Annotated in this window: 54 protein-coding genes (1 of these 54 cut by a window edge); 44 read left to right on the forward strand and 10 right to left on the reverse strand. The window is 63.1% G+C overall.

Features of this window, described 5'->3' with window-relative positions; all coding sequences use genetic code 11:
* Positions 1–503 precede the first annotated feature (503 nt).
* Positions 504–1,253: a sulfite exporter TauE/SafE family protein gene (locus K6T12_RS05945; RefSeq protein ID WP_222220458.1), complete on the reverse strand. Its 750-nt coding sequence runs from the start codon at positions 1,251–1,253 to the stop codon at positions 504–506.
* A 208-nt stretch (positions 1,254–1,461) separates the two neighbouring features.
* Here K6T12_RS05945 and K6T12_RS05950 point away from each other — a divergent pair, with 208 nt between their 5' ends.
* From K6T12_RS05950 to K6T12_RS05975, 6 genes are read left to right on the forward strand one after another with little or no spacing between them, the layout of a single operon-like run.
* Positions 1,462–2,574 (forward strand): 4Fe-4S dicluster domain-containing protein, encoded by a 1,113-nt coding sequence (locus K6T12_RS05950; RefSeq protein WP_222220460.1) that lies wholly within the window; start codon positions 1,462–1,464, stop codon positions 2,572–2,574.
* Complete coding sequence (locus tag K6T12_RS05955) at positions 2,565–3,401, forward strand: FAD/NAD(P)-binding protein (protein ID WP_222220461.1); 837 nt, start codon at positions 2,565–2,567, stop codon at positions 3,399–3,401. Before K6T12_RS05950 ends, K6T12_RS05955 begins: the two co-directional genes overlap by 10 nt.
* Entirely contained in the window at positions 3,401–4,198 is a 798-nt protein-coding gene (locus K6T12_RS05960) for an NADH-quinone oxidoreductase subunit B family protein (protein WP_255611594.1), read from the forward strand. Before K6T12_RS05955 ends, K6T12_RS05960 begins: the two co-directional genes overlap by 1 nt.
* Positions 4,182–5,474 (forward strand): Ni/Fe hydrogenase subunit alpha, encoded by a 1,293-nt coding sequence (locus K6T12_RS05965; RefSeq protein WP_222220463.1) that lies wholly within the window; start codon positions 4,182–4,184, stop codon positions 5,472–5,474. Before K6T12_RS05960 ends, K6T12_RS05965 begins: the two co-directional genes overlap by 17 nt.
* Positions 5,471–5,932, forward strand: a complete 462-nt coding sequence (locus K6T12_RS05970) for a hydrogenase maturation protease (protein ID WP_222220465.1) — start codon at positions 5,471–5,473, stop codon at positions 5,930–5,932. The genes K6T12_RS05965 and K6T12_RS05970 overlap by 4 nt, the downstream gene beginning before the upstream one ends.
* Before the next feature lie 10 nt (positions 5,933–5,942).
* A complete protein-coding gene (locus K6T12_RS05975; RefSeq protein WP_222220467.1) occupies positions 5,943–6,254 on the forward strand; it encodes a Nif3-like dinuclear metal center hexameric protein in 312 nt (103 codons plus the stop codon).
* A gap of 18 nt (positions 6,255–6,272) precedes the next feature.
* Here K6T12_RS05975 and K6T12_RS05980 read toward each other — a convergent pair whose 3' ends face one another.
* Both K6T12_RS05980 and K6T12_RS05985 read right to left on the reverse strand, forming a co-directional pair.
* Positions 6,273–7,166, reverse strand: coding sequence for a DMT family transporter (locus K6T12_RS05980; RefSeq protein WP_222220469.1), 894 nt, complete (start codon positions 7,164–7,166; stop codon positions 6,273–6,275).
* Between the two features lie 942 nt (positions 7,167–8,108).
* A complete protein-coding gene (locus tag K6T12_RS05985) occupies positions 8,109–8,645 on the reverse strand; it encodes an NUDIX hydrolase (RefSeq protein ID WP_222220471.1) in 537 nt (178 codons plus the stop codon).
* 455 nt (positions 8,646–9,100) lie between these two features.
* Between K6T12_RS05985 and K6T12_RS05990 the strand changes: the two genes are divergently transcribed.
* The 4 genes from K6T12_RS05990 to K6T12_RS06005 are packed head-to-tail and all read left to right on the forward strand — an operon-like array spanning position 9,101 to position 10,785.
* Positions 9,101–9,700, forward strand: coding sequence for a CoA pyrophosphatase (locus tag K6T12_RS05990; protein WP_222220473.1), 600 nt, complete (start codon positions 9,101–9,103; stop codon positions 9,698–9,700).
* 45 nt (positions 9,701–9,745) lie between these two features.
* A complete protein-coding gene (locus K6T12_RS05995) occupies positions 9,746–10,270 on the forward strand; it encodes a gamma carbonic anhydrase family protein (protein WP_222220475.1) in 525 nt (174 codons plus the stop codon).
* A gap of 3 nt (positions 10,271–10,273) precedes the next feature.
* Positions 10,274–10,456: a DUF1289 domain-containing protein gene (locus K6T12_RS06000; protein ID WP_222220477.1), complete on the forward strand. Its 183-nt coding sequence runs from the start codon at positions 10,274–10,276 to the stop codon at positions 10,454–10,456.
* Positions 10,456–10,785: an MTH1187 family thiamine-binding protein gene (locus K6T12_RS06005; RefSeq protein WP_222220479.1), complete on the forward strand. Its 330-nt coding sequence runs from the start codon at positions 10,456–10,458 to the stop codon at positions 10,783–10,785. Before K6T12_RS06000 ends, K6T12_RS06005 begins: the two co-directional genes overlap by 1 nt.
* A gap of 103 nt (positions 10,786–10,888) precedes the next feature.
* On the opposite strand, the gene K6T12_RS06010 is transcribed toward K6T12_RS06005, so the two are convergent.
* The 3 genes from K6T12_RS06010 to K6T12_RS06020 form a co-directional block, all read right to left on the reverse strand.
* Positions 10,889–12,169: an HlyC/CorC family transporter gene (locus K6T12_RS06010; RefSeq protein ID WP_222220481.1), complete on the reverse strand. Its 1,281-nt coding sequence runs from the start codon at positions 12,167–12,169 to the stop codon at positions 10,889–10,891.
* Positions 12,170–12,273: 104 nt separating this feature from the next.
* Entirely contained in the window at positions 12,274–12,528 is a 255-nt protein-coding gene (locus K6T12_RS06015; protein WP_222220483.1) for a zinc ribbon domain-containing protein, read from the reverse strand.
* A gap of 16 nt (positions 12,529–12,544) precedes the next feature.
* Positions 12,545–13,339, reverse strand: a complete 795-nt coding sequence (locus K6T12_RS06020; protein WP_222220485.1) for a cytochrome C assembly family protein — start codon at positions 13,337–13,339, stop codon at positions 12,545–12,547.
* 198 nt (positions 13,340–13,537) lie between these two features.
* On the opposite strand from K6T12_RS06020, the gene ffh reads away from it, so the two are divergent.
* The 27 genes from ffh (at position 13,538) to K6T12_RS06155 (ending at position 46,109) form a co-directional block, all read left to right on the forward strand.
* Positions 13,538–14,965, forward strand: coding sequence for a signal recognition particle protein (gene ffh, locus K6T12_RS06025; protein WP_222220487.1), 1,428 nt, complete (start codon positions 13,538–13,540; stop codon positions 14,963–14,965).
* A 186-nt stretch (positions 14,966–15,151) separates the two neighbouring features.
* Positions 15,152–15,403 carry a 30S ribosomal protein S16 gene (rpsP, locus tag K6T12_RS06030; protein ID WP_222220489.1) on the forward strand — a complete coding sequence of 84 codons (252 nt, stop codon included), beginning with the start codon at positions 15,152–15,154 and terminating at the stop codon, positions 15,401–15,403.
* 17 nt (positions 15,404–15,420) lie between these two features.
* The gene (rimM, locus tag K6T12_RS06035; protein WP_222220491.1) at positions 15,421–15,954 is read left to right on the forward strand and encodes a ribosome maturation factor RimM; all 534 of its coding nucleotides are present in this window, start codon (positions 15,421–15,423) and stop codon (positions 15,952–15,954) included.
* Between the two features lie 3 nt (positions 15,955–15,957).
* Positions 15,958–16,707, forward strand: coding sequence for a tRNA (guanosine(37)-N1)-methyltransferase TrmD (trmD, locus tag K6T12_RS06040; protein ID WP_222220493.1), 750 nt, complete (start codon positions 15,958–15,960; stop codon positions 16,705–16,707).
* 22 nt (positions 16,708–16,729) lie between these two features.
* Positions 16,730–17,086: a 50S ribosomal protein L19 gene (gene rplS / locus K6T12_RS06045; protein WP_222220495.1), complete on the forward strand. Its 357-nt coding sequence runs from the start codon at positions 16,730–16,732 to the stop codon at positions 17,084–17,086.
* 121 nt (positions 17,087–17,207) lie between these two features.
* The gene (xerD, locus tag K6T12_RS06050) at positions 17,208–18,116 is read left to right on the forward strand and encodes a site-specific tyrosine recombinase XerD (protein ID WP_390879079.1); all 909 of its coding nucleotides are present in this window, start codon (positions 17,208–17,210) and stop codon (positions 18,114–18,116) included.
* Positions 18,117–18,186: 70 nt separating this feature from the next.
* On the forward strand, positions 18,187–18,921 hold the full coding sequence (locus K6T12_RS06055; RefSeq protein WP_222220497.1) for a DsbC family protein: 735 nt from the start codon (positions 18,187–18,189) through the stop codon (positions 18,919–18,921).
* 162 nt (positions 18,922–19,083) lie between these two features.
* Positions 19,084–20,379 (forward strand): homoserine dehydrogenase, encoded by a 1,296-nt coding sequence (locus K6T12_RS06060; RefSeq protein WP_222220499.1) that lies wholly within the window; start codon positions 19,084–19,086, stop codon positions 20,377–20,379.
* A gap of 15 nt (positions 20,380–20,394) precedes the next feature.
* Entirely contained in the window at positions 20,395–21,789 is a 1,395-nt protein-coding gene (gene thrC, locus K6T12_RS06065; RefSeq protein WP_222220501.1) for a threonine synthase, read from the forward strand.
* A gap of 274 nt (positions 21,790–22,063) precedes the next feature.
* A complete protein-coding gene (locus tag K6T12_RS06070; protein WP_222220503.1) occupies positions 22,064–22,861 on the forward strand; it encodes a YdcF family protein in 798 nt (265 codons plus the stop codon).
* Positions 22,862–22,863: 2 nt separating this feature from the next.
* Positions 22,864–24,597, forward strand: coding sequence for a single-stranded-DNA-specific exonuclease RecJ (gene recJ / locus K6T12_RS06075; RefSeq protein WP_222220505.1), 1,734 nt, complete (start codon positions 22,864–22,866; stop codon positions 24,595–24,597).
* A 64-nt stretch (positions 24,598–24,661) separates the two neighbouring features.
* Entirely contained in the window at positions 24,662–24,844 is a 183-nt protein-coding gene (locus K6T12_RS06080) for a hypothetical protein (protein WP_222220507.1), read from the forward strand.
* 3 nt (positions 24,845–24,847) lie between these two features.
* Entirely contained in the window at positions 24,848–25,723 is an 876-nt protein-coding gene (nfo, locus tag K6T12_RS06085) for a deoxyribonuclease IV (RefSeq protein ID WP_222220509.1), read from the forward strand.
* Entirely contained in the window at positions 25,720–28,359 is a 2,640-nt protein-coding gene (locus K6T12_RS06090) for a sensor domain-containing protein (protein ID WP_222220511.1), read from the forward strand. The genes nfo and K6T12_RS06090 overlap by 4 nt, the downstream gene beginning before the upstream one ends.
* 221 nt (positions 28,360–28,580) lie before the next feature.
* On the forward strand, positions 28,581–30,470 hold the full coding sequence (locus K6T12_RS06095; protein ID WP_255611595.1) for a GGDEF domain-containing protein: 1,890 nt from the start codon (positions 28,581–28,583) through the stop codon (positions 30,468–30,470).
* Positions 30,471–30,759: 289 nt separating this feature from the next.
* A complete protein-coding gene (locus K6T12_RS06100) occupies positions 30,760–31,389 on the forward strand; it encodes an NUDIX domain-containing protein (RefSeq protein ID WP_222220514.1) in 630 nt (209 codons plus the stop codon).
* On the forward strand, positions 31,386–31,826 hold the full coding sequence (locus K6T12_RS06105; RefSeq protein ID WP_390879080.1) for a DUF1249 domain-containing protein: 441 nt from the start codon (positions 31,386–31,388) through the stop codon (positions 31,824–31,826). Before K6T12_RS06100 ends, K6T12_RS06105 begins: the two co-directional genes overlap by 4 nt.
* A complete protein-coding gene (locus K6T12_RS06110) occupies positions 31,826–32,584 on the forward strand; it encodes a metallophosphoesterase (protein ID WP_222220518.1) in 759 nt (252 codons plus the stop codon). Before K6T12_RS06105 ends, K6T12_RS06110 begins: the two co-directional genes overlap by 1 nt.
* 280 nt (positions 32,585–32,864) lie before the next feature.
* Positions 32,865–33,494, forward strand: a complete 630-nt coding sequence (locus K6T12_RS06115; RefSeq protein ID WP_222220520.1) for a YqiA/YcfP family alpha/beta fold hydrolase — start codon at positions 32,865–32,867, stop codon at positions 33,492–33,494.
* 15 nt (positions 33,495–33,509) lie between these two features.
* Positions 33,510–35,402 carry a DNA topoisomerase IV subunit B gene (gene parE / locus K6T12_RS06120; RefSeq protein WP_222220522.1) on the forward strand — a complete coding sequence of 631 codons (1,893 nt, stop codon included), beginning with the start codon at positions 33,510–33,512 and terminating at the stop codon, positions 35,400–35,402.
* A gap of 30 nt (positions 35,403–35,432) precedes the next feature.
* Positions 35,433–36,698 (forward strand): outer membrane beta-barrel protein, encoded by a 1,266-nt coding sequence (locus tag K6T12_RS06125; protein ID WP_222220524.1) that lies wholly within the window; start codon positions 35,433–35,435, stop codon positions 36,696–36,698.
* A gap of 113 nt (positions 36,699–36,811) precedes the next feature.
* Positions 36,812–39,085 carry a DNA topoisomerase IV subunit A gene (parC, locus tag K6T12_RS06130; RefSeq protein WP_222220526.1) on the forward strand — a complete coding sequence of 758 codons (2,274 nt, stop codon included), beginning with the start codon at positions 36,812–36,814 and terminating at the stop codon, positions 39,083–39,085.
* Positions 39,086–39,312: 227 nt separating this feature from the next.
* Positions 39,313–41,052 (forward strand): Lcl domain-containing protein, encoded by a 1,740-nt coding sequence (locus tag K6T12_RS06135; RefSeq protein ID WP_222220528.1) that lies wholly within the window; start codon positions 39,313–39,315, stop codon positions 41,050–41,052.
* Positions 41,053–41,440: 388 nt separating this feature from the next.
* The gene (locus tag K6T12_RS06140; RefSeq protein WP_222220530.1) at positions 41,441–42,727 is read left to right on the forward strand and encodes a ferritin-like domain-containing protein; all 1,287 of its coding nucleotides are present in this window, start codon (positions 41,441–41,443) and stop codon (positions 42,725–42,727) included.
* Between the two features lie 51 nt (positions 42,728–42,778).
* Positions 42,779–44,575 carry a LodA/GoxA family CTQ-dependent oxidase gene (locus K6T12_RS06145; protein WP_222220533.1) on the forward strand — a complete coding sequence of 599 codons (1,797 nt, stop codon included), beginning with the start codon at positions 42,779–42,781 and terminating at the stop codon, positions 44,573–44,575.
* The gene (locus K6T12_RS06150; protein WP_222220535.1) at positions 44,565–45,668 is read left to right on the forward strand and encodes a tryptophan 7-halogenase; all 1,104 of its coding nucleotides are present in this window, start codon (positions 44,565–44,567) and stop codon (positions 45,666–45,668) included. The genes K6T12_RS06145 and K6T12_RS06150 overlap by 11 nt, the downstream gene beginning before the upstream one ends.
* 84 nt (positions 45,669–45,752) lie before the next feature.
* Positions 45,753–46,109 (forward strand): hypothetical protein, encoded by a 357-nt coding sequence (locus K6T12_RS06155; RefSeq protein WP_222220536.1) that lies wholly within the window; start codon positions 45,753–45,755, stop codon positions 46,107–46,109.
* 167 nt (positions 46,110–46,276) lie between these two features.
* On the opposite strand, the gene K6T12_RS06160 is transcribed toward K6T12_RS06155, so the two are convergent.
* Complete coding sequence (locus K6T12_RS06160) at positions 46,277–47,191, reverse strand: LysR substrate-binding domain-containing protein (RefSeq protein WP_222220538.1); 915 nt, start codon at positions 47,189–47,191, stop codon at positions 46,277–46,279.
* Between the two features lie 123 nt (positions 47,192–47,314).
* On the opposite strand from K6T12_RS06160, the gene K6T12_RS06165 reads away from it, so the two are divergent.
* From K6T12_RS06165 to K6T12_RS21730, 7 genes are all read left to right on the forward strand, one after another.
* Positions 47,315–48,349 (forward strand): ABC transporter substrate-binding protein, encoded by a 1,035-nt coding sequence (locus K6T12_RS06165; protein WP_222220540.1) that lies wholly within the window; start codon positions 47,315–47,317, stop codon positions 48,347–48,349.
* A 66-nt stretch (positions 48,350–48,415) separates the two neighbouring features.
* Positions 48,416–49,477, forward strand: a complete 1,062-nt coding sequence (locus K6T12_RS06170) for an ABC transporter ATP-binding protein (protein ID WP_222220542.1) — start codon at positions 48,416–48,418, stop codon at positions 49,475–49,477.
* A complete protein-coding gene (locus K6T12_RS06175; RefSeq protein WP_222220544.1) occupies positions 49,477–50,376 on the forward strand; it encodes an ABC transporter permease in 900 nt (299 codons plus the stop codon). The genes K6T12_RS06170 and K6T12_RS06175 overlap by 1 nt, the downstream gene beginning before the upstream one ends.
* Positions 50,373–51,167 (forward strand): ABC transporter permease, encoded by a 795-nt coding sequence (locus K6T12_RS06180; protein ID WP_222220546.1) that lies wholly within the window; start codon positions 50,373–50,375, stop codon positions 51,165–51,167. Before K6T12_RS06175 ends, K6T12_RS06180 begins: the two co-directional genes overlap by 4 nt.
* A gap of 5 nt (positions 51,168–51,172) precedes the next feature.
* Positions 51,173–52,297, forward strand: coding sequence for an NAD(P)/FAD-dependent oxidoreductase (locus tag K6T12_RS06185; protein ID WP_222220548.1), 1,125 nt, complete (start codon positions 51,173–51,175; stop codon positions 52,295–52,297).
* The gene (locus K6T12_RS06190; RefSeq protein WP_222220550.1) at positions 52,281–52,583 is read left to right on the forward strand and encodes a (2Fe-2S)-binding protein; all 303 of its coding nucleotides are present in this window, start codon (positions 52,281–52,283) and stop codon (positions 52,581–52,583) included. The genes K6T12_RS06185 and K6T12_RS06190 overlap by 17 nt, the downstream gene beginning before the upstream one ends.
* On the forward strand, positions 52,580–53,968 hold the full coding sequence (locus K6T12_RS21730) for an FAD/NAD(P)-dependent oxidoreductase (protein ID WP_222220552.1): 1,389 nt from the start codon (positions 52,580–52,582) through the stop codon (positions 53,966–53,968). The genes K6T12_RS06190 and K6T12_RS21730 overlap by 4 nt, the downstream gene beginning before the upstream one ends.
* Positions 53,969–54,005: 37 nt before the next feature.
* Here the strand turns inward: K6T12_RS21730 and ipdC are convergent, their stop codons facing one another.
* The 3 genes from ipdC to pspF all read right to left on the reverse strand — a co-directional run.
* Positions 54,006–55,652, reverse strand: coding sequence for an indolepyruvate/phenylpyruvate decarboxylase (gene ipdC, locus K6T12_RS06200; RefSeq protein WP_222220554.1), 1,647 nt, complete (start codon positions 55,650–55,652; stop codon positions 54,006–54,008).
* Positions 55,653–56,035: 383 nt separating this feature from the next.
* A complete protein-coding gene (locus tag K6T12_RS06205) occupies positions 56,036–56,344 on the reverse strand; it encodes a protease inhibitor I42 family protein (protein WP_222220555.1) in 309 nt (102 codons plus the stop codon).
* A gap of 236 nt (positions 56,345–56,580) precedes the next feature.
* Positions 56,581–57,280, reverse strand: partial view of a phage shock protein operon transcriptional activator gene (gene pspF, locus K6T12_RS06210; RefSeq protein ID WP_222220557.1) — the 3' portion only. Its footprint extends 323 nt past the window's final position; only the last 700 of its 1,023 coding nucleotides appear in the window; its start codon lies off the right edge, out of view; it ends in the stop codon at positions 56,581–56,583.

A 57,280-nucleotide genomic window follows, 5' to 3' on the forward strand; every position in this document is an offset into this window, starting at 1 on the left:
GAATAGGAGCCGGGGCCTCATCTACAGGGCAGTCTTTTCGACTTCGCAGCCCGCCTGGCTCACCGGCTCCTTGCGATGGGCGGTAGCTAATCACCCATCAACGAGAGATACAAGCAGCCCGCTTCGAGGGCGGCACCTTCGGGCTGTGCCAAGGCCTGTCGCGGTCAGAGCCCGCTGCTACGGATGCCGTACTCCGTAGCAGTCCGCTTCGAGGGCGACACCGTTGGACTGTGCCAAGGCCTGTCGCGGTCAGAGCCCGTTGCTACGGACGCCGTGCTCCGTAGCAGTCCGCTTCGAGGGCGACACCGTCGGACCATGCTAACCTGTCGCGGTCAGAGCCCGCTGCTACGGATGCCGTACTCCGTAGCAGCCCGCTCCGAGGGCGACACCTTCGGACCGTGCCAAGGCCTGTCGCGGTCAGAGCCCGCTGCTACGGACGCCGTGCTCCGTAGCAGCTCGCTTCGCGAGCGAGCGGAATTGGCACCGACTTTCGTTTGTCGCCGCTAAGCACTACCCAGCATTGAAATAAGCATCATCATGCCGCTGAGTACCAGCAGGGCGCTGGCGATATGGCGGAACTGCTCCCGACTGATCCGCTTAAGTGCCGCTTGGCCGAGCCGGTTGCCGAACACCGCACCTATCCCCAACAACACCCCCAGCGCCAACCAATGGCCGATATCAGGCAGGAACCAGAGATAGCCGGCCAGTTTGCTGAGCTGCATCAGCAGGGTGCTGATCGCCTTGGTGGCGATCATCTCCTCCTTCTCCACCCGGTAGTTCAGGTAGAACGGGTTCATCACCGGGCCGACCGCGCCGATCAGCGCCGACAGCAACGCGGTGGCGAAACCGGCCGGCAGAAACCAGGCCAGCCGCATCGGGAAACTCAAGCGGCCCTTGAACAGGTAGTCGTTAAGTCCGTTGACGATCAGGAACAGCGCCACCAGTCCGCTGAGCCAGGGCAGGCTGATCCGGCTGAACAGCCAGCTGCCGAGCAGCGCGCCGCTGATGATGCCGGGCAGCAGCCAGGCCAGGATCGACCAGTTGACCTGTTGCCGGTACAGCCAGCCACGGTGCAGGGCGCCGATTACCGAACCGACGCAGAGTACCGGGGCCACCAGGCGCAACGGCAATACCAGGTTCAACAGCGGAATGCTCAGCAGCGCACCGCCGCCGGCGGCCAGCGAACTGAACAGCCAGCCGAGGGTGCCGGCGGCGATCAGGATCAGAGCGGAGGCGAGGGTAATTTCAAGCATCGGCGCAGTGTATCCCAAGGCGGCGGCCGAGGGCAGGAGTCCTGATCAGACTTGCAGCCGGATGGCGACAGGATAGGGGAGGCCTCATGAACCGGAAAAGCCGCTGCCTGCTATCTGTCCCGTGTTCCGCTTCGATATCGCTTGCCGCTCTCCGAAGGGGCATAAAATTGACTAGGCTGTAGTGGCGATCCAAAGAAGGAGTGCCGCGATGGGGCAACCGGCGACAGGGTTTCTGGCCAGGGCCGACTTGCAGCGGTTGATCGAGCTGATCCGGGCCGACGGCTACCGGCTGCTCGGTCCGCAACTGCGTGACGGCGCGCTGCAGTTTCTCGAACTGGAATCGACCGACCAGCTGCCGCGCCGCCAGCAGGCGGAGCAGGCACCGGGCTATTACCGGCTGCAGACCAGCGAGTCGGCGCGCTGGTTCGATATCGTCAACGGCCCCCAGGCATTGAAACCGCTGCTGTTCGCGCCACGTGAAACCCTCTGGCGGTCCGAACAGCGAGCCGACGGCACGCTCTGTTTCCAGCCCCCCGAGCGCCCGTCACAGCCGCTGGCGCTGCTCGGCGTGCGCAGTTGCGATCTGGCGGCGCTGCAACTGCAGGACCGCCACTTCCTGCGCGATGACCTGGCCGACGACGCCTACGCCGCCCGCCGTCGCGGCCTGCTGCTGGTGGCGGTCAACTGCAACGCACCGGCCGACACCTGTTTCTGCGCCTCCACCGGCGACGGTCCCAGCGCCGAGCAGGGCTACGACCTCTGTCTGACCGAGCTGGACCACGGCTTCCTGCTGCAGGTCGGCAGCGAACGTGGCCGGCAGCTGGCCAACCAGCTGCCGCTGAGTGAGGTGACCGAGACGATGCTGCAACAGCAGGCCGACCAGCACCAGGCGGCGGTGGCCTGCCAGTCGCGCCGGCTGCCGGTCATCGCCGCCGGCGATCTGCAGCAGCGCCATGCGCATCCCCACTGGCAGGCGGTGGCCGAGCGCTGCCTGGCCTGCGGCAACTGTACCCAGGTCTGCCCGACCTGTTTCTGCCACCGCGAGCAGCCGCTGGCCAGTCTGGAGTTCCGCTATACCGGCCAGCAGCGCGAGTGGGACTCCTGCTTCGGCGACGGTCACGCCTATCTGGCCGGCTTCCAGGTGCGGCCCGATATCGCCAGCCGCTACCGGCAATGGCTGACTCATAAACTGGACAGCTGGCAGCAGCAGTACGGCCGTAGTGGCTGTGTCGGTTGCGGACGCTGCATCAGCTGGTGCCCGGTGGGGATCGACCTGGTCGTCGAAGCCGACGCCCTGATGAAGGAGCCGCCATGCAACTGAATCCGCAACTGCCGGTTAGCGCCGAGGTGATCGACCGAGTGCAGGAGTCGCCCAGCATCTTCACCCTGCGCCTGCGGCTGGTCGATCCGCAACAGCAGCGGGCCTACAGCTTCCAGCCCGGCCAGTTCAATATGCTCTATCTGTTCGGCGTCGGCGAGGTGGCGATCTCGATCGTCTCCGACCCCCAGGACGAAACCCTGATCGACCATACCATCCGGGTGGTCGGCCGGGTCACCGAGGGATTGGCGAAACTGCAGCCGGGCCAGCAGATCGGTCTGCGTGGGCCGTTCGGTCGCGGCTGGCCGATGGCCCAGGCGCAGGGACGCGACCTGCTGATTGTCACCGGCGGGCTGGGCTGCGCGCCGGTGGTGGCGGTGATCAACTACGTGCTGCTCAGGCGCGAGCAGTTCGGCCGGCTGACCATCATCCAGGGGGTCAAGCATGCCGACGACCTGATCTGGCGTGCACGTTACGACTACTGGAGTCGGCTGCCCAATACCGAGGTGCTGATCGCCGCCGATCAGGGCGGGCCGCTGTGGCCGTTTCACCATGGCCGGGTCACCGACCTGCTGGAACGGCTGGAGCTGGTGCCGGCGCGCAGCATCGCCATGCTGTGCGGGCCGGAGGGGATGCTGAAGGCGGCCAGCGAGGGGCTCCGCCGGCAGGGGTTGGCCGGTGACGATATCTACCTGAGCATGGAGCGCAATATGCAGTGCGCGCTCGGTTTCTGCGGCCACTGCCAGTACGGCGCCGATTTCATCTGCCGCGACGGGCCGGTATTCAGTTACCGCCAGATCGCCGACCGGCTCGGCCGGAGGGGCGTCTGATGGCCGACATGATGACCGACAAACCCAGGGTGGCGGTGCACAAGTTCAGCTCCTGCGACGGCTGTCAGCTGGCGTTCCTGAACATGGGCGACGACCTGCTGACGTTGCTGGCGCAGCTGGAGGTGGTCCATTTCGCCGAGATGGGGGTGGTCGACGAGACGGCCGAGGCGGATATCGCCTTTGTCGAGGGCAGCGTGTTTACCGCCCATGACCGCGAGCGGATTCAGCGGATCCGCCGGCAGAGCCGCTATCTGATCACCATCGGCGCCTGCGCCACCAGCGGCGGTGTGCAGGCGCTGCGCAACTATGCCGACGACGGCGCCGACTGGTGCCAGGCGATCTACGCCAGCCCGCAGTATATCGACAGCCTGGCGACATCGACGCCGATCCGCCAGCACGTCAAGGTGGACTTCGAACTCTGGGGCTGCCCGATCAACTCGCGCCAGCTGGTGGCGCTGTTCAATGCCCTGCTGCGCGGTGTGAAGCCGGCCGAGCAGAGTGAGAAGGTCTGCCTGGAGTGCAAGCGCAATCTCAATGTCTGCACCCTGGTGGCCAGCGGCCAGCCCTGCCTGGGCGCGGTCACCCGGGCCGGCTGCGGCGCGCTCTGCCCCCGTTTCGGCCGCGACTGCTACGGTTGCTACGGCCCGTCGGAGCTGCCTAACGCCGCCTCGCTGGGCCGCTGGTTCGAGGGGATCGGTTTGAGCCGCGCGGCGAGCCGGCGCCGCTTCAAACTGATCCACAGCACCGCCTTTGAAGCGCAACACCGCAAGGAGGCCGACGATGGCGCGCAAAGTTGATCTCAATGTGCCGATCCTGGCGCGGGTCGAGGGGGAGGGCGCGCTGGAGCTGAAGATCCGCAAGAAGCGGATCAAGAAGCTGCAGTTGCGGATCTACGAACCGCCGCGCTTCTTCGAGAAGTTCCTCGAGGGGCGCCACTACGACGAGCTGCCGGACCTGGTGGCGCGGATCTGCGGTATCTGCCCGGTGGCCTACCAGACCAGTGCGGTCAACGCCCTGGAGAGTCTGTTCGGGGTCGAGGTCGGCCCCTGGGTGGCGGCGATGCGCCGGGTGCTCTATTGCGGCGAGTGGATCGAAAGCCACGCGCTGCATATCCACCTGCTGGCGCTGCCGGACTTTTTCGGTTACGACAGCGGGGTGGCGATGGCCAGGGACTACCCGGAGCAGATCGGGCGCGGGCTCAGGTTGCAGGCGCTGGGCAACGACCTGATGCGGCTGCTCGGCGCCCGCTCGGTGCACCCGGTCGGTATCCGGGTCGGCGGCTTTCACCGGGCGCCGGACCCCGGCGAGGTGGGGCGGATACTGGAGCGGCTGCACGCGGCGCTGCCGGAGGCGGCGCAGATGGTGCAGTGGCTGGCCAGTATCGAGCGGCCGCGCTATCCGCAGAGCTTCACTTCGGTGGCGCTGCGCAGCCCGCAGGGCTACGCGATCGACAACGGCGCACTGGTCAGCAGCGGCAGCCTGGCACTGAAGCCGGCGCAGTACCCGGACCATTTTGAAGAGTTCCAGGCGCCGCACTCCACCGCGCTCTGGAGCCAGCTGCATGGCGAGCCCTATCTGGTCGGTCCGCTGGCCCGCTTGAACCTCAATGCCGGCCAGTTGGCGACCGACTGCGATTGCGCCTTGAATGGAACGCTCAGCAATTTTCCGTCGCAGGATATGTTCGACAGCATGCTGGCGCGCGGTATCGAGATCTGCTGGGCGTTGAGCGAGGCCGCCCGCCTGCTGGAAAGCTACCAGCTGCCGGATCGGCCGGCCGTCGAGGTGCAGCCGCGTGCCGGCGTCGGTTGCGGTTGGAGCGAGGCGCCGCGCGGCCTGCTGTGGCACCGCTATGAGCTGGATGGCGAGGGCCTGGTACGCAGTGCCCGGATCGTGCCGCCGACCAGCCAGAACCAGGCCCGCATCGAGCAGGACCTGCACCATGCGCTGGAGGCATACGGACTCGACCGACCGGTGGCAGAGTTGCGTCAGCTCTGCGAGCAGGTGATCCGCAACTACGACCCCTGTATCTCATGCGCCACCCATTTCCTGAACCTCAAATTGGATCGGCCATGACAAAGATTATCGCGATCGGCTCGCCCCACGGTGATGACCGCTTTGGCTGGGTATTGCTGCAACGGCTGGTGGCCGCCGGTGTGCCCGCCGGCCTGGAGCTGACCGCGTTGGACCGGCCCGGTCCCGGCCTGCTGCAGCAACTGTCGCCGGAGCGGCCGACGCTGCTGGTCGATGCGGTCGATGCCGGCCTGCCGCCGGGGCAATTGCTCTGGCTGACACCCGATCAGCTGCCCTCGGTCGCCGCATCAACGGGCGACAGCCATGGCATCGGCCTGCTCGACTCGCTACAGTTGGCGACGGCGCTGGGCAAGCCGTTGCCGCCGCTGCAACTGCTGCTCTGCCAACTGCAACAGGTGCAGCCGATGGCGGAGCTGAGTCCGGCGATCGAGGCGGCGCTCGAGCCGGCCTGTGCCCAGGTCGAGCAATGGCTGACCGCCAACAACCGGTCTACTGAGTAGGAAACCTGCCGTGTATAAATTGTGCTTTTTTGTGCCCGACGAAAACCTTGATGCGGTCAAGCGTGCGTTGTTCGACATCGGTGTCGGCAAGATCGGTGATTACGACTGCTGCTGCTGGCAGACCCGGGGGATCGGCCAGTTCCGGCCGCTGGCCGGCAGCAACCCGCATATCGGCCAGCAGGGCGAAGTGGAACAGTTGACCGAGTGGAAGGTGGAGATGGTCTGCGCCGATGACCGGATCGCCCAGGCGGTGGCGACCCTGAAGCAGGCCCACCCCTATGAGGAGGTGGCCTACGACGTCTGGCGGCTGGCGGAGTTCTAGGGTAGAACTCCACCCGCTTCAGGCCCTCTGCGGCCGGCGTAGCTGGTATAACCGGTCGCCCCAGAAAAACAGTGCCAGGCCGGCGATGATCACGCTGGTGCCGGCCCAGACCCTCGCCGTCACCAGTTCATTGTTGAGCCAGCTGCCGAGCATCAATGCGAAAACCGGCGTCATCAGGGTGACCAGTGCCACGGTGCTCGGCGGCAGGCGGCTCAGGATGTGGAAATAGCTGACGAAGCCGACCAGCGATCCGAATATCGCCAGATAGAGGATCGCCCAGGGTGAATGGCTGCTGAAATCCAGTGTGGGCGCTTGGCCGTCGAGCAGCAGCCAGAGCGCGCCGTAACAGGGCAGGCTCATGATCAGCGCACCGACCGTCTGGGACAGCGGGTGGATATCCAGTGCCTCCCGCTTGATCAACACGCCACTCAGGCTGAACAGCACCACCGCCAGCAGCAGCAGCGCGAAGCCGGGCCAGCTGTCGCCATTGACGGTGGCGCCGTCGAGAAAGATCCAGCCCAGCCCCGCCAGACCGACGGCACAGGCCAGCCAACGGTGCGCTGCCAGCGGTGCTTCGCGCAGTAACGGCTGGGCGAGCAGGGCCGAGATCACCGGCGACAGGCCGAACACCACCGAGATTAGACCCGAGGGGATGTAACGGACTGCCACATAGGTGGCGCTCATGGCGCCGAATATCCCCAGGGTTGCGTAGCCATAGGAGCGCAGCGCGCTGCGGTGCCATGGCAGCTCCAGGCGCAGTGCGCGTACCAGCAGCCAGCCCAACAGCGCGGCGATCGCCATGCGCAGCCAGGCGGCCATCAGCGGGTGAACGGTTTCACTGCTCCAGGCCACGCCCAGCGGGGTGGTGGCCCAGATTACCAGTACAGCCAGATAGGCGGTTGGTACGGACATCTGTGTCGCTCCTTGTCGCTCATGAGAACTCCCTGTTTCCGTCGCTGGCGCAGCCTCCCCGGCCCATAAATAAAGAGGCCGCAGGCGGGAGCGCTGCGGCCTCGGAAACCCGGTTACTGACTGGAACCGGTCAATTCCCGACCGCGGACGGCCGCAGCCAGCGGGCCACTGGGGCCTGCAGGACGGTTGCAGCAAATCGGTGGTAGGGACGATGAATCATAAGGGTTTCCAATTCAGTGAACTCGCATCATGCGCCCGTTCTGAAGCTGCGGTCAAGCATAGGGGCTGAACGCTGGCGATGGCGCTCGGTTGCCGCGACTCGCATGGCAATCAACAGTCCTGCGGGCTTGCACCCCGCCAAGCGCCAATATGCTGTTATCAGCTTGCAGCTTGCAGCTTGCAGCTTGCAGCTTGCAGCTTGCAGCTTGCAGCTTGCAGCTTGCAGCTTGCAGCTTGCAGCTTGCAGCTGTGAATAACCGGGTTATCCACGGCTTCTGTGGGTAACTTGTGGGGTAACGTGGGAGTAACCTTAGAATAGCTGTCGCCACCGCCCGTTTTCGGGCACTACGGCTTTGCTGGTGGATTTTTCAGCATCCGCTGAAAATGCCTCCAGGCCCCATATGTCAAGGGCCTTCGCCGATTGTTCCGATGCTTTTCCGATGAGCCGTCAAGACTTGATTTGTAGTTTTTTTACATGAATTCGACATCCGGATGTCATCCGCTTGTTAACAGCGGTACCGGAAATCGATCCTGTTGGGCAGGTTTTAGAATGGGGCTGTGGATAAGCTGTGGTTTAAAGCCTGTGCCAGGCACAGCTTTGCATCAGCCGACGATGCTTATTCAGACGGGGATTATCCTGGCGCGATAGCAATGCGTAGAACCGCGCGCGTGCTGGGAGTGAAACGTCCGGCAACAACTTGGCAGGCCTTCAGCGCGTTGGCTTTAGCGGTTGCGGTGGATCTCGACGTGGCGGGTCGGGAATTCGCCCCGCTTGCGGTCCTCGAAATAGAACTGCAGGGCATTGCGGATCGTCTCGAACGCCAATTCGTCCCAGGGGATCTCCGTCTCGTCGAACAGCGCCACCTCCAGCGACTCCTCGCCGACGCCGAATTCGGGGCGGGCCAACTGGGCCAGGTACAGCATCTGCACCTGGTTGACGTGGGTGATCGAGGTGACGGTATACAACTGCAGCAGTTCGACCTCGGCGCAGGCCTCCTCGCGGGTCTCGCGGCGGGCGGCGTGCTCGACCGTTTCGCCGTTTTCCATAAAGCCGGCCGGCAGGGTCCAGAAACCGTAGCGCGGTTCGATGGCGCGGCGGCACAGCAGTACCCGGTCGCCATGCACCGGCAGGCAGCCGGCAACGATATTGGGGTTCTGGTAGTGGATGGTGTTGCAGGCGCTGCAGACGTGGCGGGGCCGGTTGTCGCCCTCGGGGATCATCAGCTCGACCTGGCTACCGCACTGGCTGCAGAATTTCATCATCTATCCTTTCTAAGAGCCTGTTCACGATCTTTTGCCTGCTGCGACGGAGGCTCTTTTCGCGCAGTGCAAGAAACGAGGAGCGTAGTGTACTTGCTGTACATAAGGGACGAGTGACGCAGCAATGCGCGAAAAGAGCCCCGTCCCTTCGGGTTGTGCCGCAAAAAGCACCATACGGCGTTGCTCGACGCTCATTTAGAGTAACTAAACGTCGCATCTCGTGCCTTGCCTGGCGCTCTTTGCGGCGACAACGCAATTGGCACAAGATCGTGAACAGGCTCTAAGGCGTTTGCGGCGGGCCCGTTGCTGGCAGGGTTTGCCCGGTCGTTGCCCGCCCCTGCCATTGTAGAGTCAGCCACGGCTCGACAACAAGTAACACGGACTGACCATTCGGCGCTCAACTTTTCGCCAGACCCTAGGTATGATCAGGTAAGTTCAGTAGTTAAATCAGAGATATGATTCGCCAACTCAGAGAACGCGTACAACAACATCAGCCGATCCGCTTTCGCAGCGACGGTCAGAAAGCCGGCGTGCTGGTGGCGCTGACTGATCACCCCGTCGATCCCGAAGTGATCCTGACCCGCCGTGCCGCCAAGCTGTCCACCCACAGTGGCGAGGTGGCGTTTCCCGGCGGCAAGCATGATGAGACCGACCCCGACCTGCTCTATACCGCGTTGCGGGAGGCCCAGGAGGAGGTCGGCCTGGCGCCGGAGCTGGTCGAGGTACTTGGTCCGCTCGGCCAGGTAATGTCCAAGCACCGCCTGCAGGTGACCCCCTATGTCGGTATCGTGCCGCAGCAGGTGGAGCTGGAGCCGAATCCCGGCGAACTGGATGCGGTGTTCCGGGTGCCGGTCAGCTTCTTCCTGGAACAGCAGCATTTTCGCACCCACAGTATCCGCTCCAATGGGCTGATACATGAAGTTCCCGCCTGGCGCTATGAGGAGTTCCTGATCTGGGGGCTGACCGCCTATGTGCTGGGCGAGCTGATGAACCTGGCGTTCGACGCCCGGATACCGCTGCGGGCGCGGCCCGAACATCGTGACTTGGCGGGCTGAGCCCCTGCCGGCGCGCGCAACAGGATAACGGAAGGAGAGGCAGCGATGCTGTATTCATTGGAGGAGCGGCGGGTCGAGCTGCTCGGCAGCGAGCATTACGTGGCCGACAACGCCACGGTGATCGGCTCGGTTCAGCTGCACGATCGCAGCAGTGTCTGGTTCAACGTGGTGATCCGCGGCGATAACGACCTGATCGTCATCGGCGAGGGCAGCAACGTGCAGGACAGTGCGGTACTGCATACCGACCCCGGTTTTCCGCTGACCCTGGGCCGTGACGTGACCATCGGCCACCAGGCGATGCTGCACGGCTGTACGGTCGGTGACGGCTCGCTGATCGGTATCGGTGCGGTGGTATTGAACGGCGCCCGTATCGGCAAGGGTTGCCTGATCGGCGCCAACGCGCTGATCCCGGAGGGGATGGAGGTGCCGGACGGTTCGCTGGTGGTCGGCTCGCCCGGCAAGGTCAAGCGCACCCTGAGCGACGAGCAGCGGCAGGGCTTGATCGACAACGCCTATCACTATGTCGAGAATATGCGCCGCTATAACCGCGGTTTCCAGATTCAGGAGTAATGGGTGAACGAACAACCGGTCCGCAGTCCCTGCGTCAGCGTCTGTGCGCTGGATGAGAATGATATCTGCATCGCCTGCCACCGCAGCGGCATCGAGATCGCAGAATGGGGCGTGCTCAGTAATGAACAGAAGCGCGACGTGATGCGCAAGGTGGCCCGTTGCGAACGGGGTGAGGAGGTGCGTTGATGCACGTGATGATCGATCTCTGCGTGGTGCCGATCGGCGTCGGCCTGTCGGTGTCCGAGCATGTCGCCGCCTGCCAGCGGGTGTTCGAGGAAGCCGGCCTGGCGCACCAGATGCATGCCTACGGCACCAATGTCGAGGGTGACTGGGATGCGGTGTTTGCGGCGGTCAAGCGCTGCCACGAGGTGGTGCATCAGATGGGCGCCGCGCGGATCAGCAGCTCGATGCGGATCGGTACCCGCACCGACCGCGAACAGAACATGGCCGACAAGGTACGTAGTGTCGAACAGAAGCTGGGCCGCAAGGTGCCGGACGACACCTATATGCCTTAAGTAAGACGGGAGTTTACAGTTGTACGTTAACAGTGGCTCGGTAAGGCTCGCTACTGTCAATTTCCAACTGTCAACTCACCACTGTTAACTCATAACTTTTCCGTCAATCTTCCTCGTCGGCGCCGGCCGATTCCAGCACCGTGATCCGTACGGTCTTGATCAGGTTGTCGTTGATCTGCAGGGTTTCGATCCGGTAGTTGTCCAGCTGCAGGCAGACGTTGGCGTCCGGGATCGCTTCCAGGGTTTCGGTGATCAGGCCGTTAAGGGTTTTCGGGCCGTCGGTCGGCAGCTGCCAGTCCTGGGCCTTATTGACTTCGCGGATATAGGCGCTGCCGTCGATAAAGTAGCTACCATCCTCCTGCGGATGGATCCCCTGGCTGTCTTCGCGGTTCTGCGCCGACAGTTCGCCGACGATCTCCTCTAGAATATCTTCCAGGGTGACGATGCCGAGGATGTCGCCGTACTCGTCGACCACCAGTCCCATGCGGCGACTCTGCTTCTGGAAATTGAGCAGCTGGGTCTGCAGCGGGGTGCTCTCCGGCACGAAATAGGGCTCTCGGATCACCTGCATGATTGCCGCCTTGGTGACCTTGCCGGTATGGAAAATCTGCGCCAGGTTGCGCATGTGCAGCAGGCCGACCACCTTGTTCAGGTCGCCTTGGTAGACCGGTAGGCGGGTGTGATCCGACGCGCCGAGCTGCTGGATGATGGTGTCGATATCATCTTCCAGGTCGATACCGAACACCTCATTACGCGGGATCATGATGTCTTTAACGGTCACCTCGGACAGCTCCAGTACGCCGAGCAGCATCGACTGGTTGGTCTGCGGCAGCAGCGCGCCGGCCTCGTTAACCAGGGTGCGCAGCTCTTCGGTGCTGAGGTGGTGGCTGTTGCCCTCGTTGACCTTGACGCCGAACAGCCGCAACAGGCTATTGGTGATGCCGTTGACGATCCAGACCAGCGGATAGCTCAGTTTCAACAGCGGCTGCAGCAGGAAGCTGGCCGGAAAGGCGATCCGTTCCGGATGCAGTGCTGCCAGGGTTTTCGGGGTGACCTCGGCGAATACCAGGATCACCAGGGTCAGCGCCGCGGTGGCGATGGCGATACCGGCGTCGCCCCATAGGCGAACCGCCAGTACGGTGGCGATCGAGGTGGCCAGGATATTGACGAAGTTGTTGCCGATCAGGATCACGCCGATCAGCCGGTCCGGGCGCTCCAGCAGTTTGCTGGCCTTGCGGGCGCCACGGTGCTTTTTCTTAACCAGATGCCGCAACCGGTAGCGGTTCAGCGACATCATGCCGGTCTCGGAACTGGAGAAGAAAGCGGAACAGAATATAAGGAAACAGAGAATGCCTGATAACAGGCCTATCGATGCGTCTTCCAAGACAAGTGAACCTTAAGATATGGGCGAGTTGGCATTTTTAATTGCACCTGGGGCCCTGTCAAGGGAAACGCTCAAGGGGCGTGCCGTGCTGATCATCTCCGGCTTCAGTTGAGCGGACAGCTACCGCCGCCGCAGCGGGCGCCCATCTGGCAGGGGCGGTTGTTGTCGCCCAGGCTGCCGCTACGCACGACCTGGCCGCCGGTGGCCAGCTTCTCGACCGGACTGTCCGGCGGCGTATCGCCCACCTCCAGTCCGGCCTGTTCGCACAGTTCACCCCAGCTACTGAGTTGTTCGCTGATGCGGTGACGGACCTCTACCACCCGGTTGTTGGTCGGACAGCGGTAATCGTAGGTCGGCATGGCAGGTCTGCTCCGGTTATTGGCTGCGCAAGAACAGTTCCAGCACGATCTTGGAACCGAAAAAAGCCAGCGCCAGGGTGGCGAAGCCGCCGATGGTCCAGCGGACAGCGGTGCGGCTACGCCAGCCGAACAGCGTGCGACCGGCCAACAGTACCGCGTACAACACCCAGGCAATCAATGACAGTACGGTCTTGTGCAGCAGGTGCTGGGCAAAGAAATCCTCGAAGAACAGGAAGCCGGTCAGCAGTGCGCCGGTCAGCAGCGCCAGGCCGGTGCCGAGCATCTCGAACAGCAGCTGTTCCATGGTCTGCAGCGGCGGCAGGGTAGCCACCAGGCCACGGGTGTGGTGATGCTTCAGCGCCCGTTCCTGCTGTTGCAGCAACAATGATTGGAGCACCGCGATGGTGAAGATGCTGTAGGCCAGGATCGACAGCAGGATGTGACTGATCACCCCGGCGCTGTAGGGTTTGGCAGCGCCGCTTTCCGGTATCAGCAGGTCGACCAGGGCGGTTGCTGCGGCCATCGGGAACACCCCCAGGTAGAGGTTGTCGATCGGTTGGCGCAGGCTGCTGAGCAATACCATGCCGGCGACCAGCCAGCCGATCAGCGAGGCCACGTTGAACAGGCCGAGATCGAGCCCACCCTGATGGTGTAACTGGAGATAAAGGCACAGGGTGTGCGACAGCCAGCCGATCGCGCCCAGCCATTTGGTGGTCTGCGACTGTGGCCGGGAGTTTTGCAGAATCTGCCATTGCATGCCGGTGGCAATCAGATAACAGGCCACTGCCAGCAGGGTAAAAAACGTCAGCATTGATCCTCCAGAGCCCGTGGTCCGTGCGGCCGGGCCGATTCCTGAGCGGCCTAGTGTGGCATATTTCGCTGGGGCGTGGAATGGGCCGGCGGCGCTGTGAGTGGAACCGGTGCTGTTGTATACTGTCGCGTTATTCCGAACCATTCTCAGGCCCGGCAGCGCCTTCGCGCCATTCGGGGCAATCAGCAGAGAGTACGCATGTTTGAGAATCTTACCGAACGGTTGACGCAGACGCTGCGCTCCGTGACCGGTCAGGCCAAACTGACTGAAGACAATATCAAGGGAACCCTGCGCGAAGTGCGCATGGCACTGCTGGAAGCCGATGTGGCGTTGCCGGTGGTGAAGGAGTTCGTCAACAGCGTCAAGGAACGTGCTGTCGGCCAGGAGGTCAGCAAGAGCCTGACGCCGGGCCAGGTGTTCGTCAAGATCGTCAACGAAGAGATGGTCAAGGTGATGGGCGAGGCCAACGAGGAGTTGGATCTGTCCGCCCAGCCGCCGGCGGTGGTGATGATGGCCGGCCTGCAGGGTGCCGGTAAGACCACCTCCGTGGCCAAGCTGTCGCGTTTCCTGCGCGAGCGCAAGAAGAAGAAGGTGCTGGTGGTGTCGGCCGACATTTACCGGCCGGCGGCGATCAAGCAGCTGGAGACCCTGGCGGCCGAGGTCGAGGTCGATTTCTTCCCGTCCAGCGCCGATCAGGATCCAGTCGATATCGTCAACGGCGCCATTAAGCACGCCCGTATCCAGCACCACGACGTGCTGCTGGTCGATACCGCCGGCCGTCTGCATGTCGACAGCGACATGATGGACGAGATCAAGCGGCTGCATCAGGCGGTCAAGCCGGTCGAGACCCTGTTCGTGGTCGACTCCATGACCGGCCAGGACGCCGCCAACACCGCCCGTGCCTTCAACGATGTATTGCCGCTGACCGGTGTGATCCTGACCAAGGCGGACGGCGATGCCCGTGGCGGTGCCGCGCTGTCGGTGCGCCATATCACCGGCAAGCCGATCAAGTTCATCGGTGTCGGCGAGAAGGTCGACGCACTGGAACCGTTCCATCCGGACCGTGTCGCCTCGCGGATTCTCGGCATGGGCGACGTGCTGTCGTTGATCGAGGAAGCGGAACGCAAGATCGATCAGCAGAAAGCGGAGAAATTCGCCAAGAAGATCCAGAAGGGCAAGGGCTTCGACCTGGAAGACTTCCGCGAACAGATCCAGCAGATGAAGAACATGGGCGGCATGATGGGGCTGCTGGACAAGCTGCCCGGCATGGGTCAGCTGGCCGAGGCGGCCCAGTCGGCCAACGCCGAGAAGGGGATCGTCCAGATGGAGGCGATCATCAACTCGATGACCCCGAAGGAGCGTCGCAACCCGGATATCATCAGCGGTTCGCGCAAGAAGCGTATCGCCAAAGGGTCCGGCACCCAGATCCAGGACGTCAACCGCCTGCTCAAGCAGCACAAGCAGATGTCGAAGATGATGAAGAAGTTCTCCGGCAAGGGTGGCATGAGCAAGATGATGCGCGGTATGAAGGGAATGTTGCCGCCGGGCATGGGCGGCGGTATGGGCGGGCCGGGCGGTGGTCTGCCGCCGGGCATGGGCGGTGGCGGCTTCCCGTTCAAGAAATAGCAGCCAATCGGCCAATATCTGGCTAGGTTTTGGTCGGAATAGGCTTCTAAAGGGCGGCGGATTCGCGTAGAATTGCCGCCCTTGATTTTATTCGGCCCGTTTCGGGGCAGGTCTCAGGGCCGTCCCCGGTACGGTAATTCAAACAGTGGGCGATGCCAAAACCCACTCAATAAAGGGATCTAACGCATGGTAACTATTCGTTTGTCTCGTGGCGGCGCTAAAAAGCGTCCTTTCTATCACATCACCGTAGCTGACTCACGTAACGCGCGTGACGGTCGCTTTATTGAGCGTGTGGGTTTCTTCAACCCGCTGGCTCGTGGTCAGGAAGAGCGTCTGCGCCTGAGCCTGGAACGTGTTGAGTTCTGGCAGGGCAAAGGTGCTCAGCTGTCTGACCGTGTCGCTGACCTGGTTAAACAGGCTAAGAAAGCAGCTCAGTAAGTGGTGCGGGTCGGGATATGAGTGATATGTCTTCGGATAAATTGACTGTTCTGGGTCGTATCACCGCCGTCTATGGCATCAAGGGGTGGGTGAAGGTCTTCTCGCACACCCAGCCGATGGAAAATATCCTGGACTATTCGCCGTGGTTGCTGAACCTCGATGGCCGCTGGACGGAAGTCAAGCTGGCTGAGGGCAAGCGTCATGGCAAGGGCATCATCGTCAGGCTGGCCGGTGTGGACGATCGCGATCAGGCGCGCAAATACTGCAACCTGGATATCGCGGTTGAACAGAGCCGTCTTCCGGAACTGGAAGAGGGCGACTACTACTGGAGCCAGCTGGAAAAACTGAGCGTTTACACCCTGTCCGGCGAATTGCTGGGCAAGGTGCATCACCTGATTGAAACCGGCTCGAATGATGTGCTGGTGGTTAGAAAGTGTGCAGGCAGCATCGACAAGCGCGAGCGTCTGATCCCCTATCTGCCTGATCAGGTGATCAAAGAAATTGACTTGGAAGCAGGTACCCTGCGGGTCGATTGGGACCCGGAGTTCTGAACCGTGTGGTTCGGTGTGGTGACACTGTTCCCGGAGATGTTCGAAGCGATCAAAAGCTACGGCGTCACCGGACGGGCAGTTCGCAACGAGCTGGTTGCGATCGAGAGCTGGAATCCGCGCGATTTCACTCTGGATAAACACCGCACCGTCGACGACCGGCCGTACGGCGGCGGTCCCGGCATGCTGATGAAGGTGCAGCCGTTGCGCGATGCCATTCATGCAGCGAAGCAGGCCGCGGGCGGCGATGCCAAAGTGATCTATCTGTCACCGCAAGGTCGCAAGCTGGATCACGCCGGCGTTCAGGAACTGGCAGGGCATAGCAAACTGATTCTGGTCGCCGGGCGCTACGAAGGTATCGACGAGCGCCTGATCGAGACCGAGATCGATGAGGAGTGGTCCCTCGGGGACTTTGTGCTGAGCGGCGGCGAGCTGCCGGCGATGACTCTGATCGATTCCGTCTCCCGGCTGGTTCCCGGCGTACTCGGGCACCAGGATTCGGCGGCGGAGGATTCGTTTTGCGAAGGCTTGCTGGACTGTCCGCACTACACCAGGCCGGAACAGTTCGACGGCATGCAGGTACCTGATGTACTGCTGAGCGGCAACCACGAACAGATCAGGCGCTGGCGCCTGAAGCAACAGTTGGGGCGGACCTGGCAACGCCGGCCGGACCTGCTGGAAAACGTGGAACTGACAGCCGAGCAGCAGGCTTTGTTAACCGAATATATCCGCGAGACCGAGACGTCTGGCGGCTAAATACTAGGATTAGGAGCGAGCGATGAGCAGCAAAAACCTGATCATTCAGCAGATCGAAGCTGAACAGATGAGCAAAGAAGTGCCGGCATTCGGCCCGGGTGACACCGTTGTTGTTCAGGTTAAGGTAACTGAAGGCAACCGTACCCGTCTGCAGGCGTTTGAAGGTGTGGTTCTGGGCAAGCGTAACCGCGGCCTGAACTCTGCTTTCACCGTCCGTAAGATCTCTCACGGTGTAGGTGTAGAGCGTACTTTCCAGACTTACAGCCCGACCGTTGACAGCATCACTGTCAAGCGTCGCGGTGACGTTCGTCAGGCTAAGCTGTACTACCTGCGTGAGCGTTCCGGTAAGTCTGCACGTATCAAAGAGAAGCTCGGTTAAGCCTCTCTTGCGATGCATTGAAAAAAGCGGCCATTGGCCGCTTTTTTTGTGTCTTTCGTCCGGCGGTGGATTGCTATAGCGTTAGTGCTCGATAAAAACAGAGCGCAACTTGGGAGTATGCGTGGCTAGAACCGCTGCGCTGCAGCCGGCCGAGGCCGATCTGCGGCTGATCGAACAGTATCTGGACAGTATCTGGATGGAGAAGGGGGTGGCCGAGAATACCCTGGCCTCCTACCGGCGCGACCTGTGTCACTTCGCCTGCTGGCTCAACCAGCATGGTGATGGGCTGCTGGATGTCGGCCGGGAGACCTTGCAGGCGCACCTGGCCTGGCGGGCCCGGGAGCTGCTCAAGGCCAGTTCGACCGCCCGGTTGCTCTCCTGTCTGCGCGGTTTCTACCGCTATGCGCTGCGCGAAAACTGGCTGGCGCAGGATCCGACCTTGCGGGTCGACAGTCCGAAACGTGGCCGGGCATTGCCGAAGACGCTGACCGAGCGGGATGTGGAGGCACTGCTGGCGGCGCCCGACCTGTCGACCGAGCTGGGGCTGCGAGACCGCACCATGCTGGAGTTGCTCTACGCCGCCGGTCTGCGGGTCAGTGAGCTGGTCGGTCTGACCCTGTCGCAGCTGAACCTGCAGCAGGGGGTGGTGCGGGTTGTGGGCAAGGGTGACAAGGAGCGGCTGGTACCGTTGGGCGACGAGGCGATCGGTTGGTTGCAGCGCTATCTGCCGCAGCTCGATCCGCGCCTCAGCGGCGAGGTGCTGTTCCCGGGGCGGGGTGGCCGGCCGATGACCCGGCAGACCTTCTGGTACCGGATCAAGCAGCACGCGCTGACCGCCGGCATCGACAAGCCGCTGTCCCCCCATACCCTGCGGCACGCCTTCGCCACCCATCTGCTGAATCATGGCGCGGACTTGCGGGTGGTGCAGATGTTGCTGGGTCACAGTGACCTGTCCACCACTCAGATATATACTCATGTCGCTCAGCATCGCCTGCAGGCGTTGCACCGCGAACACCATCCGCGCGGTTGAGGAACTTTGGCCGCGACTCCGCATCGAACAGTCAATCCGTACTCTAACCGGAATTATAAAGAGAGTAATCATGCGTAAAACATTGTCGACCGCCCTGCTGCTTGCGGGGATCACTGCCAGCCTGCAGGCGGCCGCGAGCGCCGAGGAGACCATCGTCGCGCAGTTGCAGAAGGTGAACAAATCGATTCCGGTGGTCTCGGTGGAGCCAGCGCAGATGCCGGGCATGTACGAAGTCACCCTGGGCAGCGGCGAAGTGCTCTATGCCGACCCGAAGGGGGAGTACTTCGTGGTGGGCCAGATGTACCGCTACAGCGACCAGGACGGCTTCGTCAACCTGACCGAGAAGAAGCTGGCCGCCCAGCGGGCCGAAAAGCTCAAGCAGGTGGCTGAAGAGGACATGGTGATCTTCGCGCCCGAGGGCGAGGTCAAGGCGACGCTGAATGTGTTTACCGATGTCGATTGCCCGTACTGCCGCAAGCTGCACGAAGAGGTGCCGAAGCTGAACGAGATGGGTGTCCAGGTCAACTACCTGGCGTTCCCGCGTGCCGGCTTCGGTTCGCCGGCCTACAAGAAGATGAACTCCATCTGGTGCGGTGAGCCGGGCACGCGCACCGAACTGATGACCAAGGTGAAAACGGGCCAGAAGATCGAGGAGCTCGATTGCAAGTCGCCGGTAATGGAGCAGATGGCGCTGGGCCAGTCGGTTGGCGTGACCGGGACACCGGCGCTGCTGCTGGAGGATGGCACCCTGGTGCCGGGCTATATGCCCGCCGCCCGCCTCGGTGCCATGCTTGGCATAGAATAACTTTCTGAAAATGAACGGAAAAAAGGAGGATTTTGTCCTCCTTTTTTATTGTCTGTGGGCGATAGAGCTGAAAATGCGATTTCGCTATACTATGGGGCTCTTTTTTCTCGGCGCATACTGATGCGGCCGGTTCGATCGTACTTGATGACGTGAGGTGTTGGCTTGAAACCGGTAAAAGTTGGAATCTGCGGGTTGGGCACCGTCGGTGGCGGTACCTTTAATGTTCTGAAGCGCAACGCGGACGAGATTAGTCGTCGTGCGGGCCGTCGTATTGTGGTTGAACAGATTGGCGCTCGTCGTGACAACCCGGACTGCGACACCAAGGGCACCCAGATTAGCCGCGATATTTTCGATGTGGCGTCCAACCCGGAAATCGATATCGTCGTCGAACTGATCGGTGGCTACGACGTGGCGCGCGAGCTGGTCATGACCGCCATTGAAAACGGCAAGCACGTGGTGACCGCCAACAAGGCGCTGATCGCGGTGCACGGCAACGAGATCTTCGAGGCCGCCCAGAAGAAAAACGTGATGGTCGCCTTCGAATCGGCAGTGGCCGGTGGTATCCCGGTAATCAAGGCGATCCGCGAAGGGCTGGCCGCCAACCAGATCAACTGGCTGGCCGGCATCATCAACGGCACCGGTAACTTCATTCTGACCGAGATGCGCGACAAGGGCCGCGATTTCGCCGACGTGCTGGCCGAAGCCCAGGCGCTGGGTTACGCCGAAGCGGACCCGACCTTCGATGTCGAGGGGATCGACGCCGCACACAAGCTGACCATCCTGGCCTCCATCGCCTTCGGTATTCCGCTGCAGTTCGACAAGGCCTACACCGAGGGGATCAGCCAGATCACCCCGGAAGATGTCCAGTACGCCGAAGAGCTGGGCTACCGGATCAAGCACCTCGGCGTCAGCCGCCGCACCGAGCAGGGCGTCGAGCTGCGCGTACACCCGACCCTGATTCCGGCCCAGGCGCTGCTGGCCAATGTTAACGGCGTGATGAACGCGGTACTGGTGGATGGCGATGCCGTCGGCCAGACCCTTTACTACGGTGCCGGCGCCGGCGCCGAGCCGACCGCCTCGGCGGTGGTGGCCGATATCGTCGACGTGGTGCGCACGCTGACCGCCGACCGCGACAACCGGGTGCCGCACCTGGCATTCCAGCCGGGCCAGCTGTCCGACCTGCCGGTGCTGCCGATCGAACAGACCGAAACCGCCTACTACCTGCGTATGCAGGCCGCCGAGCAGCCGGGCGTCTTGGCGATGGTCACCAAGATCCTCGGCGACCAGGGGATCAATATCGAAGCGATCATCCAGAAAGAGACCAGCGAAGAGCAGGTACCGGTGATCATCCTGACCCAGCGGGTGCAGGAACAGAAAATGAACGATGCCATCGCCCAGATCGAAGCGCTGGACGCGATCAACGGCGCGGTAACCCGTATCCGCGTTGAGCAGCTGTAAGCGAAGGAGCTAACCGTGAAATATATCTCGACCCGGGGCCAGGCGCCGGCTCTCAATTTCGAAGACGTGCTGCTGGCCGGCCTGGCCAGCGACGGCGGCCTGTACGTGCCGGAAACCCTGCCGCAATTCTCCACCGAGGAGATTGCCTCCTGGGCCGGCCTGCCGTACAACGAATTGGCCTTCAAGGTGATCAAGCCGTTCGTCGCCGATTGCATCGTTGATGCCGATCTCAAGCAGATGATCGACGACACCTACGCCGGCTTCAACCATATCGCGGTGGCGCCGGTCCAGCAGCTGGGTACCAACGAGTGGGTGCTGGAGCTGTTCCACGGCCCGACCCTGGCGTTCAAGGATTTCGCCCTGCAGCTGCTGGGTCGGCTGATGGATTACGCGCTGGCCAAACGCGGCGAGCGCCTGGTGATCATGGGGGCCACCTCCGGCGATACCGGCTCGGCGGCGATCGAAGGCTGCCGCCACAGCGAGCACCTGGATATCTTCATCCTGCACCCGCATAACCGGGTGTCCGAGGTGCAGCGTCGCCAGATGACCACCATTCTGGCCGACAACGTGTTTAACATCGCGCTGGAAGGCAACTTCGATGACTGCCAGCAGATGGTCAAGGACAGCTTCGCCGACCAGGGCTTCCTGAACGGTCTGAAACTGGGCGCGGTCAACTCGATCAACTGGGCGCGGATCATGGCCCAGATCGTCTACTACTTCTCCGCTGCGCTGGCCGTCGGCGGTCCGCACCGCGAGGTCAGCTTCTCGGTACCGACCGGCAACTTCGGCGACATCTTCGCCGGTTACCTGGCCAAGCAGATGGGCCTGCCGATCAAGCAGCTGGTGGTGGCCACCAACCGTAACGACATCCTGCACCGGGTGATCAGCGGCAATGACATGTCCAAGGGCGAGCTGAAGCACACCCTGTCGCCGTCGATGGACATCATGGTCTCCTCCAACTTCGAGCGGCTGCTGTTCGACGTCTACGACCGCGACGGCGCGGCGATCGACCAGCTGATGGCGCGCTTCAAGGCTGAAGCGGTGCAGCTGGACGGCGCCCGCTGGGATAAGGTCCGCGCGCTGTTCGACAGCTACGCGGTGGACGACGAAACCACCTGCGAGGTGATCAAGGACGTGCACGCCCAGACCGGCTATCTGCTGGACCCGCACACCGCGATCGGCGTCAAGGCGGCCCGCGAATGCAACCGCGATGCCAGCGTGCCGATGATCACCCTGGCGACCGCTCATCCGGTCAAGTTCCCGGAACCGGTAGTCAAGGCCGGCCTGGAAAGTCCGCAGCTGCCGGCTCACCTGACCGACCTGTTCGAGCGCGAGGAGCGTGTCGAAGTGCTGGCCAACGACCTGGCCACCGTACAGCAGTTCGTCGCCAGCCACGTACACCGCAACTGATCCGCCCTGTGCGGCTGGAAAACCCGGTTAGCTCGCGCCGACAGGCGGCTGGCGCCGGGTTTTTTTATTGGATTTTTTATAGTTTGGGTTACTGGGGCAGCGTCGCCGGATTGCCTGGCTAAGCGGCGCGCGCCTTCCTCTTGCTGTTACCTGGCTTGGTAATTCTGCTGTAACCAACTGGTTCGAGGTTTTCCCGCTAAAGTGCGAAGAGCCTTATTATTGCCCGAACACCTCTCGTAGGCCGGTTCGATAGAGAAGAATAACGAAAGCGCTGATGGACCTGTTTTTTACCGCTGCCAAAATAGCCTGGCTGCTGTTGCAACCGGATCACCTGCTGCTGTTACTGTTGCTGCTGGCGACCCTGCTGCTGTGGGCCGGTCAGCGACGACTCGGCTTGGCGCTGTTGTCACCCGTTGTGCTGTTGCTGCTGGTATTGGCCGTGCTGCCGCTCGGCCAGCTGCTGCTGCGCCCGCTGGAAAGCCGCTTCCCGACGATCGCGCCGCCGCCGGCCGAACGGCTCGGCGGCATCATCGTGCTCGGTGGCGCCGAACTGCCTGGCCCCAGCGAGGCTTGGCAGCAAGCGCAGTTCAACGGCGCGGCCGAGCGGTTGATGGCACTGGTGCCGTTGCTGCGCCGCTACCCGGATCTGCCGGTGATCTACAGCGGCGGCTCCGGCAGCCTGGCCAGGCCGGATCAACGTGGCGCCGACCTGGCTCAAGCATGGCTGGCGGAGGCTGGCCTGGCACAGCGGGTTCGGTTCGAGCGTGACTCGCGCAACACCTGGCAGAACGCCGGCTACAGCCTGGCGATGCTCGATTCGGTGCCGGACAAGCGCTGGCTGCTGGTGACTTCGGCGGCCCATATGCCGCGTGCCGTGGGCGTGTTTCGTCGGCAGGGCTGGCCGGTGATCGGCTGGCCGGTGGACTTCAACAGCGCGCCGCTGGGTGTGCGACCGCAACTGTGGCGCAACCTGAGTGAACTGTCATTGGCCAGCCACGAGTGGCTCGGCCTGAGCGTCTATTACCTGACCGGAAAGACCTCTCAGTGGTTTCCGGCCCCGGAACAGAAGTGAACATGAAACAACTGATTATCGAGCGTCGCCCGGAGCCGGCGGCGGATCTGCCGATCCACCGCCAGGTGCACCCGGTGCTGGCGCGGATCTACGCCAGCCGGGGGATCGAGGATATCGCCCAGCTGGGCCGCAACCTGAAAGAGCTGCTGCCGGATGGCCAGATCAAGGGGATCGACGCTGCGGTGAACCGGCTGGTGCAGGCGGTAACCGGTGGCGAGGCGATGCTGATCGTCGGCGATTTCGACTGTGACGGCGCCACCAGTACCACGGTAGCAATTGAGGCGCTGCGGATGATGGGCGCGGCGCAGGTCGACTACCTGGTACCGAACCGCTTCGAGTACGGCTACGGCCTCAGTCCGGAGATTGTCGAAGTGGCCGCCAGTCAGCAGCCGCAGCTGCTGATCACCGTCGATAACGGCATCTCGTCGGTGGAGGGGGTGGCCCGTGCCGCCGAGTACGGCATCGACGTGATCGTTACCGACCACCACCTGCCGGGCAACCAATTGCCGGCGGCCTGCGCGATCGTCAACCCCAACCAGCCGGGCTGCGAGTTTATCGCCAAGTCCACCTGCGGCGTTGGGGTAATCTTCTACGTGATGATCGCCCTGCGCCGGGCGTTGAGTGAGCAGGGCTGGTTCCAGCGGATCGGCTGTCAGCCGCCCAACCTGGCCAGCCTGCTGGACCTGGTGGCGCTCGGCACGGTGGCCGACGTGGTGGCGCTGGAGCAGAACAACCGCACCCTGGTCTACCAGGGGCTGCAGCGGATCCGCGCCGGCCATGTGCGACCCGGTATCCAGGCGCTGATCGAGGTGTCCGGCCGCGACCACCGCCGGCTGGTGGCCTCGGATTTCGGCTTTGCACTGGCGCCGCGGCTCAACGCCGCCGGCCGATTGGAGGATATGTCGATCGGCATCGAGTGTCTGCTCAGCCCGGAGCTGGAGTACGCCCGCGAGCTGGCCGCTACGCTGGACGGGTTGAACCGCGAACGTCGTGAGATCGAGCAGCAGATGCAGCAGCAGGCACTGGCGATCCTGGCCGAGCTGGAGCTGGCCGAGGATGATCTTCCGTTTGGCCTCTGTCTGTACCAGCCGGGCTGGCACCAGGGGGTGATCGGTATCCTGGCGTCGCGCATCAAGGAGCGGGTCAACCGGCCGGTGATCGCCTTCGCGCCCGGTGATGACGGCCAGCTGAAGGGCTCGGCCCGGTCGATCCCCGGTTTCCATATCCGCGACGGGCTGGACGCCATCGCTGCCCGCCGGCCGCAACTGCTGCGCAAGTTCGGCGGCCATGCGATGGCGGCCGGTTTGACCATCGATGCCGATCGCTTCGACGAATTCAGCCAGGCGTTCGCCGATGAGGTGGCGCGCCAGCTCAGCGAAGACGACCTGCTGCTGCGGGTGGCCACCGACGGTGAACTGAACGGTGCGCAGATCAGCCTCGAACTGGCCGAACTGTTGCGTGAAAGCGGCCCTTGGGGGCATCAGTTTCCGGAGCCGCTGTTCGATGGCGAATTCAGCCTGCTGCAGCAGCGGATCGTCGGTCAGCGCCACCTGAAGATGGTGCTGATGGAGCCGGCCAGCGGGCTGGCGCTGGATGCGATCCACTTCAATGCCGACACCGAGCTCTGGCCCGACGAGGGGATCAACCGGGTACGGGTGGTTTACCGGTTGGATGTCAATGAATTTCGGGGGCAACGCAGTGTACAGTTGCTGGTCGAACAGCTGTTGCCCGCCTGAAGCACTGCCTTTAGACTTGGCGCCTTACTAAAAAGTTACCTATTTCGAAACTGAGGTACCTGAGATGAACGATTTTACGCTCGATGAGCTGAGCGCCCTGCTGGGGGTGTTCGAGAAAGCTGGCGTCGCTGAGCCGGACGGCATGGCCGGTGATCTGCTGCGTCGCCTGAAGGAAGCTCATGGAGAGCGCCAGGAACTGGAAAGTATGGATTTCGACGATTGTCTCGGTGGCGCCTGCAAACTGTAACCGATGACAACACCTTATTACGTTGGCGCCCATGTCAGTGCCGCCGGTGGGGTACAGAACGCGCCGCTCAATGCGGCCGCGATCGGCGCCAACGCTTTCGCGCTGTTCACCAAGAACCAGCGTCGCTGGGTGGCCAAGCCGCTGGCGACGGCTGATATCGACGCCTTCAAGCGTAACTGTGAACAGCACGGTTTCAGTCCGCGCCAGATCCTGCCCCACGACAGTTACCTGATCAACCTGGGTCACCCGGAACCGGACGCCCGAGCCAAGTCGCTGGACGCCTTTATCGACGAGATGCAGCGTTGTCAGCAGCTCGGCCTCTGCTACCTGAACCTGCATCCCGGCAGCCACCTGCGCCAGATCGACGAGGACCAGTGCCTGAGCCTGATCGCCGAGTCGATCAACCGGGCATTGGAACAGACCGATGGCGTCACCGCGGTACTGGAAAATACCGCCGGCCAGGGCAGCAACCTCGGCTACACCTTCGCCCAACTGGCGCAGATTATCGACCAGGTGGAAGACAAGAGCCGGGTCGGCGTCTGTATCGATACCTGTCACCTGTTTGCCGCCGGTTACGACCTGCGCAGCCGCGAAGACTGTCAGCAGGCGTTCGCCGAGTTCGGGCGGCTGGTCGGCTTCGACTACCTGTGCGGCATGCACCTGAACGACTCCAAGGGCGGCCACGGCTCGCGGCTGGATCGCCACCACAGCCTGGGCCAGGGGGAGATCGGCTGGACGGTGTTCGAATACCTGATGCAGGATGACCGTTTCCGCGGTGTGCCGCTGATCCTGGAGACCATCGACGAGACCCTCTGGGCCGACGAGATCCGCCAGCTGCGGGCGTTTGCCGGCGCAGCGGTGCAGGAGGCCGGTCAGTGAATCTCTGGTGGCTGCTGCCGACGCTGGCGCTGCTGGTAGCATTGCTGCTGCTGTGGCGCAGCCATCGTCAGTTGCACCTGACCCGGATTCGCGAGAAGGCGTTGCAGGAGGAGAAACAGCGGCTGCGGGCGCTGATCGACAACGTCCCGGACCTGATCTACGTGAAGGACAGTCAGGGCCGTTACCTGGACTGCAACCGGGCCTTCGCCGCCTTCCTCGGTCGTGAGCGCAAGGCGCTGATCGGCACCAGCGGCCACCTGATCCAGCCGGATCAGCAGCTGGAGGCGGAGGATGACAGCATCCTCAATACCAAGGTCGCCCGCCGGGTGGAGGGCTGGACCCGCTACTACGATGGCCGCCGGGTGCTGCTGGAAAGTACCAAGCTGCCGATCCTCGGCGCGCCGGGCGAGGGTGACAGCGTGCTGTCGATCTCCCGCGACATCACCCGCCGCAAGCATGAAGAGCTGCTGCTGCGGATGCAGACCTCGATCCTCGACCGGGTGGTGCGCGGTGCCCGGCTGCCGCAGGTGCTGCACGAGCTGGTCAGTCTGATCGAAAGTGACTTCCCGGACCTGATCTGTTCGATCCAGCTGCTGGATCGCGACCGCCGGCGGCTGGTGCACGGTGCCGCGCCCAGTTTGCCCGAGTTCTTCAACCAGGCGGTCGACGGGCTGGAGATCGGCCCCGGGGTCGGCTCCTGTGCCCACGCCGCGTTCACCGGCGGCTTTACCGCGGTCAGCGATATCCAGCGCCATTCCAACTGGGAGGGGCTGCGTGAACTGGCCCAGCGGGCCGGCATTGCTGCCTGTTGGTCGCAGCCGATCAGCGGCAGCAACAGCGAGGTGGTCGGGGTGTTCAGCGTCTACTACCGCGACGCCCACGAACCGGACGAGCTGCATATCGATCTGATCCAGGCCGCGGCCCGGTTGACCAGCCTGGCGCTGGAGCGCCAGCAGGCCGAGGAGAACCTGCAGAAACTGTCGCGGGCGGTGGACCAGAGTCCCAGCATGGTGTTGATCACCGATGCCAAGGGCACCATCGAATACGTCAACGAAGAGTTCACCGAGGTGACCGGCTTCCAGCCCCAGGAGGTGATCGGCGCCGATCCGCGGGTGATCAACTCCGGCCTGTCCGATCCGGAGATGTTCCGTCATATGTGGCAGACCGTCAGCAGCGGCGAGGACTGGCATGGCGAGCTGTTGAACCGTACCAAGGACGGCCAGCATTTCTGGGCCGCGCTGTCGATCTCGCCGATCGTCAACGAGACCGGCGAGATCACCCACTATGTGGCGATCAGTGAGGATATCACCGAGAAGAAACAAACCCAGAAGCAGATCGAGCGGCTGGCGTTCTACGATCCGCTGACCAGCCTCGGCAACCGCCGCTTGTTCCGCGAGCAGCTGGATGTCGAGCTGCGCAAACTGAAGCGCAACAACAGCCGGCTGGGCATGCTCTATCTGGACCTGGATAACTTCAAGCAGGTCAACGACAGCCAGGGCCACGATGTCGGCGACCAGCTGCTGCGCCAGGTCGGCAAGCGGCTGCGTCAGTCATTGCGCGAGTCCGATATCATCGCCCGGCTTGGTGGTGACGAGTTCGTGGTGCTGGTGCCGGATGCGCCCAGCGCCGAAGGGGTCGGCCAGGTGGCCAGCAAACTGGTCGATGCCCTGGTGGCGCCCTACCAGTTGGAAGGGCATACCGCCAACGTCACCGCCAGTGTCGGTATCACCATGGCGCCCGACGACGGTCGCGACGCCTCTGAATTGATGAAGAACGCCGACCTGGCGATGTATCGCGCCAAGCAGAGCGGCCGCAACACCTACCGCTTCTTTACCGCCGATATGAACGACGAGGTGATGAAGCGCAGCTACATGGAGCAGGAGGTGCACACCGGTCTGGCGGAGGGCCAGTTCGTGCTGCATTTCCAGCCGCAGTGGTCGCTGCTCGGTGAGCTGCGACTGACCGGCGTCGAGGCGTTGGTGCGCTGGAACCACCCGCAGCGCGGCTGGATCTCGCCGGCCGACTTCATCCCGATGGCCGAGGAGCTGGGCCTGATCGTACCGCTTGGCGAGTGGGTGATCCAGGAGGCCTGCCGGGCCGGCCAGGAGCTCAAGCGCCAGGGCCATGACGTGCGGGTGGCGGTCAACCTGTCGTTGCGCCAGTTCCGCGACCCCAACCTGCTCAGCTGCATCCGCCAGGCGTTGGCAGAGACCGGCCTGGAGCCGCAACGGCTGGAGCTGGAATTGACCGAGTCGATGATCATGGAGAATATCGACCGGGTACTGGCCACCCTGCAGCAGTTCAAGGAGCTGGGCATCACCCTGTCGATCGACGATTTCGGCACCGGCTACTCGTCGCTCAACTACTTGAAGAAACTGCCGGTCGACCAGCTCAAGGTGGATTCCTCGTTCGTGCGCGATATCCCGCACGACCGCAGCGATATGGAGATCACCGCGGCGGTGATCGCGATGGCCCACAAGCTGGGGCTGGAGGTGATCGCCGAGGGAATCGAGACCCACGACCAGCTCAGCTTCCTGCGCCAGAATGGCTGCGAGATGGGCCAGGGCTACCTGCTGGCCAAGCCCGGCCCGCTGGCCGAGGTACTCGAGTTGCTGGAGTTCGAGTTGACCGAGTAAGGGCGCTGCTGGCGCGGCACGGCCTTGCGCAGGCGAATCTGTCAGCGAATCGCGCTTTTTTTTGATCCTACCGGCGCGCCGCCGCCATCCCCCGATAGGACGTAACCCTGGGGTTACGCTTGTTGACCAATCGTCATTGCTGGGCGGTTGTCATCTGGGTGTCACTTTTTGTTCTTAATCTTTTGGGCTGACCCGAACGTTGAGAACAGCACATTATGGAAATGTCAGCGGTATCGAATGTCCCCTCACTGGAGGCGCGGCTGCTCGAAATCATCAAAACGGAACAGCTGGAGCCGCACTTCCAGCCGATCGTCGACCTGAACAAGGGCGAGGTGATCGGTCACGAGGCGTTGATTCGAGGTCCGGCCAACTGTCCGCTGCAGTTCCCCGATGCACTGTTCAACACCGCCATCGAATGCGGCCGAATGCTGGAGCTGGAGTTGCTCTGCCGTAAGCGTTCGATCGAGCGCTTCGCCCAGCTCCAACTGCCCGGCAAGCTGTTCCTCAACGTCAGTGCTTCTTCGTTGGAGAAAAGCGAGCACAAGAACGGCTATACCGTTGAACTGCTGCGCCAGCACGATATCCGTATCGACCGCTGCGTGATCGAGCTGTCGGAACAGCACCCGTTCGATCATCAGGGGCTGACCCGCGCAGCAGTGGAGCATTACCGCCAGATGGGCTTCGATATCGCCATCGACGATCTCGGCAGCGGTTATTCGGGGCTCAAGCTCTGGTCTCAACTGACCCCGGAGTACGTCAAGATCGACCAGCACTTCATCGCCAATATCGACCGTGACCCGGTCAAACGCGAGCTGGTGCGCTCGGTCTGCAATATCGGTCAGAGCATGCGCTGCAAGGTGATTGCCGAAGGGATCGAGCGGGTCGAGGAACTGCGTACGCTGAAGAAGCTTGGCGTGTCACTGGGCCAGGGCTATCTGCTCGGCCGGCCGGAACCGCTGCCGCAGGCGGTGCTGCCCGAGGCGGTACTGAACGAGTTCAGGCGGGCCGGCAACAAGCGGCACAACGAAGTCGGCGAGACCGCCTTCCTGCTGTTGCGGCCGGCGCCGGCGGTCAGCATGGACGACCGTATCGGCCATGCCAACGAGCTGTTCCGTCAGCACCCGGAGCTGACCGCGATCCCGGTGTTGAGCGACGGCCGGCCGGTCGGCGTGGTGCGCAAGGACGACCTGCTGGAGGTGTTCTCCGCCCAGTACGGCCGGGCGCTCTATGAGAACAAACCGGTCAGCAAGCTGCTCAGTCAGCAGGCGCTGGTGGTGGAATCGGAGATGACCCTGGAGCAGGTGTCGCGGATGGTCACCGAGCAGGACGATTTCACCCTGCAGCAGGATATCGTCATCACCCAGGACGGCAGCTACCTCGGCATGGGCAGCGTGCGCGACCTGCTCAAGCGGATCACCGAGCTGAAGATCCGCAACGCCCGCTACTCCAACCCGCTGACGCTGTTGCCGGGCAATGTGCCGATCCAGCGCGAGATCGACCTGCTGCTGCAACAGACCAGCGACTTCCGGGTCGCCTATTTCGATCTCAACAACTTCAAGCCGTTCAACGACTGCTACGGCTACTCCAAGGGCGACCAGGTGATCCGCCTGCTGGGCGATCTGCTGGTGCGTTATGCCGACAGCAGCGACAACTTCGTCGGCCATATCGGCGGCGATGACTTCGTGGTGATCTTTCGCCATCCGCAGTGGCAGCAGATCTGCGAGCGGATCCTCAGCCAGTTCGACGAGCAGGTACGTGGCTTCTACAACCCGCGCGACCTGCAGCAGGGCGGCATCTGGGCCTCCGACCGCAAGGGCGAGGCGACCTTCTATCCGCTGCTGGGGCTGGCGATCGGCGTGGTCCATCCGGACCCGTACAAGTGTACCAGCCACCACGAAGTGGCCGAGCTGGCGGCGCTGGCCAAGAAAGAGGCCAAGAAGGGCAGCGCCAGCACGCTGTTCGTGTCGCGCCGACGGATGGTCGGCTACCCGTCCGGCGGCACGGAAAACCAGCGTAGAGACTCGGAAGATTGCTCTTGCGGCAGCTGTGTGATGCCGGGGGAGCTCGGCGCCGAATGGCTGCCGCAGTATCCGTCGGAGCAGTTCAACTAGCTTTTTTGATATCGTTCTTTCGATAGCTCCTTTCGATAGCCCCTTTCGATAGCGTGCCCGGGCCGCTGAAACGCCTGCCGGCGTTTGGTTGCCCGAATGCGATCTTACGAGGTGGCTCCGTTGTAGGGTGTCGCCTGGGGCGCCGCCGCCGAAGGCGGCCTTGATCCTGTTACCCCCTCCAGATCGGAACACCAGCGCTCCATCCGGCCCTGCCTGCACCAAAATGTCAGTACCGCCACCCAGCGCAGATGCGCATGCTATAGTTCAGCCTTCGAAGGGGGGAGAGTGTATGTCGAAGGGCTGGCAACCGGAGATGAACCATCGTCACGTCAGCACACTCAAAGAGGAGATGCTGTACGATGGCTTCTTCAAGCTGAAGCGGCTGCGGTTGTGTCACCGCCGTTTCGACGGCGATCAGCTGACCATCGAGCGGGAACTGTTCCAGCGCGATGATGCGGTTGCTGTGTTGCTGTACGACCCGGACCTTGAACAGGTGGTGCTGGTGGAGCAGTTCCGCATCGGTGCTATCGATCATCCGCATAGCCCCTGGCTGCTGGAGCTGGTGGCCGGTATCGTTGAACCGGGCGAAGCGGCCGACCAGGTGGCGCATCGTGAGGCCCATGAGGAAGCCGGTGCCGAGATTCGCCAGCTGGAGCCGCTGATGCGCTATCTGCCCAGCCCCGGCGGCAGCCGCGAGTATGTCGAGCTGTTCTGTGGCCGGGTCGACAGCAGCGGCATGGGGGGCTTGCATGGTCTGGCCGATGAGCATGAAGATATCCGGGTACACGTGTTGCCGACCGAGGCCGCTTTCGCGCTGGTCGACAACGGGCGGATCGACAATGCCGCAACCATTATTGCCCTGCAGTGGCTGCAACTGCACAGAGAGACCTTGAAACAATGCTGGGGAGTTCGTTCGTGAAGCGCAAATACGTACCCGATCTGAGCCGTCAGATGGCCCAGTGCGAGGCCAACTATATGCGGATCATGAAACTGTTGCCGGACCTGGACAACTGTGACAGCCGTGAATTCCAGATCAGTCGCGAGCCGCTGCGTACGCTGATCCGGCTGGAGGTAGCTGAGCGGTTCGCCTACACCAGCACCATCGCCGTGTCCCAGCAGCAGGAGGGCGCCTCTGCCTGGCTGGCTGCGCCGACCCTGGTGGTACGGCTGTACCACGACGCCGGCATGGCCGAGGTGGTCTGCACCCGGCGGCGTCAGATCTCCGGCGTCTACCCCTACCCGAACCCCGATATGCACCAGCCGGATGAAAAAGCCCAGCTCAACGATTACCTGGGTGAATGGCTCAGCCACTGCCTGAGCCACGGTCATCAGATCGAACCGGTATACGCCGGCTGATGGCTTCCTCGCTGATCATCCAGCTGACCGACCTCCATCTGCCGCGCGTTCCCACCGATCCGTTCCGCGGTGTCGATGTCGCCGGCCGTCTGCAGCGGATGCTGGATCATCTGGCCGAACGTTTCGAGCGGATCGACCAGCTGCTGCTGACCGGCGATCTGACCGATCACGGCGATCTGTCCACCTACCGCTGGCTGCAAACCAAGGTGCAGGGCCGAGCCGGGCGGATCAGCTGGATTCCCGGTAACCACGACTGCGCCGAGCTGATGGACGGCGAGCTCCGGCCCCGCCGCATCGAGCTGCCCGGCTGGCGGTTGGTGCTGCTCGATACCACCGCCGAACCGGACGGCCGCGGCGGCGGCTCGCTGGCCGATAGCGAGCTGCAGGCGCTGGACGCGGAGCTGGCGGGAAGCGACCGGCCGCTGATGCTGGTGCTGCACCACAACCCGCTGGCCACCGGCAGCGGCTGGCAGGACCCGATCATGCTCGGCAACGCCGACGCCTTCTGGCGGATCGTCGAACGTTATCCGCAGGTCAAGTTGGCGATCCACGGCCATATCCACCACGCATTCGAGCAGCGGCGCGGCCAGGTCAGGGTACTCGGTACCCCGGCGATCGCGCCCCAGTTCAAGCCCCGCCAGGCCGATTTCTGCGAGGAGGACGACCCGGCGCTGACCGGCCCGGCCGCCCGCTGGCTGCGGCTGCACGACGACGGCCGCTTCGAGACCGGCTTGATCAGGTTGTCAGTGGGAAGTTAACAGTTAGGAGTTAACAGTGACGGAGATTATCGGGACGATGGCGGTGAGCATATGCTCTGTGCGGCACTGTTAACTGTCAACTCAAAACTGTTTACTTAAATCTGTTAACTCCCAACTCCCAACTCCCAACTCCCAACTCCCAACTCCCAACTCCCAACTCCCAACTCCCCACTCCCAACTGTTAACTCACCACTCCCCCAACCACTGTACATTTGACCATGGTTCTTGCACCTCTTCCTGCGCTCCGGTACCTTTCCAACACCTGCAGGGAGATGAGTCTTTGAAAACCCCACTGTTTATTTACGTGCATGGCTTCAACAGCTCGCCGGCCTCGTTCAAGGCGCAGCTGTTCCGTCGCTATATGGCGGCGCTGGGTCGGGAAGACCAGGTGCTGGTGCCGGAGCTGAGTCACTGGCCGAGCCAGGCGATGCAGACCCTGGAAGCTCTGGTTAAGCAGAATTTCGACCGGCCGGTGGTGCTGATCGGCAGCTCGCTGGGCGGCTACTACAGTACCTGGCTGACCGAGCGCTACGTGCATGTGCGCTCGGTGCTGGTCAACCCGGCCGTGGCACCCTACCGGCTGCTGGAAGATCTGCTGGGCGACAACCAGAATCTCTACACCCACGAAAAATACCAGTTGACCCGCGAGCACCTGTCGCAGCTGATCGTGCTGGACTGCGACGAGATCCTGCGGCCGGAAGCCTACCTGCTGTTGACCCAGACCGAAGACGAGACGCTGGATTATATGGAGGCAGTGCAGAAGTACGCCGCCAGTCCGCAGTTCGTGCAGCCCGGCGGTAGCCACGGTTTTGAACAGTTCGACAAGCTGATCCCCGCCATCCTGGCATTTGCCGATGGACGAATTGAACTGCCCGAGGTGACGCCGGTCGCGTCCCCTCTGAGTAGCTGAGGTAAGAAACGAGCAATGGGCCAATATACAGCCGATTCCATTGAGGTACTCAGCGGTCTGGACCCGGTGAAACGCCGCCCCGGCATGTACACCGAAACCGACCGTCCCAACCACCTGGCGCAGGAGGTGATCGACAACTCGGTCGATGAAGCGCTGGCCGGTCACGCCAAGCAGATCGACGTGATCCTGAACAAGGACAACTCGCTGACGGTGACCGACGACGGCCGCGGCATGCCGGTCGATATCCACCCGGAGCAGGGCGTCAGCGGGGTCGAGCTGATCCTCACCAAGCTGCACGCCGGCGGCAAGTTCAACAACGAGAACTACAACTACTCCGGCGGCTTGCACGGCGTTGGGGTGTCGGTGGTCAATGCGCTGTCCAAGCTGCTGGAAGTACAGGTCCGTCGTGGCGGCCAGGTCTACCGGATCGGTTTCGCCGACGGCGAGAAGGTGTCCGAGCTGGAGGTGATCGACAGCTGCGGCAAGCGCAATACCGGCACCTCGGTACGCTTCCTGGCCGACCCGAAATACTTCGATTCGCCGAAATACAGCGTCAGCCGGCTCAAGCATATGCTGCGCGCCAAGGCGGTGCTCTGCCCGGGCCTGAAGGTCACCTTCACCGACCTGACCGGCGCCCAGCGCGAGAAGGAGGAGTGGTACTACGAGGACGGCCTGACCGCCTATCTGCAGGGCAATACCCAGGCCTACGAGGTGCTGCCGGCGGAGCCGTTCGCCGGTAACCACCAGGGTGAGGAGGACGCGGTCGAGTGGGCGGTGCAGTGGTTGCCGGACGGCGGCGAGCAGACCACCGAAAGCTACGTCAACCTGATCCCCACCGCCCAGGGCGGCACCCACGTCAACGGCCTGCGCACCGGCCTGCTGGAGGCGATGCGCGAGTTCTGCGAGTTCCGCAACCTGCTGCCGCGCGGCGTCAAACTGACCGCCGACGACGTCTGGGACCGCTGCAGCTACGTGCTGTCGGCCAAGATGCGCGATCCGCAGTTCGCCGGCCAGACCAAGGAACGACTCAGTTCGCGCCAGATCGCCGGCTTTATCTCCGGGGTAATCAAGGACGCTTTCTCGCTGTGGCTCAACCGCCACGTCGAGGAGGGCGAGCAGCTGGCCGAACTGGTGATCAGCAACGCTCAGAAACGGCTGCGTGCCAACAAGAAAGTGGTGCGCAAGAAGGTCAGTGCCGGCCCGGCATTGCCTGGCAAACTGGCCGACTGTACCGGCAACGATGCGATGGAGGGCGAGCTGTTCCTGGTGGAGGGTGACTCCGCCGGCGGTTCCGCCAAGCAGGCCCGCGATCGTGAATACCAGGCGATCATGCCGCTGCGCGGCAAGATCCTCAACACCTGGGAGGTGGAACCGGCCGAGGTGCTGGCGTCGCAGGAGGTGCACGATATCTCGGTGGCGATCGGCGTCGAGCCGGGCTCCGACAACCTGGACGGGCTGCGCTACGGCAAGATCTGCATCCTGGCCGATGCCGACTCCGACGGCCTGCATATCGCCACCCTGCTGTGCGCGTTGTTCGTACGCCACTTCAAGCCGCTGGTGGCGGCCGGCCATGTCTACGTGGCGATGCCGCCGCTGTACCGGATCGACGTGGCCAAGGAGGTCCATTACGCGTTGGATGATGCCGAGAAGGACAGCATCATCCACCGTATCCAGAGCGAGCGAAAGAACGCCAAGATCGGCGTACAGCGCTTCAAGGGCCTTGGCGAGATGAATCCGATGCAGCTGCGCGAGACCACCATGGCGCGGGATACCCGCCGGTTGGTGCAGTTGATGGTGGAGCCGGGCGACGGCACCGCCGAAACCATGGATATGCTGCTGGCCAAGCGCCGCTCCGGCGATCGCAAGAGCTGGCTGGAAACCAAGGGCGACCTGGCCGAGGTGGTTTAACCAGTCCGAGCACAGGATGGGAGGCAGCGGATGAGCGCAACCGGCAAGGTGATTTGGCTACTGTTGTTAGCGTTGCTGCCCCCGTTGACGGCCCAGGCGGCTCAGCCGAAGGGCTGGGCCTACCAGCTGTTCGTTGACCGCGAGCTCTGGCAGCAGCAGCGGATCGATGTGGCGGCCCGGCTGCAGAGCGGCCTCAGCATCGACAACAGCGGCAATGAGCTGTTCAGTCGCGACGGTTTCAGCCTGAACCGGATCGAGCTGCTGCTGGAGAAACCGCTGCGCAGCCGGGTGGCGCCCGGCGGCTATGCCGATGCCGGCTCACGCCGGCCGAACTGGGATTGGGGTTTTCTGGTCGAGGCCCGCTACGGCGAGGACTTCAATCCGCTGTACGGTTTCGACGACGACTGGGGCCTCAACCGGGCCCACCGCAATAAGCTGAGTCTGCCGCAGTGGCTGCTGAAGGGCTATGCCCCGCTCGGCGGCGGTACGGTGCTGCAACTGGGTAACTTCGTCAGCCCGGTCGGTAACGAGGGGGATGCGCCGACCGATCCGCCGCAGCCGTTCTACAGCCGCAGTCTGGCCTACGAATATGGCCCCAAACGGCATGTTGGCGGATTGCTGTCGAGCCGGCTGCCGCTGGCAGACGAGTATGGCCTGTGGAGTGTCGATCTTGGCCTGGTACAGGGGTGGGACAACCTGCAGGACAACAACGATCGTCCCAGCCTGATCGCCGCGCTGCATCGGCGCAGCCGGGATAAACGGCTGGAGCTGGATATGGAGGCGATCTGGGGCGATGAGCAGTCGCAGGACGGCATCACCGATCAGCGGCCGTTCGTGGCATTGAGCGACGATGGCCGTGGGTTGGCGCGCAGTTTCTATTCGTTGAGCCTGCGCCACTGGCCGGATGCGGATAAACGTTGGCGTTATGTGCTGAACGCGGTGCATGGCCGCCAGCAGGGCGGCGACCCGGCGTTCGATGGCGGCAGCGACGGGCTGATCGTCGAGGACAGCGAATGGTACGGCGCCAACGCGGCATTGATCCGGCAGTTGCGCGACGACCTGCAGTTGGCCGTCCGCTACGAGTGGTTCCGCGACCGCGATGGCGCCCATGCCGAGCGGGCCACCGGTATCAACCGCAGCTGGACCCTCAACCTGAGCTGGTACCCGCAGCCCTGGCTGCGGGTCCGGCCGGAACTGCGCTATGACCGTTTCGACGGCGCGTTCGGGGTGAACGAAATTTCAGGCAGCGATGCGGATCAACTGCGCTTCTCCATCGATGCCACGGTTTTTTTATAGTTTTTCAGATTTATGTTCCCGATGTTTGAAAAAACGGCGGGAACCTGGGATTAGCGATCGGATGGTCGCGCCGCACCGGACGGCGCGGTTATCAATGGAAACAAGGCAACTCGATGAGTGTAGAGACCACCTTTGAAGGCGGCACCGAGCGCATCGCGCTGAGAGAGTTTACCGAGAAGGCGTATCTGGATTACTCCATGTACGTGATTCTCGACCGCGCGCTACCGCATATCGGCGACGGCATGAAGCCGGTGCAGCGCCGTATCGTCTATGCGATGTCCGAACTGGGGCTGAAAGCCAGCGCCAAGTACAAGAAGTCCGCCCGTACCGTCGGCGACGTGCTGGGTAAGTTCCACCCGCACGGCGACTCCGCCTGCTACGAGGCGATGGTGTTGATGGCGCAGCCGTTCAGCTACCGCTACCCGCTGGTGGACGGCCAGGGCAACTGGGGCTCGCCGGACGATCCGAAATCGTTCGCCGCAATGCGTTACACCGAATCCCGCCTGGCGCGCTATGCCGAGGTACTGCTGCAGGAAGTAGGCCAGGGCACCGTCGAGTGGGTACCCAACTTCGACGGCACCCTGCGTGAACCGGAGGTGTTGCCGGCGCGGCTGCCGAACGTGCTGCTGAACGGCGGCACCGGCATCGCGGTCGGCATGGCCACCGATATCCCGCCACACAACCTGCGCGAGGTCGCCGCCGCCTGTATCCATCTGCTGGATAAGCCGCAATCGACCCTGGACGAGCTCTGCGAGCATGTTCTTGGGCCGGATATGCCGACCGAGGCGGAGATCATCACGCCGCGTAATGAATTGCGCAAGATCTATGAGACCGGTCGAGGTTCGCTGCGTATGCGCGCGGTATATGCCAGGGAGCAGGGTGATATCGTGATCAGCGCGCTGCCGCATCAGGTGTCCGGCAACAAGGTGCTGGAGCAGATCGCTCAGCAGATGCAGCAGAAGAAGCTGCCGATGGTGTCCGATCTGCGCGACGAGTCCGACCATGAGAACCCGACCCGGCTGGTGATCGTGCCGCGTTCCAACCGGGTCGACGTCGATCAGCTGATGGCCCACCTGTTCGCCTCCACCGACCTGGAGCGCACCTACCGGGTCAACCTGAACATGATCGGTATCGACGGCCGGCCGCAGGTCAAGGATCTGCGCCGGATTCTGGCCGAATGGCTGACCTGGCGTACCGACGTGGTGACCCGCCGCCTCAACCACCGGCTGGAGAAGGTGCTCGACCGGCTGCATATCCTCGACGGCTTGATGATCGCCTACCTCAATATCGACGAGGTGATCGAGATTATCCGCAACGAGGATGATCCCAGGGCGGAGATGGTGGCCCGCTTCAATATCAGCGAGCGCCAGGCCGACGCGATCCTCGACCTGAAACTGCGCCACCTGGCCAAGCTGGAAGAGTTCAAGATCCGCGCCGAGCAGCAGGAGCTGGAAGAGGAACGCAAGCGGCTGGAGGAGACACTGGGCTCCGACACCCTGATGCGCAAACTGATCAAGGAGGAGATCGAGGAAGCGGCGGAAACTTACGGCGATGCGCGCCGCTCGCCGATCGTCGAGCGCGAAGAGGCGCAGGCGTTCAGCGAGAAGGACCTGCTCACCGCCGACCCGGTGACCGTGGTGCTCTCCAAGCAGGGTTGGGCACGTGCCGCCAAGGGCCACGATATCGACGCCGAAGGGCTCAGCTACAAGGCCGGTGACGGCTTCAAGCTGGCCTGCAAGGGCCGCATGAACCAGCCGACCCTGCTGCTCGACAGCACCGGACGCAGCTATACCGTCGACACCCACAGCCTGCCGTCGGCGCGTGGTCAGGGCGAGCCGATCACCGGCAAGATCTCGTTGCCGAAAGGCGCTACCGTCGATGCCGCGTTCAACGGCAAGGAGAGCGACCGGGTGCTGCTGGCCTCCGACGCCGGCTACGGCTTTATCGCCAGGATCGGTGACCTGACCAGCAAGACCAAGAACGGCAAGGCTGCACTGACCCTGCCGAAGGCCGCCCAGCTGGTACCGCCGGTGCCGCTGGGTAGTCGCGAGGATGCATTGATCGCGGCGGTCTCCAACGAGGGCCGACTGTTGTTGTTCCCGCTGTCCGAGCTGCCGCAACTGGCGCGCGGCAAGGGTAACAAGATGATCAATATCCCCAGCGCCCGTGCTGCGGCCCGCGAAGAGCTGATGGTCGCGATGGCGGTGCTGAGCCGCGAGGATACTCTGCAGGTGCATGCCGGCAAGCAGCACCTGAAGCTTAAGGGTGGCGATCTGGAGCACTATATCGGCGAACGCGGCCGGCGTGGCAACAAGCTGCCACGCGGCTACCAGCGGGTCGACCTCCTGGAGGTGATTCGCAGCGAGGAGCCGGCTCAGGAGGCTTGAGCGACATCAAGTCTGCTGAGGATGGTAAGCCATCTAAAAAACCGCAGTGCGCGTCGGCCGCTGCGGTTTTTTTAATGCTGCTATTTGTCGGTATAGGCCGAGCGGATAAGCGGGGAATACGGGAATTGCCATGAGTTCTGTCCGTGAATGTTTTCCCTGTCCGGCGACTCGGCTATGCTCGACTGATTTAACGGCGCCAGCCGAACGAAAGGAACTGGAGGAAACGGATGAGCCAATCGCTGAGCTACACCATCGTCGATACCGGACAGACCACTTACTACGATGTGGATAGCGTCATCGGCAGACCCGCCGAGGGGGCCGCGTTCTACGGTCAGGATGCCCAGTACCAGGGGGTGCAGGCGTCCTATCAGGATAACGGCGACGGTACCGTCAGCGACCTGAATACCGGCCTGATGTGGGCCCAGGCACCGACTGGCGACATCACCTACAGCGAGGCGGTGGCCGGCGCCGATTCGTTCTCGCTGGCCGGCTACGATGATTGGCGCCTGCCGACCCTCAAGGAGCTGTACTCGTTGATGGATTTCAGCGGCTACACCGGTCAGGATGCCGACAGCTCCAGCCCCTATCTGGACAGCGGCGTGTTCGGCTTCGAATACGGTGATACCAGCGCGGGTGATCGCTTTATCGATGCCCAGTACTGGACTTCCACCGAGTACGTCTCTACCACCATGAACGGCGATGCGACCACGTTCGGGGTTAACTTCGCCGACGGCCGGATCAAGGGCTATCCCAACGGTCTGTCCGCCGGCAGTACCGATATGGAGCGCTACGTGCGCTATGTGCGTGGCAACGAGGATTATGGCGTTAACGACTTCACCGACAACGGCGACGGCACCGTCAGCGATCAGGCCACCGATCTGATGTGGCTGCAGGCCGACAGTGGCGAGGCGCTGAGCTGGCGGGATGCACTGGCCTGGGCGGAAAACCTGGAGTACGGCGGCTACGACGACTGGCGGCTGCCCAACGCCAAGGAGCTGCAGAGCCTGGTCGATTACAGCCGCTCGCCGGATACCACCAACTCCGCCGCCATCGATCCGCTGTTCGAAACCACCAATATCGGCAGTGAAGCTGCGCCCGAATACGGCTTCTACTGGAGCGGCACCACCCATGTCGAGGGCAACAGCGGTGATCATGCGGTCTACCTGTCGTTCGGCCGGGCACTGGGCTGGATGGAGCAGGGCGGCGACTACACGTTGATGGATGTGCATGGTGCCGGCGCCCAGCGCAGCGATCCGAAAAGCGGTGATCCGGACGACTACCCCTACGGCTTCGGCCCGCAGGGCGACGTGATCCGGATCTACAACTACGCCCGGGCGGTACGTGACGACGACAGTCCCGACACCGGTACGGCGGGTAGTGACAGCTGGACCTCGACCATCGCCGACGAGACCTTCGATGGCGGCGATGGCACCGATACGGTGGTGTTCAGTCTGGATCGCAGCAACTATACGGTCACTCAGCAGGACGACGACAGCATTACCGTGAACGGTCCCGAAGGTAACGATACGCTGGTGAATATCGAGCGGATGCACTTCAACGACCAGGCGCTGGCGTTCGATACCGACGGCGTCGCCGGCCAGAGCTACCGGCTCTACAAGGCAGCCTTCGACCGCCAGCCGGACAGCGAAGGGCTGGGCTTCTGGATCGACGCGATGGACAACGGCGATGCCTTGCAGGGCGTCGCCAGCGGTTTCATCAACAGTGCCGAGTTCCGCCAGCTGTACGGCGAGGACACCAGCAACAGCGAATTCCTGACCGCGCTCTACCAGAATGTGCTGGACCGTGATCCGGACGGCGACGGCTTCGCCTGGTGGCTGGACGTGCTGGATTCGGCTGCCGACAGCCGCGAAGGGGTGCTGGTCGGTTTCAGCGAAAGTGCCGAGAACCAGCAGAACGTTGCCAGCCAGATCGCCGACGGGATCTCTTACGACGTTTGGCTGGGTTGATGGCGGGTAGGGTACGCGGAAGCGGCCCTTGGAAAGCGATTTGTAAGTTAACAGCTTACAGTGAACAGATTGGAAAACCGCAGCGGCCCCGGTCGCTGCGGTTTTTTATGGCAGGGCACTCGCCTATTTCATGACAAATGGCAGGCTGTGGCTTTGGGATGGATACCCGGGAGCCTGAACACTCGCTCCCCGATTGGCGAAATTATTTTTAGAAAAACCACAAAAATAATATCTATACTGGTTGGACGCGCAGGAAGCGCACTGAGATGCACCGGGCTGAGTTGTAGCGATTCGCTGACCGGGTGCGTTGGGCTGTTCAGAGCTGGCAGCGGGATGTAACAAGTCTTCGCCCCTGCGCTGTGATCGCAACCCCATAAAGGATTATGCAATGACAACTCAGCCCTACCCGTCGCAGTGCCTGTGCGACGTCTTCTCGAAGCAATACACCCCGATTAGCACGCTGGAAGAGCTCCGTACCTACCTGCAAAGCGCAGTCACCCTGGAGTTCGCAACCATCCCCGCTTACCTGACCGCGCTCTACTCGATGAAAGAGGTCGATGGCGATGCCTACCGGTTGACCCGCAGTGTCGCCCTGGAAGAGATGTTCCATGTCTACCAGGCCGCCAACCTGTTGATCGCGGTGGGCGGGATTCCCCGCTTTACCGGCGAGGATACGCCGACCTATCCGACCTTCATTCCCAACGGCGACAAGGAAGCGACGCCCTATATCGGTCTGCGTGCGGCGACACCCGAGGTGTACCGGGATGTGTTCATGCGCATCGAAACCCCGGCGCCGGCGGAGGCACCGCCGGAGGATGAAAATATCCGCACCATCGGCCAGTTCTACAAGGCGATCGAGCTGGGTCTGGAATACCTTGAAGCGCAGATGCCGGCGGGTGAGACCATCTTCCACAACGCGCCGGGCTACACCCAGACCACCGACTTCTATATCGGCAAGGGCGGCGGCTATATCGTCAAGGTCACCGACCTGGCCAGCGCCAAGCTGGCGATCCGCCAGATCGTCGAGCAGGGCGAAGGCGCGGTCAAACCGGGCGAGCCGCTGGTGCCGACCGAGGCTTGGGGTGCCTACAACCATTACGGCAATCGCATCGATGGCAACTATGGGCCGATTCTCGGCTCGGAGCCCTACGAGCTGTCCCATTACTTCAAGTTCAAGCGGATCGCCGACGGCTCGGCGCCGTTGCCGGCAACCTATCCGATCGTGGCGCTGCCCAAGCGCGACAACTATCAGGGCGATGCCGCCGAACTCTGCGATCTGTTCAACGGTTTCTATTCCGTGTTCCTGCGGGCCATGGAGCAGGCCTTCTCCGATGATCCCGCCAAGCAGAAGCTCTATTTCCAGACCGCGTTACCGATCATGCATGCCGTGTTGCCGACCCTGGCGCAGCAGATGATGCAGACCTGTGTCTGGGAACAGGGCAGCGCCTCGGCGGGGCCGAACGCCGCGCCCACCTGGCAGTACCGCGATGAGCCGCTGCTGGCGGTGCAGGCCGAGACCCAGGCGCTGGTCGCCCGACTGCAGCTGGCGGAACGTCAGGCCCGCACGGTTACGGAAACCGCCACCCTGCAGACGATGCTGGGCGTGCTGGAGTCGGTGAAAGAGCAGGCCGACCAGATGGTCGCGGTAGCCAATGTGACCGGCTGCTCGCTCTGAGCGCAGCGGACCATGGCGAAGGAAAATAGCTAAAGGATGAATGGAACCGTTATGAGCAACGTAACTTACAAGATCTATCCGGCAATCGGTATCGCACGTGTGGGCACCAGCGACGAATATTACCTCTGTCCGACCGAGGAGGGCGCACTGCCGACCAACCTGGATGGCAGCCCGTTCGATGCCGCCAGTTTTCGCGATGGCCAGGGCCGGATGAAGCGCCAGGCCGCTCATTTCCAGATCTACCAGGTGGATGAGCAGGGTAGGGCGACGCCGCTGGACCTGACTTCGGCGGAGGTGGAACGGCTGGAATGGGATGTCCACTTGGCCAATAAAAAGCCGATCTGGTACCAGTTCCAGACCAGCCAGGGCGAGGACGGCTACGCGTCGAACCACCCGCTGCGCAATGCCGAGGTCAGCGATCCCGAACAGCGGGTACGGCTGATCACCGATCCGGGCCCGCGGACCCTGTGGCTGGATGCCGAGGGCGGCGGGTTGAGCAGTGCCGAATTTGACCGGCAGAGCACCCCCGACGCCGCACACCGCTTCCCGCCGCAGGGGCTCAAGCCCTGGCAGATCGACACCCTGGGCGGGATGCGGCTGATGGCGGATGGCTCGCTGCATGTGCTGGGCGGTCATGGTCACTCCGGTACCCTGAAGGAGGATCGTTCGCTGCCCGAGTACGCCAACAACGACGGCTGGTTCGATGACACGTCGGATGGCCCGGTGGCCGCCCGGCTGTGGATCAACGGCAATGAGGTGCCGGTCGAACCGGCCTGGGTGCTGGTCGGCCCGCCGTCCTATGCGCCGCAGGTCGCCAATCTGGTCACCCTGTACGACACCATTTTCGATATCGCCGTGCGCAAGCAGGGGGCGGCACCGGAGATCTTCAGCAACGGCATGTGGAACAGCGGGCCGAATGGCTTCAAGCCGAGCTTCGAAACCCATATCAAGCCGATTCTCAAACGCGGTGAAGGTTACCCCTGGGTGGTGGCGATCCCGCCCAAGCCGCACCGTTTCAACATCGACATGCTGGGCGATCCGGATACCGGCTACAACGGTCTGCGCCAGCGTATCCTCGGTTACCTGCGCGGGCCCGGCGAAGAGAACGAACTGATCTCGTCGAAGGGCGGCACCATGATGCCCTACCTGGCCGGCGACGCCAGTATCGTGGCTGGCCAGCAAACCTCGAAGTTCCTGCGCCTGACCGATACCCAGTACTTCATACTGTCGCAGTGGGCCGAGGGGCATTTCGAACCGGGCGCGGCGGATGCGCGCAACGCCGGCGAGGCGTTGACCCGCGGCGTATTGAACAACTGCGTCGGCGGTGCGTTCTCGCCGGGCATCGAGATGACCTGGATCTCCCGCTTGCCGCAGATCTACGACGCCCCGTTCCGGATTCGGCATAAGCAGGATGTCGACTGGCCGCTGGACCTGGGCTGGGATTTTGCCGCCGGCATGGAACCGGGCGATATCACCAAGTTGATGGCGATCCCCTGGCAGGCCGATTTCAACGAATGCTCGGCGCAGCCGATCGACGGCCGCACGCTCTGGTGGTGGCCGGCGCAACGGCCGCTCTATGTCTATCGCAAGTGTGAAGGCGTAGAGCAGCTCGAGCCGGCCGACAGCATCTACCAGATGGTGCTGGACGGGCAGATCGAGCAGAAGCCCTGGGTGGGTGTGGACTACGACATGAATGCGCCCAACTTCGTTAGCTTTGCCGACAATATCGATATGGTGGAGAAGTGGCACGACCTGGAGTTTGTGCTGGATGAAGGGGAGCCCGGCAAACCGGCGCTGGTTGCCGTAGCCGGTGCTGCCGAGGTGAAGAAGTCGCACCATGACCGTTAGCGATTGCGTGGTGTTTGGCGGTGGCCCGGCCGGTTGTGCCGCGGCCATCCGTCTGCGGCAGCGCGCGCAGGCGGATGTGCTGCTGGTGGACCGGGCTGCACCGGCCGGGCGCTACCAGATCGGCGAATCGGCAGCGCCGGCGGTGGTGCCGCTGTTGGCCGAACTGGGGCTGCGACAGGATCTGGCCGAGCTGGGCCATCTGCCCTGTTACGGCAACCGCTCGATCTGGGGCGGCGACGCCGTCAACGAGCAGGACTTCCTGTTCAAGGGGCAGGGCTTCGGCTGGCATCTGGACCGTGCCACCTTCGACCGCCAGTTGCGTGATCAAGCGCGCGAGTGTGGGGTGAAATTCCTGGACGGGCTTCAACTGCAGCGCCTGGGCTGGCTGCCCAAGCGCCAGTGCTGGGGGCTGGAACTCAGTGATGAGCTAGGCGGAAAACGGCAGCTGTTGACCCGAAGCCTGGTCGATGCCACCGGCAATCGCGCGCTGATCGCCCAACGCATGGGAGCCACACGGCGGCGGCTCGATACCCTGATGGCGGTCGCCGTACTGACCAAGCTGCCGGGTGGGCTGGACAATCTGTCGTTGATCGAAGCTACCGAGCATGGCTGGTGGTACGCGGCGGATATCCCCGGCCAGCGGCAGGTGATCGCTTTCATGACCGATGCGGATATCCTCAAGCAGCAGGAATTGGCCGAATGCGGACAGTTCAGCGAGCAGGCGCGACGCAGTGAACTGTTGCCCTCATTGCTGGCCGATCTTACCGACGGCAGTGAGCTGTTTGTCTACCCGGCACACTCCGCTTATCTGGATCGGGTGTCGGGTCCCGGCTGGCTGGCGCTGGGTAATGCCGCGATGAGCCTGGACCCGCTGACCGCCTCCGGTATCCACTGCGCGCTGCAGGACGGCATTCGCGGTGCTGATGCGCTGCTGAGCTATCTGGATGGTGACAGCAGTGGGCTGGTGGGCTATGCGCAAGCGACCGACCAGGCGTTGCGTCATTATCTGTCGGAGCGCTTGGCCTACTACCGGCTGGAGCAGCGCTGGCCGCAGGCAACCTTCTGGCAACGCCGCCATCAGCCAACGACCTGATCAGTGGTCTTGGTTTCCCTCTGGCCCGCGCCGCCCGGCGCGGGCTATCATCGTGTTCTTGTTAGATATATCCGGAGAGAGCCGATGAACCTCAACGACCCTTTTGGTCGCATGGCTAAACAACGCCAGAAAGAATACGAATCACTGTGCAGTTCGCTGCGTTCCGCCGGTATCAATACCCGACGGGAGGCTGAGCAGCTGCGCCAGTCGCTCGGCCGGCGGGCCACCGTCGGTGTGGCGGTACTGGCGCCGATCGTGCTGTTGCTGGCGATGCTGTTGCCGGAGCTGCGCGTGTTCATCTTCGGGCTCGGTGCGCTGGTGGCGGTGTGGCTGCTCAACACCAACCGGCATGCGCAACGGCATATCGAACGCTATGTCCGTGAAGAGCTGAGCGGTCAGCCGCCGCAGGATGATCAGCCCTCCCAGCCGCCGGCGGATTGATGAGGCAGGCCGGTCGTCAGCCAGGTATTGGATTTGATCTACCGGCGGCGCCCATTTACAGACGATTGCATCGACTTGCCCACAAATTTTGGAAATATCGCCCAAAAACGCCAAACATCAGGTTATGGTCGCCGCTTAGAGGCGATTTGTCAGTGAATCCGTTGTAATCAGTCCGCCACTGTTTCCACTTTCACCTCGCCGGGCAGGTGAGCCAGGAAGCGCTTGATGAAGCGGTCCACCAACTCGTTCGGCGCCTGGACCGGCGGGTAGATCAGATCCAGGATAAAGCTGATCTCCGGGCGGAATTCGCAGTATCGAAAGTCCGGATGATTGAAGTTCTGCGCGGTAAACAGGTCAACGATCGCCACCCCATGCCCCTGCGCCACGAACTGGCAGGCGGTATGAAACCAGGAGGTTTGTACCCGGTGTGCCACGTTGATGTTCTGCACGTTGAAGATCCGGCTCATCTCACGGGTGATCTGGCTCTGGCGATAAACGTCAATCAATGACTGCCCCTGCATATCGCTGGCGGCAACGTACGGCTGGTCGGCGAACTTGTGATCCTTGTGAAACGCGCAGACACAGGGCACATGAATGCGCATCGCCCGCTGGACGCTGCTGTAGACCGGGGTCGTCTGCGCTTCCACGAAGCCCATCTCCACCTGCTGTTCCTGCACCAGGTCGACCACCACCTTGGAGGAGTGCACCTCCAGCGCCAGCGCGACATCGGGTTCGGCCCGCAGAAACTCGTCCATCACCAGCGGCAGCAGCGAGGCCCCCAGCGCCGGCATCGCCGCCAGCCGCAAGCGTCCGGACTGCATCTGCTGGATCTGCTGGGCGGTCTTGCGGATCTTCTCCAGGCCGACGAACGAGCGCTCCACCTCCTCGTACAACATCAACGCTTCATGGGTCGGCTGCATCCGCCCCTGGCGGCGTTCGAACAGCACAAAGCCGACCTCCTGTTCCAGGTCCTTCATCATTCGGCTGACGGCGGGTTGCGAGATGTTCAGGGTGAGGGCGGCGGCGGTCAGGCTGCCGTGTAACACCGCTTCGCGAAAGGCTTCTATCTGTCGAGGTGTCATGGTGTAAGCAACATAATATTGAGTTATGAAAAATATTTTAATCTTAATTTAATGTTTTGTTAGCATCCAATCAAAATCGCTGACCACCAGACCGAAACAACAATAAACATAGGAACCTGGAACATGAAACCAACCACTCATCGAATCCTGGCAGCCGCCGGCCTCGCCGCCGCTCTCTCCACCTCTCAGGCATACGCTCAGGACACACTCTACTTCGCGGCCTATGGCGGCTCGAGTGAGAAAGCGTTCAAGGAAGATATCCTGCCGGCGTTCGAGAAGAAGCATAACGTGCGCGTCGAGTATGTCGCCGGTAACTCCACCACCACGCTGTCGCGCCTGCAGGCCCAGCGTAACAACCCTGAGATCGACGTGGCGCTGATCGATGAGGGGCCGATCGCCCAGGCGACCGGCATGGGGCTGTGCCGCCAGCTGCCGGCCGAGCTGTTCGACCAGGTGCACAAGGTGGCCCGTCTGAATAAAGACCAGGCGGTCAGTATCGGCCTGGTGGCCACCGGCCTGGCTTACAACAAGGAATACTTCGCCGCCCAGGGCTGGGATGCGCCCAGCTCCTGGCGTGATCTGGAGGACAGCAAGTACAAGGCCCGCCTGTCCATTCCGCCGATCACCAATGGCTACGGCCTGATCTCGCTGATCATGGCGGCCAGGCTGCACGGCGGCGGCGAAACCAATATCGAGCCGGGCTTCGAAGTGATGTCTGACAAGATCCGTGACAACGTGCTGGTGTTCGAACCCTCCTCCGGCAAGATGTCCGAGCTGTTCCAGAACGGCGAGATCGTGCTCTCGGTTTGGGGCAGTGGCCGCGTCAAGGCGCTGGCCGACAGCGGTTTCCCGGTAGAGTTCGCTTACCCTGAAGAAGGTGCGGTGGCGCTCGGCGTCTCCGCCTGCGCGGTGAAGGGCACCGACCAGCCGGAATTGAGCCTGGCATTGATCAACTACCTGTTGTCGCCGGAAGTGCAGAAGATCCTGGCCGAGCAGAAGGGCTGGGCGCCGACTAACAAGAGCGTTCAACTGGACGAGGCGCTGGCCGCCACGCTGCCGAACGGTGAAAACGTGCAGCGCATGATCAGTCTGGATTGGGACACCGTCAACGAGCAGCGTGCCCGCTGGACCAAGCGCTGGAACCGCGAAGTCGAATAACCGTCCCTGACCCGCTTCCCGGCCCGCCCGGCCGGGAAGCCCTCCCGTTCTATCCGGATGCCGACCATGTCCTACTTGAGCCTGAATAACCTGTCCCGCCATTTTGGCGATTTCACCGCGGTGGATAACCTCAACCTCGACGTCAGCAAGGGGGAGTTCATCTCCCTGCTGGGGCCGTCCGGCTGCGGTAAAACCACCACCCTGCAGATGATTGCCGGTTTCCTGGAGCCCTCCAGCGGCCAGATCCTGCTCGACGGCGAAGATATCACCCGCAAGAAAGCCAGCGAGCGCCAGCTGGGCATCGTGTTCCAGAAGTACGCGCTGTTCCCCCATATGACGGTGGCGGAAAACGTCGCCTTCGGTCTGGAGATGCGTAAGGTCGCCAAGGATGAGACGCGTATTCGGGTCCGTGAGGCGCTGGAGCTGGTGCAGCTCGACCACCTGGCGGCGCGTTACCCCAAGCAGCTGTCCGGTGGCCAGCAGCAGCGGGTCGCGCTGGCCCGGGCGCTGGTGATCCGCCCGCCGCTACTGCTGCTGGATGAGCCGCTGTCCAACTTGGATGCCAAGTTGCGCGAGGAGATGCAGCTGGAGCTGCACAAGATCCAGCGCACGGTTGGCACCACCACCATCCTGGTAACCCACGACCAGGCGGAGGCGCTCGCCCTCAGCGACCGGGTGGTGGTGTTGCAGCAGGGCAAGATCGAGCAGATCGACAGCCCGTTCAATGTTTACGAGTATCCGCAGACCCGCTTCGTCTCCTCGTTCCTCGGCAAGGCCAACCAGCTGCAGGGCCAGGTGGGGCGGATCGATGCCCAGCATGCGGAGGTCGAGCTGGATGGCCAGGCGCTGCTGACGAATGGCGACAACCTGAGCGCCGGCCAGCAGGTGCACCTGTCGCTGCGGCCGGAGAAGGTCCGCTTTGTCGCCCGCGGCGAGGGCCAGCTGGACGGGGTGGTCAGCAACCGGGTGTTCCTCGGCAACCAGTGGATCTACGAGGTCGACACCCGGCTTGGCGAATTCCTGGTGTTTGAAACCAACCACAACCACCGTGAGGGTGCCCGCGAGGGTGATCGGGTCGGCCTGACCTGGGACCCGGTGGACCTGCGGGTGATTCAGGAGGCAGTCTGATGAACGCAGCGAATTCCGCCAGCCCGGCCCGTCAAACCGCCAGCCGAGCCCCGCGCGGGCCCTACTGGCTGCTGTCGCCGGCCCTGCTGTTTTACACCCTGCTGCTGATCGTGCCGATCGGCATGACCGCGCTGCTCAGCCTGTACGCCTTCGACGACATCCTGGGCATTCAGCAGCAGATCAGCTTCAACAACTATCTGGAGGTGCTGACCGACCCCTATTTCCACAAGATCTTCCTGCGCACCCTGGTAATGTCGGTGTTGGTGGTGTTGGTCTGCGTGGCGTTGGGGGTACCTGAAGCCTACATCCTCAACCGCATGGGCTCGCCCTGGAAAGGGATCTTCCTGCTGGTGATCCTCGGCCCGCTGCTGATCTCGGTGGTGGTGCGCACCCTCGGCTGGGCGATCCTGTTCGGCCGCGAGGGGCTGATCAGCGAAAGCCTGCAACTGCTCGGCCTAAGCGACGGGCCGGTGTCGCTGATGTACAGCCAGACCGGCGTGGTGATCGCGCTGGTGCATGTGCTGGTGCCGTTCATGGTGATCTCGGTCTGGGCCTCGCTGCAGCGGCTGGACCCGGATACCGAACGGGCCGCCAGTTCGCTCTGCGCCAAGCCCTGGACCATCATGCGCCGGGTGGTGATGCCGCAGATCATGCCCGGCATCCTGTCAGGCAGCGTGATCGTCTTTGCGCTGGCCGCGACCGCATTCGCCACCCCGGCGATCATCGGCGGGCGTCGCTTCAAGGTGGTCGCCACCACCGCCTACGACGAGTTCCTCAACACCCTGAACTGGCCGCTGGGCGCCGCCATCGCCGTAATCCTGCTGCTGGCCAATGTCGCCATCATCGCCAGCTACAACCGCTACATCGAACGTAAATACGCACAGGTGTTTGAGTCATGAGAAACGGATACCTAGCCCTGGCGTTCCATACGCTGTTCATCCTGTTTTCGGTCGCGCCGCTGATGGTTATCTGCCTGGTCGCCTTTACCGACAAGGGCTATCTGTCGATGCCGTTCGACGGCGCCTCGCTGCGCTGGTTCTACGCCATCCTCGATAACCCGGAGTTTATCGACGCCTTCTGGTTCAGCCTTTACCTCGGCATCGCCAGCGCCAGCATCGCCCTGGTGTTGTCGGTACCGGCGGCGCTGGCGATCAGCCGCCACCGCTTCCCCGGTCGCGACGGTATCAATGCCTTCCTGCTGTCGCCGCTGATGATTCCGCACCTGGTGCTGGGGGTGGCCTTCCTGCGTTTCTTCACCGCGCTGGACCTGAACGGCACCTTCGTCGGCCTGGTGCTGGCGCACACCCTGCTGATCATGCCTTATGCGCTGCGGTTGGTGCTGTCCGGCGCGGTCGGCATCGACCCGACGCTGGAACATGCCGCCTCGTCGCTGGGCGCATCACGGCTGACCACCTTCCGCCGTATCACTCTGCCGTTGCTGATGCCCGGCGTGGTCAGCGGCTGGGTGCTGGCGTTCATCACCAGTTTCGATGAGCTGACCATGAGCATCTTCCTCGCCTCGCCCAGCACGGTGACCTTGCCGGTGCGGCTGTACAACTACATCGAGGAGACGATCGACCCGCTGGTAACCTCGGTTTCCGCGGTGCTGATCATTCTCACCATGCTGTTGATGGCGGTGCTGGACCGGATCTACGGTCTGGAGCGGCTGATGATCGGCAAGGGGCAGTGAACGCCATGAACGACTTCGATATTGCCGTCATCGGTGGCGGCATGCTCGGCGCGGCTATCGCCTACGGCCTGCAGTCGCAGGGCGCGAAAACCGTGCTGCTGGACAAGGGCGACCGGGATTTCCGCGCCGCGCGGGGCAACTTCGGCCTGGTCTGGGTGCAGAGCAAGGGGATCGAGTTCCCCGAATACGCCGCCTGGACCCGCTACTCGACCCAGCGCTGGCCGCAGTTTGCCGCCCGCCTGGAGGCGCAGACCGGTCTCGATCTTGGTTTCCAGCAGCGCGGCGGCATCCATTTCTGCCTCAGCGAGGCGGAGCTGGAGCAGCGCGACCGTGACCTGGCCAGACTGGCGGCGGGTGCCGACGGCCAGTTCCGCTACCAGATGCTTTCGGCCGCCGAGCTGAAAAAGCTGGTGCCGGCAGTCGGCGCCAGCATTCCCGGCGCCAGCTACTCCGAGCACGATGGCCATGTGAACCCGCTCTACCTGCTGCGCGCGCTGCACGATGCGTTTCAGCAGCAGGGCGGCAGTTACCGGGCCAACCACGGCGTCGACAGCATCACCCCGCTGTCGCCCGGTTTCCGGCTCGATAGCACAGCCGGCAGCCTGACATGCGCCAAGGTGGTGCTGGCGGCCGGACTCGACAACCACCGGCTGGCGGCGATGGTCGGTCTGCAGCAACCGGTGCGGCCGCAGCGTGGCCAGGTACTGGTGACCGAACGCCTGCCGGAGCCGCTGCTGCACTATCCCAGCAACTACCTGCGCCAGACCCAGGAGGGAACGATCCAGATCGGCGACTCCAAGGAGGAGGTCGGCCTGGACGACGGCACCAGCGCCGAAGTTATCGCCCGGCTGGCGCAGCGCGCCCAGCGCATCCTGCCCCGGCTGGCGAACTACAACGTCGTCCGTGCCTGGGGGGCGTTGCGGGTGCTGACGCCGGACGGCTATCCGGTTTACGAACAGTCCGAGAGCTGTCCGGGCGCCTTCGCCTTTACCTCTCACAGCGGGGTTACCCTGGCGGCGGCCCACGCCGAGGCGCTGGCCGCCCAGATCATTGCCGGCCGGCTCAGCGGCGATGCCGCGGCCTTTGACTGCACACGTTTTGCGGAGGAATCCCATGTTCACGTCTGTTGAAAACGCCAGCAACCTGCCGATGGTGCAGCTGCAGATAGAGGGCGAAACGGTCAGCGTGCCGGTCGGCTACACGGTGGCGGCTGCGCTGCTGGCCCAGGGCCACCGCCGGACGCGCCAGTCGCCGGTGGACGGCGGGCCGCGCGCGCCCTACTGCATGATGGGCGTCTGCTATGAGTGCCTGGTGGAGATCGACGGCCAGCGCAACCAGCAGGCCTGCATGCGCGAGGTCAGCCAGGGGATGCAGATTAGGCTGCAGTGTGCCGATGAAGGGGAGGGCGCCGCATGACCTACGACCTGATCATCGTCGGTGCCGGCCCGGCCGGCATGGCGGCGGCGGCCCAGGCCGCCGAACGGGGGCTGAGCATCCTGGTACTGGATGAACAGCCGCGCCCGGGCGGGCAGATCTACCGCAATATCGAGACCACCTCCAGCCGCCTGCGCGATCTGCTGGGGCCGGACTACCAGGCCGGTGACGCGCTGGTATCGGCCTTCCGCAACAGCCGGCTGGAATATCTGGAGCAGGCGGTGGTGTGGCAGCTGAACGCCGCCGGCGAGGTCTGCTTCTCCCGCCGCGGCCACTCCTACCAGGCGCAGGGCAAGCATATCCTGCTGGCCACCGGGGCCCAGGAGCGGCCGTTCCCGGTCAAGGGCTGGCAGCTGCCCGGCGTGATGACCGCCGGTGCCGCCCAGATCCTGCTTAAATCGCCCGGCCTGGCCTGTGACGACGCGGTGTTCGTCGGCAGCGGCCCGTTGCTCTACCTGATCGTCTGGCAGTACCTGCAGGCCGGCAAAACGGTCAAGGCGCTGATCGACACCACGCCGCGGCGGCACTATTTCACCGGCCTCGGCAAACTGCCGGCCGCCCGCCACGGCATCGGCTACCTGTGGAAGGGGCTGAATATGATCCGCGCCATCCGGCAGGCCGGCATACCGTTCATCAGCGGTGTCGAGGCGGTGGAGATCGAGGGTGAGCAGAGCTGCAGCGGGGTGCGCTGGCAGCGTAACGGCCAGTGGCAGGCGCTACCGACCTCACAGGTCTTTCTTCACCAGGGGGTGGTGCCCAACGTCAACCTGGCGATGGCCAGTGGCTGCGAACACCATTGGAGTCCGCTGCAGGCCTGCTGGCAGCCGGTCACCGACGAATGGGGTCAGAGCAACCTGGAGCGGGTCAGTCTGGCTGGCGACGGTATGGGGATCGGCGGGGCGAAGGCGGCCGCGCTGCGCGGCCAGCTGGCGGCGTTGCAGATCGCCTGTCGGCAGCAGCGGCTGGACAACGCTGAGCGCGACCGGCAGGCGGCGCCGCTGCGCCAGTGGCTGGATAAGGAGCTGGCCTTCCGGCCGTTCCTGGATACCCTGTACCGTCCGGCGGACCGTTTCCGTGCCCCTGAGGACGGCGCCACGCTGGTCTGCCGGTGCGAGTCGGTCACCCGGCAGGCGGTCGCCGACGCGGCGGCGGCCGGCTGCATGGGCCCTAACCAGCTGAAGAGTTTCAGCCGTTGCGGCATGGGGCCCTGCCAGGGGCGCCAGTGCGGCCTGACGGTAAGCGAGCTGATGGCGCAGCTGCAACAGCAGCCGCCGGAAGCGACCGGCTACTACCGCCTGCGTGCACCGGTTAAACCGGTACAGCTGGCGGAGCTGGCCTCCCTGTCACCCTGGCCGGCGCAGAGCTGATCGGCCGGTTGCCGTTTAACCGCAAACCGGCCAAGTTTCATTTCGCCGCGGCCTGCTGGCGCATCCGGGTGATGCCGGCGACGAACCGACTCAGGGTGTTGGACAGCACCCCCTTGTCGATGATCGCCTCGATCAGCTGGAAGCGCCCGGTATCGGCGGCGGCTTCTGCCAGCGCCTGCTGCAGTTCGCGGCGACTTGTCACCCGGCGGCCGGTGCCGCCCAGCTCGTCGGCGAGGCGGGCGTAGTTCAGTTGCGGCAGGTCGTTGAATTTGGACTCCGGCTGGAAGGTGCGCAGCATCTCCCAACTACTGTTGTTCTGCACGATCACGATCGGGTTCCAGCCGTAGCGGCCGGCGTTGAGCAACTCCCAGCCGGTCATCTGGAAGGCGCCGTCGCCAACCAGGATGATTGGCCGCCGGCCGCTGGCGACCTGCATGCCGAAGCCGGCCGGCACGCCGAACCCCATGGTGGCGTAGAAGCCGGGCGCCACCAGATCGGTGTATTCGATATCCAGGGTGGTGAAGAAGCAGTCGCCCATATCGGCGGCGATCGGCATCGGCCCCTGCTGGTGGAACAGGTCGTTGATCGCGGTGGCGATATCGGTCGGGCTGATCGGTTGTTCGTCCGCTGGCAGGTCGCGCGGGTAGCGGGCGGGTACGGCGGCCGGTGCTTTGCGCGGCGGCAGGCTGTCGGCCCGGCTGTTCAGCTCGTTGATGAAATCGGCCAGCGCGATCTCCGGGTAGAGGTGATAACCCATCGATACCTGGCCGTCGCAGGCCAAGACCACCTTGCGGAAATCCAGCTGCTTTTCCGAGACGCCGAAGTTGCCGTCGGTCAGGATGGTGCCCAGCAGGATCGGTGCGTCCGACTCCTCGACCAGCTTGGTCAGTTGCGGGTCGCCGGCCGCACCCAGGTAGGTGCCCTGCAGCGGCAGCTCCATACCGTTCAGCAGGCCGCGCCCCATCAGCGTGGTGACCACCGGGATGCCGAGCCGGCGGGCCAGTTCCGCGGTTTGCTGCTCGATACCGAAGCGGCGGATCTCCACCCCCACCACCAGTACCGGCGACTGGGCCTGCCGCAGTAGCGCCAGGGTTTCGTCGACGCAGGCGTCCAGGGTGGCCTGTTGCTGCGCACTGGGCGGCGCGGCTGAAATCGGCTCGACCGGCGCGCAGGGCTGGAATACCAGGTCGCGCGGCAGCTCGATATAGACCGGCCGCGAGTGGCGGATACAGCTGGCCAGCACCCGGGCGATATCGGCCGGCGCCCGCTGCAGATCGTTGAGGATCACCTGATCGCAGGTGACCTCCTTGTAGACCTCCAGCTGCGAGTTCAACCGCTTGGCCTGGTGATGGACCAGTAGGCCGGTGTTGCGGTCGCCTTCGCCGGGGCCGCCGGAGATTACCACCACCGGCGATTTCTCGGCATAGGCGGCGGCGATCGGGTTGACCATATTGAAGCCGCCGGCGCCGTAGGTGATCGCCGCCACCGACGGCTTGCCGTGGCAGCGCGCCGCCGCATCGGCGGCGTAGCCGACGGTCGGTTCATGGCTGAAGGTGTACAGCGGCAGGATGGCGGACTCCTCCGCCACCTTGAAGAATGGCAGGGCGAAGTCGCCCGGGATGCCGAATATCTCCTGTACCCCGTGGGCTTTCAGCGCGTGGAGCAGTACTTCTGCAAGATTCATAGCCACCTCGTCGATAACTGATCTGAAAAGGATAAAAGCTGAAAAGCTCGAATCGGACGGGCAGTGGCCTGTGGGCGGCCTTGCCCAAAAATTCACCAATAGCCACGAGTCTAGTGCGGATTTTGATCGATAAATATCGGATAAATCGAATCTGGTCGATCAGGTATTTTGATGGGGTGGTGGCATGAGAGAGCATGTAGAGTCGGGTCCGGCCCTACATTGGCGTGGTGAAGAACCAGCAGGAGCTTCAGCCACAAGAAAAGGCTGTTGTGGCCGGAATCGAGAGATGGTATCTACAAATGCGAGGCATTGCATAAAAAAAACAAAAAACGCGGCGCCGGGAGGCGCCGCGCTGGCTTCGGTCAGGGTTCGATCAGTCCTGATCAGGACTCGACGATCACGAAGCGGTTTTCCATCGGGGTCGGTTCCTGCACGGTCGGCTCCGGATGGGTGAACTTGATCTGGTTGAATAGCAGCGGGCCTTCGCACGGGGCGAGGGCGATGAAGGTGAAGCGGCGGGTGCCCGGTACGCCGACCATGCCCGGCAGCGCCTGGCCCGGCAGGTAGCTCACGTCCGCCAGCGCAATTCCTTGCGGCATTTCGGTCAGGCAGACGTTGAAACCGGTTGACGGGTTGTCTTCCAGCTGAATTACGATCGGTTCGCCGACTTTCACTTTGATGGGAGGTAGCATCCTGTTATCTCCTTGATTTGATTGAAAATACTGGGCTGTTTGTGCACTCAGTGAAAGCCAGTTTAGGCCCGTATCAACGGCCCGGTCAGTATCATCTCGGTATCAAAGCGGTATCAGTTGCTGCTGTGATAGAGGGAGGGGCAGGTGCAGTTAATGAGAATTTTGACGGCCCGCCGCCGCTGGCGATTGTTAATACAAAACCAGTGAACGCTGAAGTTTTTCTCCAGTATTAAAAATTATTCCGCTTGCGCGGCCAGGTAGCGTTTCAGCGGCAGCATCCGGTGCTTGCGCAGCTGGGCGCGCAGCTGGTGGTAGCTCAACCCCAAAGCATCGGCGGTATCGCGCTGGTTGTAGCGGTGCTTTTTCAATGCCTGCTCGATCAGCTTTTTCTCCAGCGCCCGCACCTGGGTCGGCAATTCTTCTGCTGTTGCCGGGGCGGTCTCGGCCTCTGTCGACGGTTGTGGTGGCTGGGTCTGCTGCCAGGGGGGCTGGAACGGGTCCAGCGCGATCTCGTCGAGCGGCTGCTCGCTGTCGCCGGCGCGGTATACGCTGCGCTCGATGACGTTTTTCAGTTCGCGCACATTGCCCGGCCAGTGGTAGTCCATCAGGCTGGCCAGTGCCTGTTCGCCGAAGCCGGGGAAGTAGGCGCGCCGCAGTTCGCGGCACATCGCCACCGCGAAATGCTCCGCCAGCAGCCGGATATCCTCGCCCCGGTAGCGCAGCGGCGGCAGGTGCAATACTTCGAACGCCAGCCGGTCGAGCAGGTCGGCGCGGAACTTGCCCTCGTCCGCCAGCTGGCGGATATCGGCGTTGGTGGCGGCGACCAGCCGCACGTCGACCTGGATGCTCTGGTGACCACCGACCCGCTCCAGCTCGCCGTATTCGATCACCCGCAGCAGCTTCTCCTGCACCCGTGGCGAGCAGGTGGCCAGTTCG

It is taken from the genome of Marinobacterium arenosum, assembly GCF_019795155.1.
Lineage (GTDB): Bacteria > Pseudomonadota > Gammaproteobacteria > Pseudomonadales > Balneatricaceae > Marinobacterium_C > Marinobacterium_C arenosum.

Bases quoted from the DNA above. Each gene is read 5' to 3' on its own strand.
- K6T12_RS05945 (WP_222220458.1), bottom strand. From the start codon at position 1,253: ATGCTTGAAATTACCCTCGCCTCCGCTCTGATCCTGATCGCCGCCGGC.
- K6T12_RS05950 (WP_222220460.1), top strand. From the start codon at position 1,462: ATGGGGCAACCGGCGACAGGGTTTCTGGCCAGGGCCGACTTGCAGCGG.
- K6T12_RS05955 (WP_222220461.1), top strand. From the start codon at position 2,565: ATGCAACTGAATCCGCAACTGCCGGTTAGCGCCGAGGTGATCGACCGA.
- K6T12_RS05960 (WP_255611594.1), top strand. From the start codon at position 3,401: ATGGCCGACATGATGACCGACAAACCCAGGGTGGCGGTGCACAAGTTC.
- K6T12_RS05965 (WP_222220463.1), top strand. From the start codon at position 4,182: ATGGCGCGCAAAGTTGATCTCAATGTGCCGATCCTGGCGCGGGTCGAG.
- K6T12_RS05970 (WP_222220465.1), top strand. From the start codon at position 5,471: ATGACAAAGATTATCGCGATCGGCTCGCCCCACGGTGATGACCGCTTT.
- K6T12_RS05980 (WP_222220469.1), bottom strand. From the start codon at position 7,166: ATGTCCGTACCAACCGCCTATCTGGCTGTACTGGTAATCTGGGCCACC.
- K6T12_RS05985 (WP_222220471.1), bottom strand. From the start codon at position 8,645: ATGAAATTCTGCAGCCAGTGCGGTAGCCAGGTCGAGCTGATGATCCCC.
- K6T12_RS05990 (WP_222220473.1), top strand. From the start codon at position 9,101: ATGATTCGCCAACTCAGAGAACGCGTACAACAACATCAGCCGATCCGC.
- K6T12_RS05995 (WP_222220475.1), top strand. From the start codon at position 9,746: ATGCTGTATTCATTGGAGGAGCGGCGGGTCGAGCTGCTCGGCAGCGAG.
- K6T12_RS06005 (WP_222220479.1), top strand. From the start codon at position 10,456: ATGCACGTGATGATCGATCTCTGCGTGGTGCCGATCGGCGTCGGCCTG.
- K6T12_RS06015 (WP_222220483.1), bottom strand. From the start codon at position 12,528: ATGCCGACCTACGATTACCGCTGTCCGACCAACAACCGGGTGGTAGAG.
- K6T12_RS06020 (WP_222220485.1), bottom strand. From the start codon at position 13,339: ATGCTGACGTTTTTTACCCTGCTGGCAGTGGCCTGTTATCTGATTGCC.
- ffh (WP_222220487.1), top strand. From the start codon at position 13,538: ATGTTTGAGAATCTTACCGAACGGTTGACGCAGACGCTGCGCTCCGTG.
- rpsP (WP_222220489.1), top strand. From the start codon at position 15,152: ATGGTAACTATTCGTTTGTCTCGTGGCGGCGCTAAAAAGCGTCCTTTC.
- rimM (WP_222220491.1), top strand. From the start codon at position 15,421: ATGAGTGATATGTCTTCGGATAAATTGACTGTTCTGGGTCGTATCACC.
- rplS (WP_222220495.1), top strand. From the start codon at position 16,730: ATGAGCAGCAAAAACCTGATCATTCAGCAGATCGAAGCTGAACAGATG.
- K6T12_RS06055 (WP_222220497.1), top strand. From the start codon at position 18,187: ATGCGTAAAACATTGTCGACCGCCCTGCTGCTTGCGGGGATCACTGCC.
- K6T12_RS06070 (WP_222220503.1), top strand. From the start codon at position 22,064: ATGGACCTGTTTTTTACCGCTGCCAAAATAGCCTGGCTGCTGTTGCAA.
- recJ (WP_222220505.1), top strand. From the start codon at position 22,864: ATGAAACAACTGATTATCGAGCGTCGCCCGGAGCCGGCGGCGGATCTG.
- K6T12_RS06080 (WP_222220507.1), top strand. From the start codon at position 24,662: ATGAACGATTTTACGCTCGATGAGCTGAGCGCCCTGCTGGGGGTGTTC.
- nfo (WP_222220509.1), top strand. From the start codon at position 24,848: ATGACAACACCTTATTACGTTGGCGCCCATGTCAGTGCCGCCGGTGGG.
- K6T12_RS06095 (WP_255611595.1), top strand. From the start codon at position 28,581: ATGTCAGCGGTATCGAATGTCCCCTCACTGGAGGCGCGGCTGCTCGAA.
- K6T12_RS06100 (WP_222220514.1), top strand. From the start codon at position 30,760: ATGTCGAAGGGCTGGCAACCGGAGATGAACCATCGTCACGTCAGCACA.
- K6T12_RS06110 (WP_222220518.1), top strand. From the start codon at position 31,826: ATGGCTTCCTCGCTGATCATCCAGCTGACCGACCTCCATCTGCCGCGC.
- parE (WP_222220522.1), top strand. From the start codon at position 33,510: ATGGGCCAATATACAGCCGATTCCATTGAGGTACTCAGCGGTCTGGAC.
- K6T12_RS06125 (WP_222220524.1), top strand. From the start codon at position 35,433: ATGAGCGCAACCGGCAAGGTGATTTGGCTACTGTTGTTAGCGTTGCTG.
- parC (WP_222220526.1), top strand. From the start codon at position 36,812: ATGAGTGTAGAGACCACCTTTGAAGGCGGCACCGAGCGCATCGCGCTG.
- K6T12_RS06135 (WP_222220528.1), top strand. From the start codon at position 39,313: ATGAGCCAATCGCTGAGCTACACCATCGTCGATACCGGACAGACCACT.
- K6T12_RS06140 (WP_222220530.1), top strand. From the start codon at position 41,441: ATGACAACTCAGCCCTACCCGTCGCAGTGCCTGTGCGACGTCTTCTCG.
- K6T12_RS06145 (WP_222220533.1), top strand. From the start codon at position 42,779: ATGAGCAACGTAACTTACAAGATCTATCCGGCAATCGGTATCGCACGT.
- K6T12_RS06150 (WP_222220535.1), top strand. From the start codon at position 44,565: ATGACCGTTAGCGATTGCGTGGTGTTTGGCGGTGGCCCGGCCGGTTGT.
- K6T12_RS06155 (WP_222220536.1), top strand. From the start codon at position 45,753: ATGAACCTCAACGACCCTTTTGGTCGCATGGCTAAACAACGCCAGAAA.
- K6T12_RS06160 (WP_222220538.1), bottom strand. From the start codon at position 47,191: ATGACACCTCGACAGATAGAAGCCTTTCGCGAAGCGGTGTTACACGGC.
- K6T12_RS06165 (WP_222220540.1), top strand. From the start codon at position 47,315: ATGAAACCAACCACTCATCGAATCCTGGCAGCCGCCGGCCTCGCCGCC.
- K6T12_RS06170 (WP_222220542.1), top strand. From the start codon at position 48,416: ATGTCCTACTTGAGCCTGAATAACCTGTCCCGCCATTTTGGCGATTTC.
- K6T12_RS06175 (WP_222220544.1), top strand. From the start codon at position 49,477: ATGAACGCAGCGAATTCCGCCAGCCCGGCCCGTCAAACCGCCAGCCGA.
- K6T12_RS06180 (WP_222220546.1), top strand. From the start codon at position 50,373: ATGAGAAACGGATACCTAGCCCTGGCGTTCCATACGCTGTTCATCCTG.
- K6T12_RS06185 (WP_222220548.1), top strand. From the start codon at position 51,173: ATGAACGACTTCGATATTGCCGTCATCGGTGGCGGCATGCTCGGCGCG.
- K6T12_RS06190 (WP_222220550.1), top strand. From the start codon at position 52,281: ATGTTCACGTCTGTTGAAAACGCCAGCAACCTGCCGATGGTGCAGCTG.
- K6T12_RS21730 (WP_222220552.1), top strand. From the start codon at position 52,580: ATGACCTACGACCTGATCATCGTCGGTGCCGGCCCGGCCGGCATGGCG.
- ipdC (WP_222220554.1), bottom strand. From the start codon at position 55,652: ATGAATCTTGCAGAAGTACTGCTCCACGCGCTGAAAGCCCACGGGGTA.
- K6T12_RS06205 (WP_222220555.1), bottom strand. From the start codon at position 56,344: ATGCTACCTCCCATCAAAGTGAAAGTCGGCGAACCGATCGTAATTCAG.